Annotated in this window: 50 protein-coding genes (1 of these 50 running past the window's edge); 32 read left to right on the top strand and 18 right to left on the bottom strand. The window is 69.6% G+C overall.

All coding sequences use genetic code 11. The features are described 5' to 3' along the window. Together CQ042_RS16635 and CQ042_RS16630 are read right to left on the bottom strand one after the other, a co-directional pair. Positions 1–613, bottom strand: partial view of a hypothetical protein gene (locus tag CQ042_RS16635; RefSeq protein ID WP_105671566.1) — the 5' portion only. The gene continues 44 nt to the left of window position 1, outside the view; 613 of the gene's 657 nt are visible here — the first part of the coding sequence; the start codon lies at positions 611–613; its stop codon lies off the left edge, out of view. Next, positions 610–1,065: a MarR family winged helix-turn-helix transcriptional regulator gene (locus CQ042_RS16630; protein WP_105671565.1), complete on the bottom strand. Its 456-nt coding sequence runs from the start codon at positions 1,063–1,065 to the stop codon at positions 610–612. Before CQ042_RS16630 ends, CQ042_RS16635 begins: the two co-directional genes overlap by 4 nt. A gap of 93 nt (positions 1,066–1,158) precedes the next feature. Here CQ042_RS16630 and CQ042_RS16625 point away from each other — a divergent pair, with 93 nt between their 5' ends. Next, positions 1,159–1,542 carry a VOC family protein gene (locus CQ042_RS16625; RefSeq protein ID WP_105671564.1) on the top strand — a complete coding sequence of 128 codons (384 nt, stop codon included), beginning with the start codon at positions 1,159–1,161 and terminating at the stop codon, positions 1,540–1,542. A 22-nt stretch (positions 1,543–1,564) separates the two neighbouring features. On the opposite strand, the gene CQ042_RS16620 is transcribed toward CQ042_RS16625, so the two are convergent. After that, positions 1,565–2,152, bottom strand: a complete 588-nt coding sequence (locus CQ042_RS16620; RefSeq protein ID WP_105671563.1) for a hypothetical protein — start codon at positions 2,150–2,152, stop codon at positions 1,565–1,567. Positions 2,153–2,277: 125 nt separating this feature from the next. Between CQ042_RS16620 and CQ042_RS16615 the strand changes: the two genes are divergently transcribed. Further along, the gene (locus tag CQ042_RS16615; RefSeq protein WP_105671562.1) at positions 2,278–3,510 is read left to right on the top strand and encodes a glycosyltransferase; all 1,233 of its coding nucleotides are present in this window, start codon (positions 2,278–2,280) and stop codon (positions 3,508–3,510) included. Positions 3,511–3,636: 126 nt separating this feature from the next. Continuing rightward, the gene (locus CQ042_RS16610) at positions 3,637–4,866 is read left to right on the top strand and encodes a glycosyltransferase (RefSeq protein WP_105671561.1); all 1,230 of its coding nucleotides are present in this window, start codon (positions 3,637–3,639) and stop codon (positions 4,864–4,866) included. 46 nt (positions 4,867–4,912) lie between these two features. On the opposite strand, the gene CQ042_RS16605 is transcribed toward CQ042_RS16610, so the two are convergent. The 3 genes from CQ042_RS16605 to CQ042_RS20540 all read right to left on the bottom strand — a co-directional run bounded on the left by CQ042_RS16605 (position 4,913) and on the right by CQ042_RS20540 (position 6,497). Further along, complete coding sequence (locus CQ042_RS16605) at positions 4,913–5,605, bottom strand: hypothetical protein (protein WP_146115419.1); 693 nt, start codon at positions 5,603–5,605, stop codon at positions 4,913–4,915. 64 nt (positions 5,606–5,669) lie between these two features. After that, on the bottom strand, positions 5,670–6,302 hold the full coding sequence (locus CQ042_RS16600; protein ID WP_105671559.1) for a LysE family translocator: 633 nt from the start codon (positions 6,300–6,302) through the stop codon (positions 5,670–5,672). A gap of 33 nt (positions 6,303–6,335) precedes the next feature. Beyond that, entirely contained in the window at positions 6,336–6,497 is a 162-nt protein-coding gene (locus CQ042_RS20540; protein WP_181157604.1) for a hypothetical protein, read from the bottom strand. An 85-nt stretch (positions 6,498–6,582) separates the two neighbouring features. Between CQ042_RS20540 and CQ042_RS16595 the strand changes: the two genes are divergently transcribed. The 6 genes from CQ042_RS16595 to xdhC all read left to right on the top strand — a co-directional run bounded on the left by CQ042_RS16595 (position 6,583) and on the right by xdhC (position 14,649). Continuing rightward, positions 6,583–7,557, top strand: coding sequence for a GlxA family transcriptional regulator (locus tag CQ042_RS16595; protein ID WP_105671558.1), 975 nt, complete (start codon positions 6,583–6,585; stop codon positions 7,555–7,557). 225 nt (positions 7,558–7,782) lie between these two features. Continuing rightward, complete coding sequence (locus tag CQ042_RS16590) at positions 7,783–8,295, top strand: nucleoside deaminase (protein WP_105671557.1); 513 nt, start codon at positions 7,783–7,785, stop codon at positions 8,293–8,295. Between the two features lie 24 nt (positions 8,296–8,319). Next, a complete protein-coding gene (locus tag CQ042_RS16585; protein WP_105671556.1) occupies positions 8,320–9,834 on the top strand; it encodes an NCS2 family permease in 1,515 nt (504 codons plus the stop codon). Positions 9,835–9,903: 69 nt separating this feature from the next. After that, positions 9,904–11,406, top strand: coding sequence for a xanthine dehydrogenase small subunit (locus CQ042_RS16580; RefSeq protein WP_105671555.1), 1,503 nt, complete (start codon positions 9,904–9,906; stop codon positions 11,404–11,406). Next, positions 11,403–13,775, top strand: coding sequence for a xanthine dehydrogenase molybdopterin binding subunit (xdhB, locus tag CQ042_RS16575; RefSeq protein ID WP_105671554.1), 2,373 nt, complete (start codon positions 11,403–11,405; stop codon positions 13,773–13,775). The genes CQ042_RS16580 and xdhB overlap by 4 nt, the downstream gene beginning before the upstream one ends. A 22-nt stretch (positions 13,776–13,797) precedes the next feature. After that, positions 13,798–14,649 carry a xanthine dehydrogenase accessory protein XdhC gene (gene xdhC, locus CQ042_RS16570; RefSeq protein ID WP_105671553.1) on the top strand — a complete coding sequence of 284 codons (852 nt, stop codon included), beginning with the start codon at positions 13,798–13,800 and terminating at the stop codon, positions 14,647–14,649. A gap of 13 nt (positions 14,650–14,662) precedes the next feature. Here the strand turns inward: xdhC and CQ042_RS16565 are convergent, their stop codons facing one another. Both CQ042_RS16565 and CQ042_RS16560 read right to left on the bottom strand, forming a co-directional pair. Continuing rightward, positions 14,663–14,884 carry a hypothetical protein gene (locus CQ042_RS16565; protein ID WP_105671552.1) on the bottom strand — a complete coding sequence of 74 codons (222 nt, stop codon included), beginning with the start codon at positions 14,882–14,884 and terminating at the stop codon, positions 14,663–14,665. Positions 14,885–15,006: 122 nt separating this feature from the next. Then, a complete protein-coding gene (locus CQ042_RS16560; RefSeq protein WP_105671551.1) occupies positions 15,007–15,708 on the bottom strand; it encodes an NRDE family protein in 702 nt (233 codons plus the stop codon). Positions 15,709–15,741: 33 nt separating this feature from the next. On the opposite strand from CQ042_RS16560, the gene coaBC reads away from it, so the two are divergent. The 7 genes from coaBC to CQ042_RS16525 all read left to right on the top strand — a co-directional run bounded on the left by coaBC (position 15,742) and on the right by CQ042_RS16525 (position 22,063). Continuing rightward, positions 15,742–16,950 (top strand): bifunctional phosphopantothenoylcysteine decarboxylase/phosphopantothenate--cysteine ligase CoaBC, encoded by a 1,209-nt coding sequence (gene coaBC / locus CQ042_RS16555; protein WP_105671550.1) that lies wholly within the window; start codon positions 15,742–15,744, stop codon positions 16,948–16,950. A 116-nt stretch (positions 16,951–17,066) separates the two neighbouring features. Then, positions 17,067–17,933: a CoA ester lyase gene (locus tag CQ042_RS16550; protein ID WP_105671549.1), complete on the top strand. Its 867-nt coding sequence runs from the start codon at positions 17,067–17,069 to the stop codon at positions 17,931–17,933. 107 nt (positions 17,934–18,040) lie between these two features. After that, the gene (gene bcp, locus CQ042_RS16545; protein ID WP_105671548.1) at positions 18,041–18,505 is read left to right on the top strand and encodes a thioredoxin-dependent thiol peroxidase; all 465 of its coding nucleotides are present in this window, start codon (positions 18,041–18,043) and stop codon (positions 18,503–18,505) included. 155 nt (positions 18,506–18,660) lie between these two features. Continuing rightward, a complete protein-coding gene (gene uraD / locus CQ042_RS16540) occupies positions 18,661–19,164 on the top strand; it encodes a 2-oxo-4-hydroxy-4-carboxy-5-ureidoimidazoline decarboxylase (RefSeq protein ID WP_105671547.1) in 504 nt (167 codons plus the stop codon). Continuing rightward, a complete protein-coding gene (gene uraH / locus CQ042_RS16535) occupies positions 19,161–19,502 on the top strand; it encodes a hydroxyisourate hydrolase (RefSeq protein ID WP_105671546.1) in 342 nt (113 codons plus the stop codon). Before uraD ends, uraH begins: the two co-directional genes overlap by 4 nt. A gap of 8 nt (positions 19,503–19,510) precedes the next feature. After that, positions 19,511–20,404: a factor-independent urate hydroxylase gene (pucL, locus tag CQ042_RS16530; RefSeq protein ID WP_105671545.1), complete on the top strand. Its 894-nt coding sequence runs from the start codon at positions 19,511–19,513 to the stop codon at positions 20,402–20,404. A gap of 201 nt (positions 20,405–20,605) precedes the next feature. Beyond that, the gene (locus CQ042_RS16525) at positions 20,606–22,063 is read left to right on the top strand and encodes a nucleobase:cation symporter-2 family protein (protein ID WP_105671544.1); all 1,458 of its coding nucleotides are present in this window, start codon (positions 20,606–20,608) and stop codon (positions 22,061–22,063) included. On the opposite strand, the gene CQ042_RS16520 is transcribed toward CQ042_RS16525, so the two are convergent. After that, a complete protein-coding gene (locus CQ042_RS16520; protein WP_105671543.1) occupies positions 22,020–22,766 on the bottom strand; it encodes an SDR family oxidoreductase in 747 nt (248 codons plus the stop codon). The two genes, CQ042_RS16525 and CQ042_RS16520, sit on opposite strands and share 44 nt — an antisense overlap. A gap of 54 nt (positions 22,767–22,820) precedes the next feature. Between CQ042_RS16520 and aceE the strand changes: the two genes are divergently transcribed. Further along, positions 22,821–25,517, top strand: coding sequence for a pyruvate dehydrogenase (acetyl-transferring), homodimeric type (gene aceE, locus CQ042_RS16515; RefSeq protein WP_105671542.1), 2,697 nt, complete (start codon positions 22,821–22,823; stop codon positions 25,515–25,517). Positions 25,518–25,586: 69 nt separating this feature from the next. Here aceE and CQ042_RS16510 read toward each other — a convergent pair whose 3' ends face one another. Then, on the bottom strand, positions 25,587–26,354 hold the full coding sequence (locus CQ042_RS16510; protein ID WP_105671541.1) for an IclR family transcriptional regulator: 768 nt from the start codon (positions 26,352–26,354) through the stop codon (positions 25,587–25,589). Positions 26,355–26,550: 196 nt separating this feature from the next. Between CQ042_RS16510 and CQ042_RS16505 the strand changes: the two genes are divergently transcribed. From CQ042_RS16505 to CQ042_RS16440, 14 genes are all read left to right on the top strand, one after another. Then, a complete protein-coding gene (locus CQ042_RS16505; protein ID WP_105671540.1) occupies positions 26,551–27,951 on the top strand; it encodes an NADP-dependent malic enzyme in 1,401 nt (466 codons plus the stop codon). Between the two features lie 32 nt (positions 27,952–27,983). Then, complete coding sequence (gene aceB / locus CQ042_RS16500) at positions 27,984–29,555, top strand: malate synthase A (RefSeq protein WP_219844871.1); 1,572 nt, start codon at positions 27,984–27,986, stop codon at positions 29,553–29,555. Next, entirely contained in the window at positions 29,555–30,817 is a 1,263-nt protein-coding gene (locus tag CQ042_RS16495) for a DUF6986 family protein (RefSeq protein ID WP_105671539.1), read from the top strand. The genes aceB and CQ042_RS16495 overlap by 1 nt, the downstream gene beginning before the upstream one ends. Continuing rightward, positions 30,814–31,629 carry a bifunctional allantoicase/(S)-ureidoglycine aminohydrolase gene (locus CQ042_RS16490; protein ID WP_105671575.1) on the top strand — a complete coding sequence of 272 codons (816 nt, stop codon included), beginning with the start codon at positions 30,814–30,816 and terminating at the stop codon, positions 31,627–31,629. The genes CQ042_RS16495 and CQ042_RS16490 overlap by 4 nt, the downstream gene beginning before the upstream one ends. 155 nt (positions 31,630–31,784) lie before the next feature. Then, positions 31,785–32,570, top strand: a complete 786-nt coding sequence (locus CQ042_RS16485; protein WP_105671538.1) for a hydroxypyruvate isomerase family protein — start codon at positions 31,785–31,787, stop codon at positions 32,568–32,570. Positions 32,571–32,595: 25 nt separating this feature from the next. Continuing rightward, on the top strand, positions 32,596–33,474 hold the full coding sequence (locus tag CQ042_RS16480; RefSeq protein WP_105671537.1) for a 2-hydroxy-3-oxopropionate reductase: 879 nt from the start codon (positions 32,596–32,598) through the stop codon (positions 33,472–33,474). 29 nt (positions 33,475–33,503) lie between these two features. Next, positions 33,504–35,291: a glyoxylate carboligase gene (gene gcl / locus CQ042_RS16475; protein ID WP_105671536.1), complete on the top strand. Its 1,788-nt coding sequence runs from the start codon at positions 33,504–33,506 to the stop codon at positions 35,289–35,291. 19 nt (positions 35,292–35,310) lie between these two features. Further along, complete coding sequence (locus CQ042_RS16470; protein WP_105671535.1) at positions 35,311–36,447, top strand: glycerate kinase; 1,137 nt, start codon at positions 35,311–35,313, stop codon at positions 36,445–36,447. 112 nt (positions 36,448–36,559) lie between these two features. After that, positions 36,560–38,089: an NCS1 family nucleobase:cation symporter-1 gene (locus CQ042_RS16465; RefSeq protein WP_105671534.1), complete on the top strand. Its 1,530-nt coding sequence runs from the start codon at positions 36,560–36,562 to the stop codon at positions 38,087–38,089. A 15-nt stretch (positions 38,090–38,104) separates the two neighbouring features. Then, positions 38,105–38,830 carry an aspartate/glutamate racemase family protein gene (locus CQ042_RS16460; RefSeq protein WP_105671533.1) on the top strand — a complete coding sequence of 242 codons (726 nt, stop codon included), beginning with the start codon at positions 38,105–38,107 and terminating at the stop codon, positions 38,828–38,830. A 59-nt stretch (positions 38,831–38,889) separates the two neighbouring features. Further along, positions 38,890–40,284 (top strand): allantoinase AllB, encoded by a 1,395-nt coding sequence (gene allB, locus CQ042_RS16455; protein ID WP_105671532.1) that lies wholly within the window; start codon positions 38,890–38,892, stop codon positions 40,282–40,284. A gap of 140 nt (positions 40,285–40,424) precedes the next feature. Continuing rightward, a complete protein-coding gene (locus tag CQ042_RS16450) occupies positions 40,425–42,638 on the top strand; it encodes an ATP-dependent Clp protease ATP-binding subunit (protein WP_105671531.1) in 2,214 nt (737 codons plus the stop codon). 227 nt (positions 42,639–42,865) lie between these two features. Beyond that, complete coding sequence (locus CQ042_RS16445; protein ID WP_105671574.1) at positions 42,866–44,233, top strand: 8-oxoguanine deaminase; 1,368 nt, start codon at positions 42,866–42,868, stop codon at positions 44,231–44,233. 56 nt (positions 44,234–44,289) lie between these two features. Then, the gene (locus CQ042_RS16440; RefSeq protein WP_105671530.1) at positions 44,290–45,750 is read left to right on the top strand and encodes a nucleobase:cation symporter-2 family protein; all 1,461 of its coding nucleotides are present in this window, start codon (positions 44,290–44,292) and stop codon (positions 45,748–45,750) included. 73 nt (positions 45,751–45,823) lie between these two features. On the opposite strand, the gene CQ042_RS16435 is transcribed toward CQ042_RS16440, so the two are convergent. From CQ042_RS16435 to CQ042_RS16425, 3 genes are all read right to left on the bottom strand, one after another. After that, positions 45,824–48,091: an ATP-binding cassette domain-containing protein gene (locus CQ042_RS16435; protein ID WP_181157603.1), complete on the bottom strand. Its 2,268-nt coding sequence runs from the start codon at positions 48,089–48,091 to the stop codon at positions 45,824–45,826. 59 nt (positions 48,092–48,150) lie between these two features. Then, positions 48,151–48,738 carry a nitroreductase family protein gene (locus CQ042_RS16430; protein ID WP_105671529.1) on the bottom strand — a complete coding sequence of 196 codons (588 nt, stop codon included), beginning with the start codon at positions 48,736–48,738 and terminating at the stop codon, positions 48,151–48,153. A gap of 123 nt (positions 48,739–48,861) precedes the next feature. Then, positions 48,862–49,770 carry a LysR substrate-binding domain-containing protein gene (locus tag CQ042_RS16425; protein ID WP_105671528.1) on the bottom strand — a complete coding sequence of 303 codons (909 nt, stop codon included), beginning with the start codon at positions 49,768–49,770 and terminating at the stop codon, positions 48,862–48,864. Positions 49,771–49,906: 136 nt separating this feature from the next. Here CQ042_RS16425 and CQ042_RS16420 point away from each other — a divergent pair, with 136 nt between their 5' ends. Further along, on the top strand, positions 49,907–53,374 hold the full coding sequence (locus CQ042_RS16420; RefSeq protein ID WP_105671527.1) for a bifunctional proline dehydrogenase/L-glutamate gamma-semialdehyde dehydrogenase: 3,468 nt from the start codon (positions 49,907–49,909) through the stop codon (positions 53,372–53,374). A gap of 91 nt (positions 53,375–53,465) precedes the next feature. Here the strand turns inward: CQ042_RS16420 and CQ042_RS16415 are convergent, their stop codons facing one another. From CQ042_RS16415 to CQ042_RS16395, 5 genes are all read right to left on the bottom strand, one after another. Next, positions 53,466–54,554 (bottom strand): ABC transporter permease, encoded by a 1,089-nt coding sequence (locus CQ042_RS16415; protein WP_105671526.1) that lies wholly within the window; start codon positions 54,552–54,554, stop codon positions 53,466–53,468. Further along, entirely contained in the window at positions 54,551–55,435 is an 885-nt protein-coding gene (locus CQ042_RS16410; protein ID WP_105671525.1) for an ABC transporter ATP-binding protein, read from the bottom strand. Before CQ042_RS16410 ends, CQ042_RS16415 begins: the two co-directional genes overlap by 4 nt. 97 nt (positions 55,436–55,532) lie before the next feature. Then, positions 55,533–56,705, bottom strand: a complete 1,173-nt coding sequence (locus tag CQ042_RS16405; protein WP_105671524.1) for a benzoate/H(+) symporter BenE family transporter — start codon at positions 56,703–56,705, stop codon at positions 55,533–55,535. A gap of 45 nt (positions 56,706–56,750) precedes the next feature. Beyond that, complete coding sequence (locus CQ042_RS16400; RefSeq protein ID WP_105671523.1) at positions 56,751–57,383, bottom strand: bifunctional 2-polyprenyl-6-hydroxyphenol methylase/3-demethylubiquinol 3-O-methyltransferase UbiG; 633 nt, start codon at positions 57,381–57,383, stop codon at positions 56,751–56,753. Between the two features lie 12 nt (positions 57,384–57,395). Beyond that, positions 57,396–57,671, bottom strand: a 276-nt coding sequence (locus CQ042_RS16395; protein ID WP_258132291.1) for a response regulator transcription factor, incomplete at its 5' end; no start/stop codon positions are given.

The raw sequence follows: 57,671 nt of genomic DNA, 5'->3' as shown, positions 1-57,671 counted from the left end.
GCGGGTCGTCGGCCCATAGTCGGATGCGGTCGACCCGATGCACCCCGCCCTTGGGGCCGAGCCCGGGGAGCCGGATCGCGACCGGTCTCTCGAGTTCGATCTCGATGTTGGTTTCGTCCTGCATCCGCTCGGCGTACTCCCCGCCGGTGATCCGAGGCTGCTTGGGCTCGTCGACCCGACGCGCGATGCCGACCGAAGCGATGTCGGACCACCGGATGGACACGTCCAGCTCGAGCCCGTTGCGCACGCGGATGCCCTCGGGGCCGACCGTGTGCGGACGCATGAGCATCGCGCAGAGCAAGCCGACCATCCACGTGACACCCCAGATGCCCAGGATCAGCAGGGGGATACGCACGGCCGGCCAGGGGTGGACGATCAGATCGAGGATGGGGATCTCCACCGCGGAGAGGCCGATGAAGATGAACAGCACCGTGAGCACCGGCCGGTGATAGCCGACACCGGTGCCGCCCTCAGGGACCGCGGGTCGGCGGGCGATCGCTCGCGCGATGCTCGAGTAGACGCGGAGTTCGGCGATCCACGCCCGGTGCAGAGCGTTGAGGATACGCGCTCCGCGCGTCGGCGTGCCCGCGATGCCGTGCACCTGTCCGGTCATGGTGTGTTCCGGGATTCGGCGCTCGCCGCCGCGACGAGACTCTCCAGGTGTGCCGCGAGAGCCGACACTCCGCGCTCGACCGCGGCGCGATCCTCGGGCGCGATCGCCTGCACGAGGGTCGCATCGAGTCGGGCGTGCTCCTCCTGCATCCGCGTCATCGTCTCGACGGCCGTGGGGGTCAGCTCGACGAGCACGGCACGCCGATCGGTGGGGTGCGGCGTGCGACGGACGTGACCGGACGCCTCGAGCGCATCGACGAGCCCCGTGATGTTGCGGGGTGTGACCTCGCAGAGCCGGGCGAGCGCCTGCTGGGTGGAGGCCCCGGCGTGCTGCAGCACCCACAGCAGGTGCACGCGTGCCGGAGTGAGCCCGGTGCCCTCGAAGGCGCGCGCCATGTCCTTCTGGAAGAGATCCGAGATCTGGAGGAGACGGTCGACGAGCAGGGGTTCCATGATCGTGAGTATACGACACTGTTACCTCACTTCACTAAATGAGGCGAAGCGAGATTACTGGATCGCCATCGCATCGTCGACTACAACGGGAACATGACCTCAGACGTGACAGGCATCGGCGGCCTCTTCTTCCGCAGCAGGGAGCCGGAGGCGAGAGCCACCTGGTACCAGGAGCATCTGGGGATCAGCGCCGGCCACACCGGTATCTGGCAGCAGGAGGCGGGCATGACCGTGTTCGCGCCGTTTCCCGCCGACAGCGACTACTTCGCCGCCGACCAGCAGTTCATGCTGAATCTGCGTGTCTCCGACATCGAACAGCTCGCCGCGCGCCTGGAATCCGAGGGCATCCCGGTGGAACGTCGCGACGAATGGAACACCGACGAGTACGGAACCTTCGCCCGCATCCACGACCCGGAAGGACTCGCCATCGAACTGTGGCAGCCGCCGGCAGACCCCACCCGACCAGCAGCGTCCTGACCCGGTAGCGGGGAGAGGGCGATCAGGCCGGATCGAGGCGCAGCACGTCGGGCGACTCGCCGCCCGTGAGGTCGTCGGCGATGCGGAGGCTGCGCGCCAGGTCATCGAGTGCGCCGACCAGCGTGCCGAAGCGCTCCTTGTCGCTGCACACCGCGGTCAGGGTGACCAGGTGCGTCCCCGTGTCCCAGGTGTACGTCGCGAACGGCGGTGACGCGGGAGACGGCGGCATCGGCACGAGCAGCTTCTCGCCCACGCCGAGGCGCGTGGGGAACGACTCCGTGTCGTCGTAGTCCATCGGCATCGACGCGCGCGCGATCCGTACGTCCGGCGTCAGCACCTGCGCGGTCGCCATGGCCACGACCAGCTCGGGATCCGCCTTCCACGTCCACACCAGCACGCGTCCGTCCGCCCGCTTCATCAGCATCGGCGCCGCCTGGCTCATCGCCCACGCGCCGAACTTCGACCCTGGCCGCTCTGTCGCTCCCACCGCTGCGTTCACCTGGCCCAGCAGCATCCGGATCGCCGCCTTGCGATGCCGGCGGCCCTTCCACCCGAGCGAATCCGTCACGGGAATCCACAGCAGGGGATCGGCGTCGGCAGTCAGTCGCATGGCTCCACGCTAACGGCTGAGCCTGAGGGATGCCCGGTACGCCTCGGCCGTGTGATCAGGGCCCTCCGGTAGAGTGGCCAGCGCCCGACCAGGGCTTTCCCTTGGCCGCCACATCGTAAGGCAGCATGTCTGTGACCTCCTCCGACGATCCGATCGATCCGTCGAGCGGCCCCGCCGCCGAAACCACGCCCCGTTCGTTGAAGATCGTGATCGGCTGCGACACGTTCGCGCCCGACATCAACGGTGCCGCACGCTTCGCCGAGCGCCTCGCCGCCGGCCTCGTGCAGCGCGGACACGACGTGCACGTCGTCGCGCCGAACCAGGCCTACCGTCGCGCACAGCCGCACACCGAGGTCATCGAGGGAGAGCCGATGACCCTGCACCGGCTGCCGTCGGTGCGCTGGGCTCCGCACGACTGGTTGCGGTTCGTGTGGCCGTGGCGTTCGAAGCCCTACGCCCGCAAGGTCATCGACCAGGTGCAGCCGGATGTCGTGCACATCCAGTCGCACATCGTGATCGGCCGCGGCCTCGCACACATCGCGCACGAGCGCGGCATCCCGGTCATCGCGACCAACCACGTCATGGCCGAGAACATCCTCGACCACACGACCATGCCGAAGTTCATCGACGACATGGTGCTCAAGTTCGCCTGGGCCGACGCCAAGCGCACCTTCGACCTGACCCGCGCGATCACCACCCCCACGCGCCGCGCGGCCGACTTCCTCGAGAAGACCGTCGAGGTTCAGGGCGTCATCCCCGTCAGCTGCGGTATCGATCGCACCCAGTACACCCCGGTGGTCGCCCCGCGCGAGAAGAACCGGATCATCTTCGTCGGTCGGCTCACCGCCGAGAAGCAGGTCGAGGTCATCCTCAAGGCGATGACGAAACTCGACCCGGCGCTCGAGACGACGTTCGACATCGTCGGCGGTGGCGACCAGCGCAAACAGCTCGAGCACCTGACCGCACAGCTCGGACTGGCCGACCGTGTCACGTTCCACGGCCGGACGAGCGATGAGGAGCTCCGCGCGCTGCTGTCGCGGGCGAGCCTGTTCGTGATCGCCTCCATCGCCGAGCTGCAGTCCATCGCGACCATGGAGGCGATGGCCTCGGCGCTGCCGATCGTCGCCGCGGATGCCGTCGCCCTCCCGCACCTCGTGCACGACGGCGAGAACGGGTACCTGTTCGAGCCGGGGAACGTCGACGAGCTCGCCGCGCGCCTGACCGACGTGCTCACCGCAGAACCCGCGGAATACGAGCGGATGCAGCGGGCCTCGCTCGACGGCGTCGCGATCCACGACATCAACCGCACCCTCGACACCTTCGAGGCGCTGTACCGCGACGAGCCGCTGCCAGAGTAGCCCGCCATGCACAGTATTCCCCTCGGATCACGGCGCCGCGACGCGTCAGTGCCGGAGTAGCCCGCCATGCACAGTATCCCCCTCGGATCACGGCGCCGCGACGCGTCAGTGCCGGAGTAGCCCGCCATGCATATCGTCTTCTTCGGCGATCAGCACCTCGACTCCCTCGGGGGAGCGCAGGTGTCGATGCGGCTCCAGCGGGAGTTCCTCGAACGCGCCGGTCACACCGTCACGGTCGTCGCGCCGAAGATGCACGGGTCGCGCACATCGTCCGGATCCCACGGCGGGGCGTACATCGACCTGCCCTCGATGCCGATCACCGTCGACCGCGAGTACTCGATGAGCTGGCCGGGACGTGCGACCGACCGCTTCCTCGACCGTGCGATGACCCGTCGGCCCCCGGTCGATCTGGTGCATGTGCAGGCCGACTTCTGGGGCGCGTTCATCGGGCACCGGTACGCCGAGCGTCACGGCATCCCCGTCGTGCACACGATGCACAACCGCGTCGACGTGGGCATCGCGGCGGTCACCCCGCTCCATCGCCCCGTGCTCGCCGCACTGAACGCATGGCGCCGCGTCGCGATGCGCGGCATCGGCACTCGGGTCGCGGGCGCCGACGGCTGGGCGTTCCTGCGCGGGATCGCGGCCGGAGCCTCCGCCGTCACGGCCCCCTCGACGCACTTCGCCCGACGACTCGAGCAGCACCAGGTCTTCCCCCGCGTCGACGTGATCTGGAACGGCATCGACGACGACCTCCGTGCGCAGACCGTCGCGGACGGCCCCGCCGAGCGCGCACCCGGTCGGCCGCGCTTCGTCTGGCTGGGACGGATGAGTCCCGAGAAGCGACTGCTGCCCTTCCTCGAGGCGTTCGTCGCCGCGGACGTCGATGCGGACCTCGAGATCATCGGCGGTGGTGCCCAGCGCGCTGTTGCCGAGAAGATCGTCCGCGGACGCGACGGCGTGCGCTTCGCCGGACGGCTCACCTACCCGCAGACCCTGGCGCGGATCCACGCCGCCGACGCGCTCGTGCAGACGTCGATCGGCTTCGAGACCCAGGGCATGACGCCTTTCGAGGCGGCCACGCTCGGAACGCCGTCGGTGATCTGCGACCCCGACATCGCCGCAGAGCTCGGCGGGGGACTCTGGGCCGTACCCGACGTCGACCCCGTGTTGTCGGGACGGCAGCTCGAGACCCGGCGGGCCGCGGCGCTCGCGGAGACCCTGCGGCAGGCGGCATCCGACATCGCCGCGGGCACGGCGCCGACCCCGCTTCCCGAGGTCGCCGACGCGTTCCGACAGTCATCGCGCACGGCGGCGATGGTCGAGGTCTACGCGCGGGTGCTCGCCGCGCGCTGAGCCCTCTCCGCACTCGTGGCGCCCGTGACGGCCGGGTGCCGAAGTGTCAGACGAGCCAGTAGAACGCGAGCATCGACACGAAGGCGGAGGCGTACCCCAGGAGCCCGGTTCCGGCGATGCCGATCGCGATGCCCGAGAGCAGATGCGGGGCGGGGCGACGCGCGGCGATCACGCCCAGCACCAGCGCGACGGCGTAGGCGACGAACGCGATCACGCCGACGACGTTGTCGATCAGGAGACCGGTGTCGAACCCGTAGCTGATGGAGTAGAGGAACGGTCTGGCCAGCGCGGGCACGAAAGCGATCGCGAAGGTGACGAGCGCGATCACGAAGGCGACCCGCCCGAGAGGGTTGCCGGCGCGCGCCGCCGGAGCGGCCGGCGCGAACGCAGGATACCCCGCCGCGGGATACGCGTCGGCGGGATTCGGCTGGGCGGGATTCGGCTGGGCGGGATTCGGCTGGGCGGGATTCGAAGTGGCGGGCGCCGGCGCGCCGTGGCCGCCGGACACCGTGCTCGGGAACGCATGCGGGGAAGCGGCCGGAGCGGGGGCCGCGGGGTACTGCGGGGCGCCGGGATACTGCGGTGCGCCGGCGTACTGCGGCTCGGCGGGCAAGTGCTGTGCGGGTGGATGCTGCGCCGGGGGATGCGGTGCCGGTGGATGCTGTGCCGGCGCGGGAGGAGCGGGCGGCGTCGTCTGCGGTTCGGACGTCGGAACAGGAGGCTGCTGGGGCTCGCTCATGACGACGAGCGTAGCCTCCCTCGGCCGACACGAAGGGGAATCGCGGAATGCCCGCGTCGCGTCGTCAGCTCTGCGCGCCGCTGAACACGAGGGTGCCGCCGAGACCGATCATCATCACACCGCCGGTCCCGGACAGCGTCGACATGCGGCGGGGGGAGCGGGCGAACCACGAGCGGGCGGTTCCCGCGGCCAGCGCCCAGACGCTGTCGCAGGCGAGAGCGAGCGCCTGGAAGATGAGCCCGAGCAGGAGCAGTTGCGCCCACACGGGACCGGCGGAGGGGGCGACGAACTGCGGCAGCACGGCGACGAAGAACGCGATGGTCTTCGGGTTGGTCGCGCCGACGACGAAGCCCTGACGCAGCAGCTTCCCCGCGGAGGCCGGAGTGCGACCGGCATCCGGTGCGTGGTCGTGCCGGTGCCGGATCGCCTGCACGCCGAGCCACACGAGGTAGGCGGCGCCGACGATCTTGATGATCGTGAAGGCGACGACCGACGACGCCACGATCGCACCGACTCCGAACGCCACGGCGAGGACAGCCGGCACGGTGCCGAGGGCGTTCCCCACCACGCTGAGCACTCCGGCGCGGCGGCCGAGGGAGAGCGAGCGACCGATCACGAACAGCACGCTCGGGCCGGGGATGATGATGATCACCACCGACGTGACGGCGAAGGCGACGAGGTTGTCGAGCGGGATCATGAGCCGACGATACACCTCGGTGCGGAGGCGTGCTCAGCGATATCCGTGTCCGGACTCGGCCTGCTGGGTGACGTCGCGTCCGGCGACGCGGCTCCAGTCGGTCGGGGTGCGGCGGTAGCCGTCGCGGCGGAGTTCGACGATGGTGGCGACAGTCGCCCACGCGGCGAGGGCGATGAGTGCGATGACGAGTATCATGGCAGAAACGCTACGTTCGATGTTGAACCGCCACGAGTGGCAGAATAGACTATCGACGTATGAAAACTGCCAATCGGGAGTGTATATGAAGACGGTCGCCTGCGTGATCCAGGACGGGTTCGCCCCCTTCGAGTTCGGTGTGGCGTGCGAGGCGTTCGGTCTCGACCGTGCCGACGACGGCGTGCCGAACTTCGACTTCCGCATCGTCGCCCCGGTGCCGGGGGTCGTGAAGTCGAAGATCGGCTTCTCGGTCAACGTCGAACACGACCTGTCCTTCGCGTACGAGGCCGACCTCGTGGTCTTCTGCCCGGTTCCCCGGGAGCGCTGGGCGGACATCGACCCGCTGCTGCTCGATCTCGCCCGGCAGGCGGTCGCTCGCGATGCCTGGGTGATGAGCGTCTGCAGCGGGTCCTTCATCCTCGGCGCCGCCGGGGTGCTCGACGGCCGACGTGCGACCACGCACTGGATGTATGCGCACACGATGGCCGCCATGTATCCGCAGATCGACATCGACCCCGACGTCCTCTTCGTGCAGGACGGCAAGATCATCACCAGCGCGGGCACGGCGGCCGGGATCGACGCGTGCCTGCACCTGCTCCGGCAGGAGGTGGGTGCCGAGCTCACCAATCGCATCGCGCGCCGCATGGTCGTTCCCCCGCAGCGCGACGGCGGACAGGCGCAGTTCATCGATCGACCGATCCCCGTGGTCCCCACCGACTCGCTCGCCGCCGTCGCCGACTGGGCGGTGGAGCACTTGCGCGACGATCTCGGCGTCGATCAGCTCGCCGCCAGGGCGCTGATGTCGCCGCGCACGTTCGCGCGCCGCTTCAAGGCCGAGTACGGTGCGACGCCGGCCGCGTGGCTCGCGCGCCAGCGCATCATCCACGCGCAGCGGATGCTGGAGCGCACCGACCTCCCGCTCGAGCACATCGCCGACGAGTGCGGGTTCGGGTCGGCGGCCGTGCTCCGGCAGAACTTCGCCAGGGTGCTCGGGCTCACCCCGACAGCCTACCGTGCGCGGTTCTCGTGCGCCGAGGAGTCGGCGGTTCCGGCGGCCTGAGCCGGAATCGCGCTCGCTTCCTATCGCATTGCGGAATCCGTCTTCCATCGAGGGTGGACGTGTGCGATCACGGGTGTTACAGTCGGTCCCAGCTCGGGCCTCACCAGGGGCTTTCGGGCAGACAAAGCACACCTAGCGGTTCGACGTATATCTCGTGGAACGGCCCGATCCGGGCCTGACCCGATAAGCCGTATCACTGCGACGACAGCAAGGAAGCTTTTCGTCATGAACCGTATCGCCGTGCCCGGAAACGGGCCGCAGCCGACTCCCGCCGAGTACCTCGCCCGCGCGGTCGCCATCGCGACCGACAACGTGCGCAACGCCGGAGGGCCGTTCGGGGCCATCGTCGTCACCGCCGACGGGCAGGTCTTCGAAGGGGTGAATCGGGTGACCGCAGATCTCGACCCCTCGGCGCACGCCGAGGTCACCGCCATCCGGAACGCGTGTCAGGGTCTCGGAACCTTCGACCTCCGCGGCGCCGTGCTCTACACCAGTTGCGAACCGTGCCCGATGTGCCTCGCGACATCGCTGTGGGCCCGGATCGATCGCGTCTACTTCGCCGCCGACCGCGACGACGCCGCGGACGCCGGATTCGACGACGCGGTGTTCTACCGCTACTTCGAGGGCGACGCGGAGGACCGTGCGATCATGCCGGTCGCACAGGAGGTGCTGCCGCCTGCGCAGCGCATCGCCCCCTTCACCGAGTGGAGCACCACGGCCACTCGCATCGACTACTGACCGACCGAACGACTGGAGCCGAAGATGTCTTCACCTGTGTCGCCGCCCGAGGAATCCGAAGGCGGAGCAGTACGACCGGCGGTCCATCCGCCGCTGGCCACCGGCGCGACGACCACGGTCGACGCCGAGCCCAAGAACGCGTTCGACCGATTCTTCGAGATCACGCAGCGCGGATCCACCGTCGGGCGTGAGATCCGCGGCGGCGTCGTCACCTTCGTGACCATGGCGTACATCGTGATCCTCAACCCGTTGATCCTGGGCGGCGTCGACGACGTCGCGGGCAACGCCCTGGACGGCGCGCAGATCGGTGCCGCCACCGGCCTCACCGCCGGCGTCATGACGATCATGTTCGGCCTCGTCGCCCGGTTGCCGTTCGCGCTCGCCGCAGGACTCGGGATCAACTCGTTCCTCGCGGTCTCGGTGGTCGGCCAGGTCACCTGGCCCGAGGCGATGGGGCTCGTCGTCATCAACGGCGTGCTCATCGTGCTCTTCGGCGCCACCGGCATCCGGACCGCGATCTTCAACGCGGTGCCGCAGGCGCTCAAGGCGGCGATCACCGTCGGCATCGGACTCTTCATCGCCTTCATCGGCTTCGTCGACTCCGGCTTCGTCAACCGCACCCCCGGCGGCCCGCCCGTGCAACTCGGCGACGGCGGCTCGATCACCTCGGTGCCGACGTTGGTCTTCCTGTTCGGGCTGCTCGTCATCGGCGTCCTGGTCGCACGCCGGGTGCCCGGTGGCATCCTGATCGGCATCGTCGCGGCGACCGTCGTCGCGATCGTGGCGCAGTCGATCCTCAAGCTCGGCCCGAGCTTCGAGGATCCGAACGGCTGGCACATGACCATCCCCGAGATCCCCGCCTCGTTCGTGACGATCCCGGACTTCGGGCTGATCGGTCAGTTCGACCTGTTCGGCTCGTTCGGCCGGATCGGCGCGCTGGCCGCCACGATGCTGGTGTTCACGCTGGTCTTCTCGAACTTCTTCGACGCGATGGGCACGATGACGGGGCTCGCGAAGAACGCCGGACTCGCCTACAAGGACGGCACGTTCCCGCGACTGCGCTCCGCGTTCGTCGTCGAGGGCTTCGGTGCCGTCGCCGGCGGCATGACCTCGACCTCGTCGAACACGGTCTACGTCGACAGCGCCGCGGGCATCGGCGAGGGTGCCCGCACCGGGCTGTCCTCCGTCGTCGTCGGCGTGCTGTTCCTGCTGTCGATGTTCTTCACACCGCTCACGCTCGTGGTGCCGATCGAGGTCGGATCCGCCGCGCTGGTCGTGGTGGGAGCGATGATGATGGGCCAGATCAAGGAGATCAAGTTCACGAACTTCGCCGTCGCTCTGCCCGCGTTCCTCACGATCGTCACGATGCCGCTCACCTACTCGATCGCCAACGGCATCGGTGTGGGATTCATCGCCTGGACCCTGGTGAACGCCCTGTCCGGCCGGGCCCGCAAGGTGCACTGGCTGATGTGGATCGTCGCCGTCGGCTTCATGCTCTACTTCGTCCGCGGGCCGATCGAGGTTCTGCTCGCCGGGTGATCCGGGAGGCAGAAGAGCCCTCCACGGCACCGCCCATCACGCATAGACTCACCTCACTCGGAGATCACTGTGAATGACATCGTCGTCAACGTCAACGGTCAGCGTCGTCCCCTCTCGGGCACCGCCGCCCATGCGACCGCGCTCGACTGGCTGCGCGATACCGGACTGTCCGGCAGCAAGGAGGGCTGCGCCGAGGGCGAATGCGGGGCGTGCGCGATGCTGCTCGCGACGCCGACGCCCGAGGGCGGCACCGCGTGGACGCCGGTGAACGCCTGCCTCGTCCCGGTCTATGCGCTGAACGGGCAGGAGATCGTCACTGCGGAGGGGCTCGGCGGCCCCGATTCGCTCCACCCGGTGCAGGAGAAGCTGGCCGAGGCCGGCGGATCGCAATGCGGCTACTGCACCCCCGGCTTCGTCTGCAGCATGGCAGGGGAGTACTACCGGGAAGACCGGGTAGCGCCGCACGAGGTGTCGGATGCCGACGGCGACTGCCCTGTCCACGAGGGCGAGCACGACGGAGAACACGGCCCGAACGGCTTCGACCTGCATGCCCTCAGCGGCAACCTCTGCCGCTGCACCGGCTACCGGCCGATCCGCGACGCCGCCTACACGCTGGGCGAGCCGGAGCGGAGCGACCCGCTCCGGCAGCGGCTGGCCGACCCGGCACCGGCGGCCGTGCGGACGGACGTCGAAGTGGGCGGGTCGCGCTTCCTGCGCCCCGTCACGCTCGACGAGACTCTGCGCATCGTCCGCGACGAGCCCGAAGCCCAGCTCGTCGCCGGCTCTACCGACTGGGGCGTCGAGGTGAACATCCGCGGGCGTCGGGCCCCGTTCGTCGTCGCTGTCGAGCAGCTCGAGGAGCTGCGCACCCTCCGCGTCGCCGACGACGAGATCGAGATCGGCGCCGCGCTCTCCCTGTCGGAGGTCGAGAAGCTCCTCGACGGCACGGTGCCGCTCCTCGCGCAGCTGTTCCCGCAGTTCGCGTCGCGACTGATCCGCAACCGCGGCACCCTCGGCGGCAACCTCGGAACCGGCTCGCCCATCGGCGACGCCCCGCCCGCGCTGCTCGCCCTCGGCGCCAGGCTCGTCCTCGTCTCGGCGCCGCCGGGCGGATCAGGGATCGTCGAGCGCGAGGTCGAGCTGTCCGAGTACTTCACCGGCTACCGGCAGACCGTGCGCCGTCCCGATGAACTCATCCGCGCCATCCGCATCCCGCGGCCGCTGGCCGCGGTCACGGCCTTCCACAAGATCGCCAAGCGCCGCTTCGACGACATCTCCAGCGTCGCGATCGCGTTCGCCCTCGATATCGACGGCGGCGTCGTGACCGCCGCGAAGATCGGACTCGGCGGCGTGGCCGCCACGCCGCTGCGCGCCCGCGCGACCGAGGAGGCCCTGATCGGCCAGCCGTGGAACGTCGCCACCGTGCGCGCGGCCTCCGAGGTCCTCGGGTCGGAGGGGACCCCGATGTCCGACCACCGCGCGAGCGCCGACTACCGTGCGCTCATGCTCAACACCGCGCTGCTCAAGCTGTACAGCGCGACCGTCATCGAATCGAAAGAGGTGTCGGCATGAGTGCTCTCGCCGATCGCCCGGACGGCGCCGTCGTCGGTACCCGTGCCGCCCATGAGAGCGCCGCCCTGCACGTCACCGGTGCGGCCATGTACACCGACGACGTCGCCGTGCGCACCGCGGGCGTGCTCACCGCCTGGCCGGTGCAGTCCACCAACGCGCACGCGAAGGTCACCGTCGACGTCTCCGGAGCGTACGACGTGCCCGGCGTCGTCCGGGTGCTCACCGCCGAGGACGTCCCCGGCGTCAACGATGCCGGCATCAAGCACGACGAGCCGCTGTTCCCCAGCGAGTCCCGGTTCTACGGGCACGCCCTCGTCTGGGTGCTCGGCGAGACGCAGGAGGCTGCGCGTCTCGGCGCCGAGGCGGTGAAGGTCGACTACGAACCGCTGCCGTCGTTGATCACCGTGCGTGACGCGATCGACGCGGGCTCCTTCCAGGGGATCGCGCGCACGGTCGAGCGCGGCGATGCGGCATCCGCCCTGGCCTCGGCTGCCCGTGTCTTCGAGGGCGTCACCGAATTCGGCGGCCAGGAGCACTTCTATCTGGAGACGCACGCCTCGTTCGCGGTCCGCGACACCGAGGGCGGCTACTTCGTGCAGTGCTCCACGCAGCATCCTTCCGAGACGCAGGAGATCGTCGCGCACGTTCTCGGCATCCGCTCGAACGAGGTCACGGTCCAGTGCCTGCGCATGGGGGGCGGCTTCGGCGGCAAGGAGATGCAGCCGCACGGGTTCGCCGCGATCGCGGCCCTCGGTGCCAAGCTCACCGGGCGCCCGGTGCGGCTGCGGCTGAACCGCACGCAGGACATCACGATGACCGGCAAGCGGCATCCGTTCCTCATCGAGTGGAAGGTCGGCTTCGACGCCGACGGGATGCTGCAGGGACTCGAGGCCGTGCTCACGTGCGACGGGGGCTGGAGCCTCGACCTGTCCGAGCCGGTGCTGGGCAGGGCACTCTGCCACATCGACAACGCGTACTGGATCCCGAACATGCACGCGCACGGCCGGATCGCGAAGACGAACAAGGCGTCGAACACCGCGTACCGCGGCTTCGGCGGGCCGCAGGGGGTGTTCCTCATCGAGGACATCCTGGGCCGGGTCGCCCCGGCGCTCGGCATCGATCCGATCGAGCTGCGCCAGCGCAACTTCTACCGTCGAGGGCAGAGCACGCCGTACGGCCAGCTCGTCAAGGACGCCGATCGGATGGGCGCCATCTGGGGGCAGCTGCGTGAGGAGGCGGACGTCGACGGGCGCCGGGCCGAGATCGATGCGTTCAACGCGCGCAGCCCGCACCTCAAGCGCGCGCTCGCGATGACGCCCATCAAGTTCGGCATCTCGTTCAACTTCGCGGCCTTCAACCAGGCCGGCGCCCTCGTGCACGTGTACAAGGACGGCTCGGTGCTGATCAATCACGGCGGCACCGAGATGGGACAGGGTCTGCACACCAAGATGATGCAGGTCGCCGCGACAGCCCTCGGCCTCGAGCTGCACCAGGTGCGCCTGGCGCCCACCCGCACCGACAAGGTGCCGAACACCTCGGCCACCGCGGCATCCTCCGGCAGCGACCTCAACGGCGGCGCCGTGAAGAACGCCTGCGAGCAGATCCGGGAGCGGATGGCGGCGGTCGCCGGGCGCCTGCTCGGCGTGGACGAGCGGGACGTGCGCTTCTCGGGAGGGTTCGTGACGGGCCTGGGCAACAGGGAGGGACGACTCACGTTCGCCGAGGTGGCGAACGCCGCCTACCTCCAGCGGGTCCAGCTCTTCGCGGCGGGGTACTACCGCACCGAGGGGCTGCACTGGAATCCCGACATCATGCAGGGCTCCCCGTTCAAGTACTTCTCCTACGGCAGTGCGGCGACCGAGGTCGAGGTCGACGAATTCACCGGCGCCTACACGGTGCGCCGCGTGGACATCATCCACGACGTCGGGGACTCGCTGTCGCCCCTGCTCGACATCGGGCAGATCGAGGGCGCCTACGTCCAGGGCGTCGGCTGGCTGACCCTGGAAGAGCTTCGCTGGGACGAGAGCGACGGGCCGCACCGCGGCCGCCTGCAGACCCAGTCGGCGTCGACGTACAAGCTGCCGAGCTTCTCGGAGATGCCCGCAGAGTTCTCGGTCCGGCTTTTCGAGAACGCCAGGGAGGACGGTGCCGTGTACGGCTCGAAGGCCGTCGGCGAGCCGCCGTTCATGCTCGCCTTCAGCGCCCGCGAGGCGATCCGTCAGGCCGTGGCCGAGTTCGGTCCGGCGGGCCACTCGGTCGAGCTCGCCTCCCCGGCGACGCCCGAGGCCGTGTTCTGGGCGGTCCGTGCGGCGCAGCAGGCGGCGGATGCCGAGGGTGCGGCGGAACCTGAGCTCGTCGGCGCCGGCTGAGCCGCCGCCGAGGAGGAGCGACATGGACTGGCTCGACGCACTGCAGGCGCTGCGGGCGGCCCGCACGCCGGCGGTGATCGTCACGCTGGCCCTGGTGCGCGGCCACGCGCCCCGCAACGGCGGCGCGAAGATGGTGGTGGCACCCGGCGCGGTGTTCGGCACCGTCGGGGGCGGCAACCTCGAGGCGACCGCGGTCGACCGCGCGCGAGCGATGCTCAGCGCCGGCGTCGCCGAGCCGGAGGTGCTGACGCTGACCCTCAGCGATAAGGCGGTCACCGAATACGGCGTGCAGTGCTGTGGAGGAGAGGTCACGATGATGCTCGAACCGATTCGCGTGACGCCCGGCATCGCCGTCTTCGGCATCGGGCACGTGGGGCTGGAACTCGCGCGGATCCTCGCCCGCCATGAGGTCGATCTGCACCTGATCGATTCACGGCACGAGATGCTGGCGGCGGAGCGGATCGGCGTGCCCGGCGAATCGGGGGTGTTCGCGGACGCGGTCGCGCGCGTGCACGTCACGCATGCGCCGGTGCCGGAATCGGCGCTGGCAGGTCTCCCCGCGGGCTCGCATGTGTTGGTGATGACCCACGATCACGTCGAGGATCTCGCCGTGATCGACATGTCGCTGCGTCTGCCGCCGGGGCCGGAAGGGCTGGCCTCGATCGGGCTCATCGGCTCGGCGTCGAAGTGGGCGCGCTTCCGCAAGAAGCTCGGCGAACTGGGGCACGCAGAGAGCGAGCTCGCCAGGGTGACGACGCCGATCGGCATCCCCGAGGTCGGGGGGAAGCAGCCGGCCGTGATCGCGGTGAGCGTCGCCGCCCGTCTCCTGCAGCTGATCGACGAGGCGGCGACGGTCGAGGGGAGCCGGGACTGAGGGTCGGGCGCGCTCAGGGAGCCTTGGGGAACAGGATGCGCATCGCCCGGAGGTAGCTCCCGGACCGATCCGCCCCGGTCGGCATGGAGAGGTCGGGGTCGATGTTCACGATCGGATGCCCCGTGTCGCGTTCCGCCCCGGTCGGCATGGAGAGGTCGGGGTCGATGTTCACGATCGGATGCCCCGTGTCGCGTTCCTTCTCGTCGGCGTTCTTCGGTGCGATGTCCGTGGTCACGCGATCTCCCTCCTCTTCAACTTCCATGATTCGGAAACGAAACTCTGCTTTACGGAAAGAGTAGCCGGGATCCGGTTTCGGCGTCAAGGAAGACGACTCCGAGGGGAGGTGGATGCGACGGGTCAGTCAGCCCAGTGCGCCGGCACCGGAAGGGCGCGATAGTCGAGGTCGACCGCGTCCGGGGCGATGGATGCCGTGCAATACAGGAGCGACTGCGTCGGGTACCCGTGGGGGCGGTTGTCGCGGATGATCGCGCGGTCGTCCTCGGGGGAGAGGCGCGCCGATTCTGCGAGCAGCGCGACCCAGTCGCCCGCCCAGTCGAGGCTGTCGGAGGTGGCGCCGAGTGCCCGGAACTCGGGCAGCCAGGTGGCGATCCGCGCCGTGGCGTCATCGTCGAGGTCGTCGTGCGCGATCATGTGCGTGCCCGCGTCGATCGGCGTCTCCACCAGGCGTTCGCCGTCCCAGCTGCGCACGCGTGCCCCCTCGGGGCCCACTTCGACGAGGTTGAAGCCGTGCATCGGCAGCGTCCCCTCCGGGGAGCGTCCGCTCACGGACTCGAGGGCGAGGCTGCCGCGGGAGAGGGCCAGCTCGGCGGGAAGGTCGACCACGTCTGCCCGGTTCAGCAGCACCGCCAGTCGGCGCGCGGCCGGGTTCATCGCGAGCCAGGCGCCGCCCGCGCGGCGGTCGCGCACGCCGATCACGCCCGGATGGGTCTCGGGCCACCACTCGCCGAGGGCGTCCCACTCGCGTTCCGGGTCCTCATCGCGGACGGCGAGGAGCCGAGCCGTTCCCGCCTCTGCCACATCGATCACGACCGTGCACACCGGATCAGTCTAGAAGTTGGCAGAATCGACCGTGTGAACATCGTCGTCGGAGTATCGGGCGGCATCGCCGCGTACAAGACGGTGCACCTCGTGCGCCTGCTCATGAAGGGCGGGCACGAAGTGACCGTGGTGCCCACCGCGGACGCGCTGCGCTTCGTCGGCCTGCCGACCTGGGAGGCGATCAGTCGTCATCCCGTGACCACGAGCGTGCACGATGACGTGGCGAAGGTGCGTCATGTCGCACTCGGGCAGGGGGCGGACCTCGTAGTGGTCGCTCCGGCCACGGCCAACACGATCGCGAAGATGGCCGCGGGGCTCGCCGACGACCTTCTCGGAACCACGCTGCTCGCCACCGAGGCCCCGGTGATCATCGCCCCCGCGATGCACGCGGAGATGTGGCGGCACCCGGCCACCCGGGCGAACATCGCCACGCTGCAGGCGCGCGGTGTGCGGCTCGTCGGTCCGGCGGACGGCGAGCTCGCCGGTGGGGACAGCGGCCCTGGCCGCATGTCGGAGCCGGAGGAGATCGCCGCCGCCGTGTTCGCCGCTCTCGCCCCCCGCGACCTCGAGGGCGTGCGGATCGCGATCTCGGCGGGCGGCACCCGCGAGCCCCTCGACCCGGTGCGGTTCCTCGGCAACCGCTCCAGCGGGCGGCAGGGAGTCGCGCTCGCCGCAGAGGCGGCGGCGCGCGGGGCCGAGGTCACCCTCGTCGCCGCGAACATCTCCGGCGACGTCCTCGACCAGGCGCGGCATCCGTCCGTCCGCATCGTCCCGGTCGGGACGGCGGCGGAACTCGGGGCGGCGATGGCGGACGCGGCGGCATCCGCCGACGTGCTCATGATGGCAGCGGCGGTCGCCGACTACCGCCCCGGCGAGGTGTCGGATCGCAAGCTCACCAAGGAGGGCGGGGGACTGGCGAGCATCGAGCTCATCCAGAACGACGACATCGTCGCGGGGCTGGTCGAGGCCAGGGCGCAGGGCCAGCTCGTCATCGCCTTCGCTGCGGAGACGCCGGCGACGGCGGGGGATGAGCGCGAACTCCTGGAGCGCGCTCGCCGCAAGCAGGCCCGCAAGGGTGTGGATCTGCTCGTCGTGAACGAGGTGGGCTGGGATCGCGGATTCGAGAGCGCGGAGAACGCCGTGCTCGTCCTCGGCCCGGCGGGCGCGGTCGTCGCGACGTCCACGGGATCGAAGCGCGCGGTCGCTGCCGCCGTATGGGACGCCGTCATCGCCGCGCGCTGAATCCGGGGTGCGGAACAGGGGCCTCGTCGACGGCACCTCTTCGCTGGCGCTGTCGACAAGCGCGGTCTAGACTTTCGAACTGCAGAAGCAAACTTTCGCAGAACGGAAATCGGCTGATGAATACTCTGATTGTGCCCTCGTCGCCCGGGAGTGGCCCCGGGATCGCCCCCGAGCTCGCGCGCTCCTGGCTGCTCGTCGCGGCGACCCAGCCGGCGACCTTCGACGAGGCCGCGCGCTCCTCGGCGGACGCCGTCGTGCTCGACATCGAGGACGCGGTCGACGCGAGTCGCAAGGCGGAGGCGCGCGACGACGTGGGCCGCTGGCTACGGGAGGGCGGGAGCGCCTGGGTGCGTGTCAACGACGTCACCAGCGACCACTGGGCCTCCGACCTGGAGGTGCTGCGGGCGGCGCCGGGGCTGCGCGGCGTGATGCTCGCGAAGACCGAGCACGGCAGTCAGGTCACCGACACGTTCCACCGCCTCGGCGGCGGGGTGCCCGTCGTCGCGCTCGTCGAGTCCGCTCTCGGCATCGAGAACGCCACGGAGATCGCCCGCGCCGAGGGTGCGTTCCGGCTGGCCTTCGGCAGCGGCGACTTCCGCCGCGACACCGGGATGTCGGCCGATCGCGAGGCGATGGCCTACCCCCGCGCCCGCCTGGTGGTCGCGAGTCGCTGCGGCGATCTCCCCGGACCCATCGACGGGCCGACCGTCGGCACGAGCCATCCCGTGCTGCGCGAGCAGTCGGCGATCACCGTGTCGATGGGGATGACGGGGAAGCTGTGCCTCTCGACCGACCAGACCTCCGTGGTCAACGAGGTCATCAGCCCGACCCGCACCGATGTCGAATGGGCGCACTCCTTCCTCGAAGACTTCGACGCCCGTGGACGCATCGTGCGCGATGGCAGCGACCTGCCGCGCCTCGGGCGCGCACGCAAGATCATGCAACTGGCCGAAGCGTTCGACGTGCACCTCGTCCTGCGCTGAACTCCGACCCGCTCTCGCCAGCCCCACCTCCTGACCGACGCCCCGACCACCTGACCGACGCCCCGACCACCTGGACCCCCCTGACCGGCCCCCGAATGGAGAACGACATGACGACCCTGACGATCGGCGACACCGCCCCGACATTCACCCTGAACGACGCCGACGGAACGGCCACGGCTCTCGCCGACCACCGCGGCCGCAAGGTCGTGGTGTACTTCTACCCGAAGGCGGCGACGCCCGGCTGCACGACCGAAGCCTGCGACTTCCGCGACAGCCTCTCGGCGCTCGCGGCAGCCGGATACGCGGTGATCGGCATCTCGCCAGACACGGTCGAGGAGGTCCGGTCCTTCGCCGCCGCCGAGAGCCTGACATTCCCTCTGCTCGCCGACACCGACGCCGCCGTGGCGAAGGCCTGGGGTGCCTGGGGGGAGAAGACGATCGGGGACCGGACGTTCGACGGCGTCATCCGCTCGACGTTCGTGCTGGATGCCGACGGCGTCGTGCAGCGCGCCGAGTACGGCGTCGAGGCGGAGGGCCACGTGGCTCGTCTCCGCGCCGAACTGGATGTCTGAGAACCCTTGACATGCGGATCAGCCCGACGCACAATAGTTGCACATGCTGAAATAACAGTTCCGGCATACGGAAAGCAGTAGCTCTCGAACGAGAAACGAGAGAGGTTCCGTATCACCCTACGCGCCGGATGCCAGCATGTTCTTGAGGATCGAAGATGTTGCTCGAGGAGTTCAACTCCCGCACCCGCGATGCTGCGATCGGCATCGCGAAGCCCGCTCTGGACATTTCCCGCTGGTACGACGCGCTCGTGGACGGCCGGCCGTACGCCTCTGTCGAGGCGCTGACGGCTGCCGCCATGACCGTCGCCGCACCGCTCACCGAAGAGGAGCTCGACGCCGCCCTGGCGCACCACCCCCGCATCGGCGAGCGAGCGCAGGGCGACAGCGCCGAGGCGGCGCACGCCCGGAGCGAGCAGGCCGGGGTCGACGCGTCGGCCGCCGAAGCTCTCGCCGAGGGCAACCGCGCCTACGAGGAGAAGTTCGACCGGGTCTTCCTCGTCCGCGCGGCCGGTCGCTCGGCAGAAGACATCCTCGCCCTGCTCCGGCAGCGCCTCGCCCACACTCCTGCGCAGGAGCTGGTCGTGATCGACCAGCAGCTGCGCGAGATCGCCGCCCTGCGCCTCGCCGGCGCCATCGAGACTGAAGGAGCACGCGCATGAGCGTCTCTCACGTGACCACCCACATCCTGGACACATCGATCGGGCGCCCAGCGCCCGGCGTCGCCGTCGCACTCGAAGCCCGCGACGGCGATGGATGGGTCGGGATCGGTACGGGCTTCACCGATGCTGACGGACGGGTGAAAGAACTGGGCCCCGATCGGCTGGAGAGCGGCGCCTACCGCCTCCGGTTCGACACCGGGACCTACTTCGCCGGCATCGACACGGACACCTTCTTCCCGGAGGTGGTGCTGACCTTCCTGGTCGACGCCGAGCAGGAGCACTATCACGTGCCGCTGCTGCTCAGTCCGTTCGCATATTCCACTTACCGAGGAAGCTGAGTAGTGAAATGACCGACATCATCCTGGGCAAGAACCAGTACGGCAAAGCCGAGGTTCGCGTCGTCCGCGTCACCCGCGACACCGCCCGCCACGAGATCGAGGATCTCAACGTCACCTCGCAGCTGCGCGGCGACTTCGCCAGTGCGCACTTCGACGGGAACAACGAGAACGTCGTCGCCACCGACACGCAGAAGAACACCGTGTACGCCTTCGCCAAGGACGGCGTGGGAAGTCCGGAGGAGTTCCTGCTCCGACTCGGACGCCACTTCACCGGAGAGTTCGACTGGGTCACCGGAGGCCGCTGGGAGGCCGAGCAGTACACCTGGGAGCGCATCCCCGTCGCCGGAGAGGGGCACGACCACTCGTTCGTGCGCGGCGGCACCGAGACCCGCACGGCGCTCGTGCAGATCGACGGCGAGGAGACGACCGTCATCGCCGGCCTGAAGGACCTCAAGGTCCTCAAGTCCACCGAGAGCGGATTCGTCGGCTACCCCAAGGACAGGTACACGACGCTGCAGGAGACCACGGACCGCATCCTCGCCACCTCCGTCACCGCGAAGTGGCGCTACGGACACAACGACATCGACTTCAACGAGGTCTACGCCGACGTCCGTCGCATCCTGCTCGAGGCCTTCACGGCGAACTACTCCTACGCGCTGCAGAACACCCTGCACGACATGGCCGCGGCCGTGCTCGAGGCGCACCCGGAGATCGAGGAGGTGCGCTTCTCGACACCGAACAGCCACCACTTCGTCGTCGACCTCTCGCCGTTCGGGCTGGAGAACCCCAACGAGGTCTTTTACGCGGCCGACCGCCCGTACGGACTGATCGAGGCCTCGTTCCTGCGCGACGGAGCGGATGCCGATCACCGCGCCTGGGACGGCGTCGCCGGCTTCTGCTGATCCGCGGCACCGACCACCGCGACACCTGACAGCGATCCACGGATCGCCCACCGTGTGTCGGCCTCGTGCCGACGCATCGGGGTGGGCCCGGCTCCCGACGCACCGAGCCCACCCCACCCCTGGTCGAGGCTGCCCTCGACCCCTCGAACCCCCATCAGAAAGCACACCCCGACTGCGGGTCATGGACGAGGAGGTCCACCGATGTTCGCCGTACGCAAGCCCCGAAAGACCCGGACGGAATCGAACCGCCCGGAAGACGAGCGCCTGGGCGCAGGGACCGCTTTCACTTTCGGTCTCCAACACGTCCTGACGATGTACGGCGGCATCATCGCTCCGCCGCTGATCATCGGTGCGGCCGCCGGGCTCAACTCGACCGAGGTGGGCGTGCTGATCGCGGCCTGCCTGTTCATGGGCGGTCTCGCGACCCTCCTGCAGACCCTCGGGCTGCCGTTCTTCGGCTCCCAGCTGCCGCTCGTGCAGGGGGTCTCGTTCGCGGGCGTCGCCACCATGCTCGCGATCGTCAACCAGGGCGGCGGTCTCTCCGCCGTGTTCGGGGCCGTCATCGTCGCCTCGCTGATCGGCCTGGTGATCGCCCCGTTCTTCGCGCAGATCGTGCGCTTCTTCCCGCCGGTCGTGACGGGAACCGTGATCACCATGATCGGACTCTCGCTCGTGCCGGTCGCCGCGCGCTGGATCACCGGCGCGAACCCCGAGGCCGAGAACTATGCGGACCCGGTGTTCGTGGGCATCGCCGGATTCACGCTGCTCGTGATCATGCTCCTCAGCAAGCTCGGCAACGCGACGATCTCGCGGCTGTCGATCCTGCTCGCGATGGTGATCGGCACGGTCTTCGCCGCGATCATCGGCAAGGCCGACTTCTCGAAGGTGTTCGAGGGGCCCGTCTTCGCGTTCCCGACCCCGTTCGCCTTCGGCGTGCCGACCTTCGACCTGGCGGCGATCGTGTCGATGACGATCGTCGTGCTGGTGATCCTCACCGAGACCACGGCCGACATCATCGCGGTGGCCGAGATCACCGGATCGAAGGTCGACCGCAAGCGCATCGCCGCCGGCCTCCGTGCCGACATGGTCTCGAGCGCCATCTCCCCGATCTTCAACTCGTTCACGCAGAGCGCCTTCGCCCAGAACGTGGGTCTGGTGGCCGTGACGAAGATCAAGAGCCGCTACGCGGTCGCCGCCGGTGGGGTGATCCTCATCATCCTCGGCCTGCTGCCGGTGCTCGGTCGCGTGGTCGCCGCCGTGCCGACCGCCGTCCTGGGTGGCGCGGGGCTGGTGCTGTTCGGCACCGTCACCGCCTCCGGCATCCGCACGCTCGCGAAGGTCAAGTACGACGGCAACATGAACCTCATCATCGTCGCGGCCTCGCTGTCGTTCGGTGTGCTGCCCGAGGTCAACCACGACATCTACATGAACTTCCCGACGTGGTTCCAGGTCATCTTCGGATCGGGCATCAGCTCGGCGGCCATCATGGCGATCCTGCTGAACCTCGTGTTCAACCACTTCACGAAGGGGACACCGGAAGACCCCTCGGTGTTCGCGGCGAGCCCCGTGCGGGCCGTGAAGACCGACGTCATCCGCACGCTCCGCAAGGAGCGGGTCAGCCTCGACCCCCGAAAGGCATTCCGGCGGCCGCGACCGTGAGGCTCGCGACGTTCGCCTCCGGCGGCAGCTGGGCCATGAAGAGCACCGCGCGCGCGGCATCCACCACATCGAAGGTGGGTTCCGTGCGCCGCGTGCCGTCGGCCTGCAGAGCGCCGTCGCCCACACCGAGTCGGTCCATGATCTCGGTCCTGGCGTTGCCGATGTCGATCTGCCCGGCGGAGATGCCGTGAGGGCGGCCGTCGAGATCGAGGGACTTCGTCAGGCCCGTGATCGCGTGCTTGCTCACCGTGTACGCCACGGAGAGCGGCCGCGGCACGTGTGCCGAGATGGAGCCGTTGTTGATGATGCGGCCGCCCGAGGGGCGCTGCGCGATCATGGTGCGCATCGCGGCGCCCGCGCAGAGCAGTGCGCCGGTCACGTTGACGTCGAGCGTCGCCTGCCAGTCGGTGGGCGAGATCTCGGCCGCGGAGGCCGCGGGGCCGAAGACGCCGGCGTTGTTGAACAGCACGTCCACCCGGCCCCACTCGGCCACGACGGTGTCGAAGAGAGCGTCGACCTGGTCGGCGCTCGTGACGTCGGCCGGCACGACCAGCGCACGCGGGTGCCCTCCCGCGGTCTCGCGGAGGGCGTCCTCGCGACGGCCGACGAGGGCCACGCGGAATCCGGCTTCCAGCAGGGCCTGCGCGGTCGCGCGACCGATTCCCGAACCTGCCCCCGTCACGACGGCGATGCGTGCGTCCACGTCTGATCCTCCCGATTCCCGATCTCACCCCCATCTAACAAGAAAGGCCGAACCGTGACCGACAATCGCGCCTCCGCCCCTGACGTCGACCTCGACCCCGAGGAGACCGCAGAGTGGCTCGAATCCCTGGACGCCCTGATCGCCGAACGCGGCAGCGAGCGGGGTGAGCGCATCGTCCGGACACTGGTCGACCGCGCCGGGCTCGCCTCCACGCCGATCGCGACGACCGACTACGTCAACACGATCGCCGCGGCCGACGAGCCCGCATACCCCGGCGATGAGGAGCTCGAACGGCGCGCCCGCGCCTGGATGCGCTGGAACGCCGCGGTCATGGTGCACCGCGCGCAGCGGCCGGGCATCGGCGTGGGCGGACACATCTCCACCTATGCCGGGGCGGCCACGCTCTACGAGGTCGGCTTCCACCACTTCTTCCGCGGTAAGGACCACCCGGGCGGCGGCGACCAGGTCTACTTCCAGGGCCACGCCTCTCCCGGTATGTACGCGCGGGCCTTCCTCGAAGGGCGGCTCACCGAGGAGGACCTCGACGGCTTCCGTCAGGAGAAGTCCCGGGAGGGGCACGCGCTGCCGTCGTACCCGCATCCGCGCCTGATGCCCGACTTCTGGGAGTTCCCGACGGTGTCGATGGGCATCGGTCCGATGAACGCGATCTATCAGGCGCAGTCGAACCGCTACCTGCAGGGGCGTGGGCTCACGGACACCTCGGAGCAGCACGTGTGGGCGTTCCTGGGCGACGGCGAGATGGACGAGCCGGAGTCGCGGGGCCTGCTGCAGCTCGCCGCGAACGACGGGCTCGACAACCTGACCTTCGTCGTGAACTGCAACCTGCAGCGCCTCGACGGCCCCGTGCGCGGCAACGGGAAGATCATCCAGGAGCTCGAGGGCTTCTTCCGCGGTGCGGGCTGGAACGTGATCAAGGTGATCTGGGGGCGCGAGTGGGACGACCTGCTCGAGCGCGACGTCGACGGCGCGCTCGTCGACGTGATGAACACCACGCTCGACGGCGACTACCAGACCTACAAAGCCGAGTCCGGCGGGTTCATCCGCGAGAACTTCTTCGGACGTGACCCGCGCACGCGCACCCTGGTCGACGGCCACACGGACGAGCAGATCTGGGGTCTCAAGCGCGGCGGCCACGACTACCGCAAGGTGTTCGCCGCGTACCAGCAGTCGCTCGCGCACAACGGCAAGCCGACGGTCATCCTCGTCAAGACGGTCAAGGGCTACGGCCTCGGACCGCGCTTCGAGGCGCGCAACGCCACGCACCAGATGAAGAAGCTGACGCTGCAGGACCTCAAGGACTTCCGCGACCACCTGCGGGTGCCGATCACGGATGCGCAGCTGGAGGCCGCTCCGTACGAGCCGCCGTACTACCACCCGGGAGCAGATGCCCCTGAGATCGCGTACCTGTTGGATCGGCGCCGTGCGCTCGGCGGATTCGTCCCGGAGCGTCGGGCCGCGCACGCGCCGATCACGCTGCCGGATCCTCGGGCGTACGAGGTCGCGGCGCGCGGCTCCGGCACGCAGCAGGCGGCCACGACCATGGCCTTCGTGCGCGTGCTCAAGGACCTCATGCGCGATCCCGAGTTCGGGAAGCGCATCGTGCCGATCATCCCCGACGAGGCACGCACGTTCGGGATGGACGCGTTCTTCCCGACCGCGAAGATCTACAACCCGAAGGGACAGCAGTATCTCTCGGTCGACCGCGACATCGTGCTGTCCTACAAGGAGGCGACCTCCGGCCAGATCGTGCACGCCGGGATCAACGAGGCCGGATCGGTCGCCGCATTCACCGCTGCGGGCACCGCCTATGCGACCCACGGGGTTCCGCTCATCCCGGTGTACGTGTTCTATTCGATGTTCGGGTTCCAACGCACGGGCGACTCCCTGTGGGCCGCCGCCGACCAGATGACCAGGGGCTTCCTGATCTCGGCGACTGCCGGGCGCACCACGCTCACCGGTGAGGGCCTGCAGCACGCCGACGGTCACTCCCCGCTGCTCGCCGCCACCAACCCCGCTGTCGTGACCTACGACCCCGCGTTCGGGTACGAGATCGGCCACATCGTGCGCGCCGGGATCGAGCGGATGTACGGTGAGGACTCCGAGGACCGCAATCGCATCTACAACCTCATGGTCTACAACGAGCCGATCGTGCAGCCCGCGGAGCCCGAGGGCGTCGACGTGGACGGCATCCTCGGCGGCATCCACCGGATCTCGGCTGTCGAGGCCCCGCGGGCGCACCTGCTCGCCTCGGGCATCGGTGTGACCTGGGCACAGGAGGCACAGCGCCTCCTGGCCGACGACTGGGGAGTCGCATCCGACGTCTGGTCCGTGACCTCGTGGACCGAGCTGCGCCGCGATGCGGTCGCCGCGGAGGAGCACGCGTTCCTGTATCCGGAGGAGCCGCAGCGGACGCCGTTCCTCGTGCAGCAGCTCGCGGCGGCGCACGGCCCGATCGTCGCGGTCAGCGATTACGCGAAGGATCTGCCCGACCAGGTGCGGCAGTTCGTGGACAACGACTGGGCGACGCTCGGTGCCGACGGCTTCGGATTCTCCGACACCAGGGCCGCCGCGCGACGGTTCTTCAAGATCGACGGCCCTTCGGTCGTCGTGCGCACCCTGCAACTGCTCGCCGCACGGGGAGACGTGGATGCCGCGGTCCCCGCTCGGGCGGCGGAGAAGTATCGGCTGCTCGATGTGAACGCCGGCGCCAGCGGCTCCGACGCGGAGTGACGAAAGCGCCCCGGCCGCCGAGTCTTCTCGGGGCCGGGGCGCGGACGTGCGTCTCCGTCGGGTGTGCGATCAGTCGTCGAGCTCGGCGACGATCGCCTCCGCCGCCTTGCGCAGGAGGGGGACGGCGCGCTCGCCGAAGGCTTCGTCCACGCGGGACACCGGTCCGGAGACCGAGACGGCGGTGGGGGTCGGCGCGTTCGGCACGGCCATCGAGAAGCACCGGACGCCGATCTCCTGCTCCTGGTCGTCGACCGCGTAGCCGCGCTCGCGGATCAGCTCGAGTTCGGCGAGCAGGGCGTCGACCGTGCCGATGCTGTGCTCGGTCGGTGTCGGCATCCCCGCCCTGGCCACGATCCCGCGCACGGTCTCGTCCGGCAGCTGCGAGAGGATCGCCTTGCCGACGCCGGTGTCGTGCAGGTGCGCGCGCCGGCCGACCTCGGTGAACATGCGCATCGAGTGCAGCGAGGGCACCTGTGCGACGTAGACGACCATGTCGCCGTCGAGGACGGCCATGTTGGCGCTCTCTCCGAGTGCGTCGACGAGTCCCTTGAGCTGGGGGCGGGCGAGCGCGCCGAACTGCTTCGACGCGCCTTCGCCGATGCGGATCAGCCGCGGCCCGAGCGCGTAGCGCCGGTTCGGCAGCTGGCGCGCGTAGCCCAGGGAGACGAGGGTGCGCAGCAGCCGGTGGATGGTCGGGAGGGGGAGGTCGGTGGATGCGGCGAGCTCGCTCAGCGTCACATCCCCACCGGCATCCGTCACCAGCTCGAGGAGCTCGAAGACGCGCTCCACGGACTGCACGCCGGATCCGGCGCTTTTCGCTGTCTTGCTCTCAGCCATTGCTCTCCCATGCTCGCGGTTCATTCCATCATGCGAGAGGTCCATGTCGAAACGCCCCGCCGAAGCTTGCGCCTCACTTGCGCCGAACTTCCATAAAGTAGACAATAGAATCCACGATACGAAAACGTGAGAGATTTGAAGAGGCACACGGTGTGGCTCGCGGAGGCGCGGGGGTGCACCTCGATGAGGAGGAATCATGGCGAATCCCGGACCGGGGAACTCGATCACCCTGCGGATCGACGCACCGTCGAAGTTCAGTGTCACCAGTGAGCTCGCCGCGGCCGCGGCCGGCGCGGGGGCGGCCGTCACCGCTCTCGACGTGGCGGAGTCGCATCACTCGACGATCGTCGTCGACCTGACCTGCGACACGACCGGCGAAAGCCACGCCGACGAGGTGCGCGCGGCCATCGACGCGCTCGACGGCGTCAGCGTGCGCGTCAGCAGCGACCGCACCTTCCTGATGCACCTCGGAGGCAAGCTCGAGGTCGTGCCGCGCGTGCGCCTGCGCAACCGCGACGACCTCTCCCGTGCCTACACGCCGGGCGTCGCCCGCGTCTGCATGGCGATCGCCGAGGACAAGTCCAAGGCCCGCCAGCTCACCGTCAAGCGCAACACCATCGCGGTCGTCACCGACGGCACCGCCGTGCTCGGCCTCGGCGACATCGGCCCGGAGGCCGCGCTCCCCGTCATGGAAGGCAAAGCGGCCCTCTTCAAGCAGTTCGCCGACGTCGACGCCTGGCCCGTGTGCCTCGACACCAAGGACACCGAGGAGATCATCCGCATCGTCAAGGCGATCGCGCCCGTCTACGGAGGGATCAATCTCGAGGACATCGCGGCGCCGCGCTGCTTCGAGATCGAGGCGCGCCTGCGCGAAGAGCTCGACATCCCCGTGTTCCACGACGATCAGCACGGCACCGCGATCGTGACGCTCGCCGCGCTGCAGAACGCGCTCAAGGTCGTCGGCAAGAAGATCGAAGACGTGCGCATCGTCCTCTCCGGGGTCGGCGCGGCCGGCAACGCGATCGTGCAGCTGCTGCTCGCCGAGGGCGCGCACGACATCGTGGCCTGCGGCCGCGACGGCGCGATCCACCGCGGCGCCGGGTACACCGACGCGCACCGGACGGAGATCGCCGCCACCACCAACCCGCGCGACTTCCGCGGCACCCTCAAAGAGGCGATGGTCGACGCCGACGTGTTCATCGGCGTCAGCGCGCCCCATGTGCTGGACGAAGCCGACATCGCCGCGATGGCCGACGACGCGATCGTCTTCGCCATGGCGAACCCGACGCCGGAGGTCGACCCGATCGTCGCGTCGAAGCACGCCGCCGTCGTCGCCACCGGCCGCAGCGACTTCCCCAATCAGATCAACAACGTGCTCGCCTTCCCCGGCTTCTTCCGAGGCCTCCTCGACGCCGGTGTCTCCGACATCACGCCGCCTATGCTGGTCGCAGCTGCCGAGGCCATCGCATCCCGCGTGAGCGAGGACGAACTCAATGCGAGCTTCATCATCCCGAGCGTGTTCGATCCTCTGGTGGCCGGCGCGGTCGCCGAGGCGATCGTCCGCGTCGCCGGAACCACCGCCTCGAGCAAGGAGTGACCGTCGTGTCCGCCATCGTCACCACCCCGTCCATGATCGCCCGCGTCGCCGAGATCCTCACCCCCGAGGCGCTCGACTTCCTCACGAAGCTGCATGAGCGCTTCGCCGCCACCCGCGACGAACTGCTCGCCGCGAGGGTCGAAGATCGCGCCGCCGCCGCCGCAGGAGGTGGACTCGACTTCCTGGCCGAGACCGCCGACATCCGAGAGGGCGACTGGCGGGTCGCCGAGGCGCCGGAGGCGCTGCGCGACCGCCGGGTCGAGATCACCGGCCCCGCGACGCCGGCCAAGATGGCCATCAACGCGCTGAACTCCGGCGCGAAGGTCTGGCTCGCCGACCTCGAGGATGCCTCGACCCCGCACTGGTTCAACGTCGTCGACGCGCAGGTCAACCTGCGCGACGCCGCACGCGGAACCCTCTCGCACACCTCGCCCGAGGGCAAGGAGTACCGCCTGCGCACGGATGCGCCCCTCGCCGTCGTCGTGGTCCGCCCGCGCGGCTGGCACATGGCCGAGCGGCACATCGAGATCGACGGGGCACCCGCCGTCGGCGCACTCGTCGACTTCGGTCTGCACTTCTTCCACAACGCGAAGGTGCTGGCCGAGGCCGGTCAGGGGCCGTTCTACTACCTGCCGAAGATGGAGTCCCGCCTCGAGGCACGGCTGTGGAACGACGTGTTCACGTTCGCCGAGCAGGAGATCGGGATCCCGCACGGCACGGTCCGCGCGACCATGCTCATCGAGACGATCCCGGCGGCCTTCCAGATGGAGGAGATGCTCTACGAGCTGCGGGAGCACGCCTCCGGCCTCAACGCCGGCCGCTGGGACTACCTCTTCAGCATCATCAAGTACTTCCGCGACGCGGGAGAGCGTTTCGTCCTCCCCGACCGCGCCAGCATCGTGATGACGGCCCCTTTCATGCGCGCCTACACCGAGCTGCTCGTGAGCACCTGCCACCGCCGAGGCGCCTTCGCGATGGGAGGCATGGCCGCGTTCATCCCGAACCGCCGCGACCCCGAGGTCACCGAGGCGGCGATCGCCAAGGTGCGCGCCGACAAGACGCGCGAGGCGAACGACGGCTTCGACGGCTCATGGGTCGCGCACCCCGACCTGGTGCCGATCTGCCGCGAGGTGTTCGACGCGGTGCTCGGCGACAAGCCGAATCAGCTCGACAGCCTGCGCGACGACGTGCGGGTGACGGCGGAGCAGCTGCTGGACATCGCCTCGGCGGACGGCGACGCGACCGAGGCGGGGCTGCGGGCGAACCTCTACGTCGCCGTGGCCTACACCGCGGTCTGGCTGTCGGGCAACGGCGCGGTCGCGATCCACAACCTGATGGAAGACGCGGCGACGGCCGAGATCTCGCGTTCGCAGGTCTGGCAGCAGGTGCGCAACCACACGGTTCTCGCCGACACCGGCAACACCGTCACGCCCGAGCTCGTCGAGACGCTGCTCGGCGAGGAGGTCGAGCGCCTGCGTGGCGAGGTCGATCCCGCCGCGTTCGCCGCCCACTACGCGCCGGCCGCCCGTCTGGTGCGGCAGCTGTGCCTCGATGACGAGTACGTCGACTTCCTCACCACGCCCGCGTACGAGCTGGTGGACTGATGGCGGCCCTTTCGGAACAGGACCTCGCCGACATCGACGCCCGGCTCGCCGGGACCGACACGCTGCTCGCGACCGAGTACCCGGGGGATGACGGCACCCGGCAGCCGGTGCACACGCTGTACGTGCCGGCCGACCGCTTCACACCAGAGCTGCCGGCCGTGTTCGCAGCCCAGGCGGCTGCCGCCGTCGAGGCGTTCGGCGGCACGGCGGCCCTCGCCGAAGCGGTCGGGCTCGGGCATCTCGCCGGCGAGCTCGCACCGCTCGTCGACGCGAAGCTCGTCGCCGAGCCCCTGGAAGACCTGCGCCTCGACTTCGAGGACGGCTACGGCGCGCGACCGGATGCGGAGGAGGACGCGGATGCGGTGCTCGCCGCCGAACGTGTGGCCGCGGCGGTGGCCGCCGGGGTCGCGCCGCCGTTCATCGGCATCCGGTTCAAGTGCTTCGAGGCGCCCACGCGGCGTCGGGGCATCCGCACGCTCGATCTCTTCCTGAGCACGCTCGCATCGAAGGGCCCGCTGCCCGACGGCCTCGTGCTCACCCTGCCCAAGGTCACCACGGTCGAACAGGTCGAGGCGATGGTCTCGCTGTGCGAGCGCTTCGAAGCCGTGCTCGGACTGCCGGATGGCCGGCTGCGCTTCGAGGTGCAGATGGAGACGCCGCAACTGATCATCGCCGCCGACGGCTCGGTGCCGGTGGCGACGCTGCTGCACCGGGCGAACGGCCGGGTCTCGGCACTGCACTACGGCACCTACGACTACAGCGCCTCGCTGCAGATCGCCGCCGCGTACCAGTCGATGGAGCACCCGGCAGCCGACTACGCCAAGCAGGTCTGTCAGGTCGCGGTCGCCGAGACCGGCGTGCGGCTCTCCGACGGATCGACGAACGTGATCCCGGTGGGCGAGCCGGAGCACGTGCTCGCCGCATGGCAGCTGCATGCCCGACTGGTGCGCCGTTCGCTCGAGCGCGGGTACTACCAGGGGTGGGATCTGGCGGCCGAGCAACTGCCCACCCGGTATCTCGCGACGTATGCGTTCTACCGAGAGGGGTTCGCCGCCGCGGCGCGACGCCTCGACAACTATCTGCACGGCGGCGACGCGTCGATCATGGACGAGCCGGCGACGGCCCGAGCGCTCGCGCGCTTCGTCGTGCGCGGCCTGGAGTGCGGAGCCGTCACCGCCGAGGAAGTACGCTCCGCCACGCACGCGGAGCCGGCGGAGCTGACCCGCCTCGCCCACCCGAAACTCATCACCGAGGAGGCCTGATGTCCTACTACACCCCGGCCGGAGGGCTGCCCCCGCAGTCCGACCTGCTCACCGATCGCGCGGTCGTCAAGCTCGCGTACACGTTCATCCCGAAGGGGGTGCTGCGTGACATCGTCACCAGCAGCCTCCCGGGCTTCACGAACAGTCGAGCGTGGATCATCGCGCGGCCGACCCCGAGCTCCGCGACGACGTTCTCGCAGCTGATCGTCGAGATCGCCCCCGGCGGAGGTGCCGCGAAGCCGGAGCCGGAGTCGGGCGTCGAGGGCGTGGTGTTCGTCACGACGGGCAGCCTCACGCTCACGCTCGACGGGGAAAGGCACGTGCTCGACGAGGGCGGCTACGCCTTCCTCGCGCCCGGTGCCTCGTGGTCGCTCGCGAACGAGGGCGAGGAACTCACCAGCTTCCATTGGATCCGCAAGGCCTACGAGTGGCTCGACGGCGTGGACGCTCCGGCCTCCTTCGTCACGAGCGACAAGGACGTGGCGCCGGTCTCGATGCCCGACACCGACGACGTGTGGGCCACGACCCGCTTCTCCGACGCCTCCGACATGGCACACGACATGCAGGTCAACATCGTCACGTTCCAGCCGGGCGGATCCATCCCCTTCGCTGAGACGCACGTCATGGAGCACGGCCTGTTCGTGCTGCAGGGCAAGGGCGTCTATCGCCTGAACGACGACTGGGTCGAGGTCGAGGCGGGCGACTACATGCTGCTGCGGGCGTTTTGCCCGCAGGCCTGCTACGCGGGCGGGCCGGAGCCCTTCCGCTACCTCCTGTACAAGGACATGAACCGGCAGATCCGCCTCACCTGAGCCCGGAGCCGTAATTCGGAGTCCGACGGAGGCGTCGTCCCACACCGCGGGACGACGCCTCCGTCGTGTGTGCGGCCGTTGACACGTCGAGCCGTGCCGCGTACTGTTTTCATTAACAGGAATCTTTCTTCCACAATCCGAAATCAAGGACGATCATGAGCTACACCGTCAACGCCTCGATCCTGCTGACCGAGCTGCCCGTCCTCGAGCGCCCTGCGGCGGCCAAGGCTGCCGGCTTCGACGCGGTCGAGTTCTGGTGGCCGTTCGCCACCGCCGTCCCCGCGCAGGTCGAGGTCGACGGCTTCGTCGCCGCGATCCAGGACGCGGGCGTGCAGCTCACCGGGCTGAACTTCTTCGCGGGGGACATGCCGGGCGGCGACCGCGGCCTGGTGTCGTGGATCGGCCGCGAAGACGAGTTCCGCGCGAACGTCGACGTGGTCGTCAGTATCGGCGAGCGCCTCGGCACGCGCGCGTTCAACGCGCTCTACGGCAACCGCATCGACGGCGCCGACGCGCAGGCCCAGGATGACCTGGCCGTGCAGAACCTGACGTTCGCCGCCGCAGCGGTCGCGAAGATCGGCGGCATCGTGCTCCTCGAGCCCGTCTCCGGCATGGACACCTACCCGCTGAAGACCGCCGCAGACGCGCTCGCCATCATCCAGCGCGTCACGCACGAGCACGGCGTCGACAACGTGCGCCTGCTCGCCGACTTCTACCACCTGGCCGTGAACGGCGACGACGTCGCCACCGTCATCGCCGGGCACGCGGCGGAGTTCGGCCACATCCAGATCGCCGACGCCCCGGGGCGCGGCGAGCCCGGCACGGGCGACCTTCCGCTCGCGGAGTGGATCGCCGCGGCGCAGGCCGGCGGCTACTCCGGCCCCATCGGCCTCGAGTACAAAGCCACCCAGAGCGACCCGTTCGCCTGGATCACTCACTGACATCCCCCCGCGAAGGAGCGACGACATGACCAGCATCGCCATCATCGGCCTCGGCATCATGGGACTTCCCATGGCGAAGAACCTCGTCAAGGCCGGTCACGACGTGACCGGGTACAACCGCAGCCAGGAGCCCATCGACAAGCTCGTCGAAGCCGGCGGTACGGGGGCTGCCAGCATCGCGGACGCCGTGAAGGACGCCGACGTCATCATCACCATGGTCCCCGACTCGCCCGACGTCGAAGGCGTCGTGCGCGGTGAGGACGGCGTCTTCGCCCACGCCAAGGCCGGCGCGCTCTGGATCGACAACTCCTCCATCCGCCCCGACGTCGCCAAGACGCTCGCCGAAGAGGCGGTCGCCGCCGGATTCGGTGCGGTCGACGCCCCCGTCTCGGGCGGGGAACAGGGCGCGATCGACGGCGCCCTGTCGATCATGGTCGGCGGTGCTCCCGAGCACTTCGCCGCCGCCGAGCCCGTCCTGAACGCGATCGGCAAGACCATCGTGCACGTCGGACCCGCCGGTGCCGGACAGACCGTCAAGGCGGCCAACCAGCTCATCGTCGCGGTCAACATCCAGGCGCTCGCCGAGGCCGTCACGTTCCTCGAGGCGTTCGGCGTCGACACCGACGCCGCTCTCACCGTGCTCGGCGGAGGCCTCGCCGGGTCGAAGGTCCTCGACCAGAAGGGGCAGAAGATGCTGAACCGCGACTTCGCCCCCGGATTCCGTCTCGCCCTCCACAACAAGGATCTCGGCATCGTCACCGCGGCCGCACGCTCCGTCGGGGTCACCGTCCCCCTCGGCGCGGCCGTCGCCCAGCTCGTGAACGCCCTCGTCGCCCGCGGCGACGGTGGGCTCGACCACTCCGGGCTCTTCAAGCTCACCACCGAGCTCTCCGGTCGCGACTGAGCGACCCCGCACACTTCCAAGGAGACATCATGACCCGTATGCGCGCCGTCGACGCGATCGTCCAGATCCTGGTGAAGGAGGGCGCCGCCGAGGCGTTCGGCCTTCCCGGTGCCGCCATCAACCCCCTCTACGCCGCGATGCGCGAGCACGGCGGAGTGCGCCACACACTCGCCCGTCACGTTGAGGGCGCCTCGCACATGGCCGACGGCTACAGCCGTACCGGCGACGGCCGCATCGGCGTGTGCATCGGCACCTCAGGGCCGGCCGGCACCGACATGATCACCGGCCTCTACGCCGCGATCGCCGACTCCATCCCGATCCTCTGCATCACCGGGCAGGCTCCGGTCGCGAAGCTCGACAAGGAGGACTTCCAGGCCGTCGACATCGCCTCGATCGCGAAGCCGGTCACGAAGTTCACCAAGACCGTCCTGGAAGCGGCGCAGGTGCCCGGTGTCTTCCAGTCGGCGTTCCAGATCATGCGCTCCGGTCGTCCCGGCCCTGTGCTGATCGACCTCCCGTTCGATGTGCAGATGGGGGAGATCGAGTTCGACATCGAGACCTATGAGCCGCTGCCCGTCGCGAAGCCCGCCGCCACCCGCGCGCAGGCGGAGAAGGTGCTGGACTTGCTCACGGCATCCGCGCACCCGGTGATCGTCGCGGGCGGTGGCGTGGTCAACTCCGGCGCCTCCGACAAGCTCGTCGAGCTGGCGGAGACGCTGGGCGTGCCCGTGGTCCCGACCCTGATGGGCTGGGGCGCGATCGCCGACGACCACCCGCTCGCAGCCGGTCTCGTCGGCATCCAGACCTCGCAGCGCTACGGCAACGCGACCTTCCTCGAGTCCGACTTCGTGCTGGGCATCGGCAACCGCTGGGCCAACCGCCACACCGGCGGTCTCGACACCTATCGCAAGGGCCGGACCTTCGTGCACGTCGACATCGAGCCCACCCAGATCGGTCGTGTGTTCGCGCCCGACTACGGCGTGGTCTCCGACGCCGGCGCCTTCATCGACGCGCTGCTCGAGGTCGCCCGCGAGCGGGTCGCCGCGCTCCCGGACTATCTCGGCTGGGCGGAGGAGTGCCGGGCGCGCAAGGCGAAGCTCCAGCGCAAGACCAACTTCGACGATGTGCCCATGAAGCCGCACCGCGTGTACCAGGAGATGCTCGCGTCGTTCGGCCGGGACACCACCTACGTCACGACGATCGGCCTCTCGCAGATCGCCGGCGCGCAGCTGCTGCACGTCTACGGCGCCCGCCAGTGGATCAACGCCGGCCAGGCCGGCCCCCTCGGCTGGACCCTGCCCGCCGCCCTCGGCGTCGTGCGCGGCAAGCCGGAGCAGCAGGTGGTCGCACTCAGCGGCGACTACGACTTCCAGTTCATGATCGAGGAGCTCGCCGTGGGCGCGCAGCACAAGCTGCCGTACATCCACGTCGTGGTGAACAACAGCTACCTCGGACTGATCCGACAGTCGCAGCGCGCGTTCGAGATGGACTACGAGGTCTCGCTGGCCTTCGACAACATCAACACCCCGCAGGACTCGACGAGCATCGCGACGGGCTACGGAGTCGATCATGTCAAGGTCGCCGAGGGGCTGGGCTGCAAGGCGATCCGTGTGGAGCGTCCGGAAGACCTCGCCGCGGCCTTCGCCGAGGCCGAGCATCTGAAGAACGAGTTCCAGGTGCCCGTGGTCGTCGAGGTCATCCTCGAGCGCGTCACGAACATCGCGATGGGTGCCGACCTCGACACCATGAACGAGTTCGAAGACCTCGCTCTCACCGCTGCCGACGCGCCGCAGGCCGTCTCCGCGCTGCTGGACTGATCCGGGTGACGGGACGTTCATGCGCATCCTGATCGCCTCGGACAAGTTCAAGGGCTCCGCCACGGGAGCCGAGGTGGCGGAGTCGCTCGGTGACGGCATCCGGAGAGTGATCCCGGATGCCGTCATCGAGGCGGTGCCCGTCGCGGATGGCGGCGAGGGCACGGTCGACGCGGCCGTCGCGAGCGGCTTCGAGCCCGTGACCGTCGAGGTCACCGGTCCCGTCGGTGATCCGGTGTCCGCCCGTTTCGCCGTGCGGGGTGCCGAGGCGATCATCGAGATGGCGGCAGCCAGTGGTCTCGACCTCCTCCCGCACGGGGAGAAGGCGCCGCTGACCGCGACCAGTCGCGGCACGGGCGAGCTGATGGCCGCCGCTCTCGATCGCGGCTGCACGACGATCGTGCTCGGCGTCGGCGGCAGTGCCTGCACCGACGGGGGAGCCGGGATGCTGCAGGCGCTCGGCGTCTCGCTGCGGGCGGCCGACGGGCCTGTCCCCGCCGGCGGCGTCGCACTCGCCGACCTGGTGTCGGTGGACGTCTCCGGCCTCGACCCGCGGCTCCCCGGCGCAGCGGTCGTGCTGGCGAGCGACGTCGACAATCCTCTCCTGGGAGACCGGGGGGCCGCTGCGGTGTTCGCACCGCAGAAGGGGGCGAGCGCCGACGATGTCGCCGCCCTCGAGGCGGCCCTCTCCCGGTTCGCGGAGCTCCTGGAGGCAGACCCCGGCGTCCGGCCGTCCGCGGAGGCTCCCGGCGCCGGAGCGGCCGGGGGCGTGGGGTATGCCGCGCTCGCCGTGCTCGGCGCCTCGCGTGAGCCCGGCATCGAGGTCGTCCAGCGGCTCACGGGACTCGCCGACCGACTCGTCGGCGTCGACCTCGTCATCACGGGAGAGGGCAGCCTCGATGACCAGAGCCTCGGGGGCAAGACGCCGCTCGGTGTCGCGGCGGCGGCGCGCGCGGCCGGAGTGCCGGTGGTGGCCGTGTGCGGACGCTCGACGCTCTCCGACGACCAGGTGCGGGATGCCGGCTTCCGCCACGTCTATGCGCTCAGCGCGCTCGAACCCGACCCGGCATCGAGCATCGCGAATGCGAAGGCGCTGCTCGTCGATGTGGGGGCGCGCATCGCGCGCGACCGTTTCCGCCCGGCTCTCCCGGAGCATTGACACCACGCATCCCGTGTGGTGAACTTTCTTTAGTTGAAAATTAGATTCCATAATACGGAATCATCTACCCGAACATCTTCTTACCTGACAGAGCTGTCAAGGAAGGGCATCGATGTCCACCGAAGAGTACGTCCACGTTCCGAGTCGGGCCTCCGAAGGCCTCGACGAAGCCCCCTCCATCACCATCGCCGTGCAGGCGGGTGTCAGCCCGCGCCTGTACAACAGCGACCTCGCCCCGACGACCCGCGAAGGTCGGCACTGGGGTGCGTACAGCATCTTCGCTCTGTGGGCCAACGATGTGCACAGCCTCGGCAACTACGCCTTCGCGATCGGCCTGTTCGCCCTGGGTCTCAGCGGCGGTGCGATCCTGGGCGCCCTCGCCTTCGGCGCCCTGTTCCTGTTCCTCCTGCTCACGCTCTCCGGCTTCATGGGGGAGAAGACGGGCGTCCCGTTCCCCGTCATGAGCCGCATCGCCTTCGGCGTGCACGGTGCGCAGATCCCCGGACTGCTGCGCGGCATCGTGGCCATCGCCTGGTTCGGCGTGCAGACGTTCCTCGCGGCGCAGGTGCTGCAGGTCGTCATCATCGCGATCGCCCCGGCCGCGGTATCCCTCCAGGCCGGTTCCTTCCTCGGCCTCTCCGCGCTCGGCTGGATCAGCTTCCTCGTGCTGTGGGCCGTGCAGGTCGTCATCGTCAGCTACGGCATGGAGATGATCCGCAAGTACGAGGCCTTCGCCGGACCCGTCATCCTCGGCACCTTCGTCGCGCTCGCGGTGTGGGTGCTCGTGCAGAGCGGCTTCCAGATCAACTGGGCGCCGCAGGGTACCGCCGAGGGCGGAGAGCTCTGGTTGAAGATGCTCGGCGCCGCCTCGCTCTGGGTCGCGATCTACGGCACCTTCGTGCTGAACTTCTGCGACTTCACCCGCGGTGCGAAGTCCCGCAAGGCGATCGTCCGCGGCAACTTCTGGGGCATCCCGATCAACATGCTGTTCTTCGGCATCATCGTCGTGGTGCTCGCGGGTGGCACGTTCGAGATCGCCGGTCAGGTCATCTCGTCGCCGGCCGACGTCGTCGCCGCGATCCCGAACACGTTCCTGCTGGTCCTGGCCTCGCTCGCACTGATCGCCCTGACCATCGCGGTGAACCTGATGGCCAACTTCGTCGCCCCGACCTACGCCTTCACGAACCTGTTCCCGCGGCACCTGAACTTCCGCAAGGCCGCGATCCTCTCGGCGGTGATCGGCCTCGTCATCACCCCGTGGAACCTGTACAACTCGCCGATCGTCATCAACGTGTTCCTCGGCGGCCTCGGTGCCCTGCTCGGCCCGCTCTTCGGCATCATCATGGTCGACTACTGGATCATCAAGAAGCAGCAGATCAACGTGCCGGCGCTCTACTCGACCTCCCCGGTCGCGGAGTACGCGTACTCCCGCGGATTCAACCCGCGCGCGATCATCGCCCTGGTGGTGTCCGGCGGCATCTCGCTGCTGTTCACGTTCCTGCCGCTCTTCGAGGCGGTGCGCGACTTCTCCTGGTTCTTCGCGGCCGGGCTCGCGGCGATCGTCTACGGCGTGATCGCCGACCGACGAGGACCGTTCCACGACGTCGAGGCCGGCGACATCGCCGTCACCCCCACCCACTGACAGGAAGGCACCGACATGCGCATCCTCGTCGCGAACGTGAACACCACCGAGACGATGACCGAGGGCATCGCGGAGGCCGCCCGCGCGGTCGCCTCGCCCGGCACCGAGATCGTCGGGCTCACCCCCGACTTCGGCGCCGAGTCGTGCGAGGGCAACTTCGAGAGCTACCTCGCCGCGATCGCCGTGATGGACAAGGTCGTCCGCTACCCGGGCGAGTACGACGCCGTGATCCAGGCCGGCTACGGCGAGCACGGGCGTGAAGGGCTGCAGGAGCTGCTCACCGTGCCGGTGGTCGACATCACCGAGGCCGCGGCGTCCACCGCCATGTACCTCGGGCGCTCGTACTCCGTCGTCACGACGCTCGACCGCACCGTGCCGCTGATCGAGGACCGCCTGATCCTCGCCGGGCTCCACGACCGGTGCGCCTCGGTGCGCTCCTCCGGCCTCGGTGTGCTCGAGCTCGAGTCCGACCCCGAGCGGGCGATCGAGGCGATCGCCGCCGAGGCGCAGCGCGCCGTCGAGGTCGACCGCGCCGAGGTGATCGTGCTCGGCTGCGGCGGCATGGCGGAGCTCAAGGACCGCGTCGTCGAGCTGTGCGGTGTGCCCGTGGTCGACGGTGTCCAGGCCGCCGTCGCCGTCGCGGAAGGACTCGTGCGGCTCGGTCTGCGCACCTCGAAGGTGCGCACCTACGCGCCGCCGCGCCCCAAGCGCGTCACCGGATTCGGACCCACCGCGCGCTGAGTCGCGCATCATCGATACAGAGACACCGCGGGCACGGCCGGCGGCAGAAGGGAAGCGACATGTCGCAGGAGATCGGACACGAGGATGCGGGAGCGGTGTCGCTCGACCCGACGGGCGAGCACTACGACCTGGTGATCCGTGGTGAGCGCGTGCTGACCACGGCGGGGATCCGTCCGCGCGAGGTCGGTGTGCGGGGCGGTGTGATCGTCGCGATGCAGCCGCTGGGCAACAACCTCGACGGCGCCGAGATCATCGAGCTCGCCGCCGACGAGACGCTGATCCCCGGACTCGTCGACACGCACGTGCACGTCAACGAGCCCGGCCGCACGGAGTGGGAGGGCTTCGCCTCCGCCACGCGGGCTGCCGCAGCCGGCGGTGTGACCACGATCGTCGACATGCCTCTGAACAGCATCCCGCCGACCGTGAACGTCGAGGCGCTGAACATCAAGCGCGAGGCCGCGCAGGGCCAGACCCACGTCGACGTGGGCTTCTGGGGCGGCGCGGTGCCCGGCAACACGGCCGACCTGCGCCCCCTGCACGACGCCGGGGTGTTCGGCTTCAAGAGCTTCCTGCTGCACTCCGGAGTGGACGAGTTCCCGCCGCTGAACGCCGACGAGCTCGAAGAGAACATGCGCGAGCTGAAGAACTTCGACTCCGTGATGATCGTGCACGCCGAGGACTCGCGCGCCATCGACCGTGCTCCGCAGCCCGAGGGTGACGACTACAGCAAGTTCCTGGCCTCGAGACCGCGTGGTGCCGAGAACCTGGCGATCGCCGAGGTCATCGAGCGTGCCCGGTGGACCGGCGGCCGCGCGCACATCCTGCACCTGTCGTCATCGGATGCGCTCCCCATGCTGCGCTCGGCGAAGCACGACGGCCTGAAGCTCACGGTCGAGACCTGCCCGCACTACCTGACGCTCACCGCGGAGGAGATCCCGCACGGCGCCACGCAGTTCAAGTGCTGCCCGCCGATCCGCGAGGCCGGCAACCGGGAGCAGCTGTGGGAGGGGCTGGAGGACGGGACGATCGACTTCATCGTGTCGGACCACTCCCCGTCGACACTCGATCTGAAGGACCTCGAGAACGGCGACTTCGCGGTGGCCTGGGGCGGGGTCGCCTCGCTGCAGCTCGGCCTGTCGCTGATCTGGACCGAGGCACGCCAGCGCGGTCTCGCCCTCGAGACCGTCGTGGCGTGGATGAGCGAGAAGCCGGCGCAGTTCGCAGGCCTCACCGGCAAGGGGCGCATCGCCCCCGGCTACGACGCCGACTTCTCGGTGTTCGCCGCCGACGACGCCTACGTCGTCGACGTCGCCAAGCTGCACCACAAGAACCCGCTCACGCCGTACCACGGCAAGGCGCTGGCGGGGGTGGTGCGGAAGACGTGGCTGCACGGAGAGGTGATCGACTTCGAGACGCCGCGCGGGCGTCTGCTGCGTCGCGGCATGACGGACTGAGCGCGGCTCCTGCCGACGGGCCTACGCTGGTCTCGTCGGGCATCTTTTGGTAAAGTTGAGTCACAACCACTCAACTTTCATTCGGCGCTCCTCTCGGGGAGTGTCGAAGAGACCAGAAGGAGCATCTCCAGGAGGAGCACATGACCACCCCGCAGACCGGTTCTCAGAACCAAGACCAGCAGTCCGCCCTCGAGCAGTTCGGCATCAACCTCACCGACCGTGCGCGTCAGGGCAAGCTCGACCCCGTGATCGGCCGTGACAGCGAGATCCGTCGTGTCAGCCAGGTGCTCACCCGTCGCACGAAGAACAACCCCGTGCTGATCGGTGAGCCCGGCGTCGGCAAGACGGCCGTCGTCGAAGGGCTCGCCCAGCGCATCGTCGCCGGTGACGTCGCCGAATCCCTCAAGGACAAGGAGCTGGTCACCCTCGACATCTCCGCCCTCGTGGCCGGCGCCATGTACCGCGGGCAGTTCGAGGAGCGGCTGAAGCAGGTCCTCAAGGAGATCACCGAGTCCGACGGGCAGGTCATCACGTTCATCGACGAGCTGCACGTGCTGATGGGCGCCGGTGGCGGAGAGGGGTCGGTCGCGGCCTCCAACATGCTCAAGCCGATGCTGGCGCGTGGTGAGCTGCGGCTGATCGGCGCGACCACCCTCAACGAGTACCGCGAGTTCATCGAGAAGGATGCCGCGCTCGAGCGCCGCTTCCAGCAGGTCTACGTCGGCGAGCCCACGGTCGAGGACACGATCGCGATCCTCCGCGGCCTCAAAGGGCGCTATGAGGCGCACCACGGCGTCACGATCTCCGACAGCGCCCTCGTCGCGGCGGCCGCGCTGTCGAGTCGGTACCTTCCCGCACGCCAGCTGCCGGACAAGGCGATCGACCTGATCGACGAGTCGATGTCGCGGCTCAAGATGGAGATCGACTCGTCGCCGGTCGAGATCGACCAGCTCAAGCGCCAGGTCGACCGGATGAAGCTCGAAGAGCTCGCCCTCAAGCGGGAGAAGGACGCCGCCTCCAAGGAGCGTCTCAGCACCCTCCGGGAGCAGCTGGTCGAGATGGAGCGGGAACTCGCGGGTCTCGAAGCGCGCTGGGCGCGCGAGCGTCAGGGTCTGAACCGCGTCGGTGAGCTGAAGAAGCAGCTCGACGACGCGATCACCCAACGCGACCTCGCCATGCGCAACGCCGACTACACGAAGGCCTCGAAGCTGGAGTACGAGACCATCAAGCGCCTGGAGCGCGACATCGCCGAGGCCGAGCAGGCCGAGGCCGCGACGCCCGCGGAACCCCGCATGGTCAACGAGCAGGTCACCGACGAGGACATCGCCGCCGTGATCGCCGCGTGGACCGGCATCCCCGTCGGCCGTCTGCTGCAGGGGGAGAGTGAGAAGCTGCTGCACCTGGAGAACGAGCTCGGCAAGCGCCTGATCGGCCAGAAGGATGCCGTTAAGGCGGTGTCGGATGCGGTGCGTCGTTCCCGTGCCGGGATCAGCGATCCGGGTCGGCCGACCGGCTCGTTCCTGTTCCTCGGCCCGACCGGAGTCGGCAAGACCGAGCTGGCCAAGGCGCTGGCGGAGTTCCTGTTCGACGACGAGCACGCCATGGTGCGCATCGACATGTCGGAGTACGGCGAGAAGCACTCGGTGTCGCGACTCGTCGGCGCCCCTCCCGGGTACGTCGGTTACGAGCAGGGCGGTCAGCTGACCGAGGCCGTGCGGCGTCGTCCGTACAGCGTGATCCTGCTCGACGAGGTCGAGAAGGCGCACCCCGAGGTGTTCGACGTGCTGCTGCAGGTGCTCGACGACGGCCGCCTGACCGACGGGCAGGGGCGCACGGTCGACTTCTCGAACGTGATCCTGATCCTCACGTCGAACCTGGGATCGCCGATCCTCATCGACCCGGTGCTCGCACCCGACGAGAAGCGGGACCAGGTGATGGCGCTCGTGCGTCAGGCGTTCCGTCCGGAGTTCCTGAACCGGCTCGACGACATCGTGATGTTCTCGGCCCTCAGCGAAGACGATCTCGCGCAGATCGTCGAGCTGTCGATCGACCAGCTGCACAAGCGGTTGAAGGACCGCCGGCTCACGCTCGCGGTCACTCCGGGGGCCCGGTCGTGGCTCGCCGAGCGCGGGTACGACCCGATGTTCGGCGCCAGGCCGCTGCGCCGCCTCATTCAGAGCGAGGTGCAGAACAAGTTGGCCACCGCGCTGCTGTCCGGCGGCGTGCGCGATGGCGACACGGTCCGGGTGGACGTGGGCGCCGACGGGATGGGCCTCGCGCTCACCTCGACGACGCCTGAGCCCGAGCCGGAGGTCGACGATGACGACGTCATCGAGGCCGAGCTGCTCGACTGAGTCGTCGATCGCCCGACCGGCAGATCCGCAGAAACACGAAGGGATGCTTCCGCCTAGTGGAAGCATCCCTTCGTCATATGAAAATACTCGTTGACGACGCCTCGTCGTGGTGATAGACCTGTGTACACCCCGATGGCGGGGATCCTGGATCAGCAGACAGGACAACACTGAGCTGACCCCCTGTGGGGTCGGCCCTCGACTCCACTCCTATGGACGGGAGTCTCCTCATGTCGCAGCGCACCGCCAGAGTGTGGGTGAAGAACCCCCTCGGGATCTACACGGGAACCACCGCGGATGCCGCGGGCGGTCTCGTGGTCGCCGGCGATCGCATCGCGGAGCTGATCCCCGCGGGCGGAACCCCCGCCGAGCCCGTCGACGAGGTCGTCGACGCCTCGCGGCACGTCGTCATCCCGGGCCTGATCAACACGCACCACCACTTCTACCAGACGCTCACCCGCGCCTGGACGCCGGTGGTCAGCGCCGAGCTCTTCCCGTGGCTCAGGGGCCTGTACGGCGTATGGGCGGGTCTCACGCCGCGCGACCTCGAGCTCGCGACGACCGCGGCGCTCGCCGAGCTGCTGCTCTCGGGCTGCACCACCGCCGCCGATCATCACTACCTGTTCCCGGAGGGACTGGAAGAGGGCATTGACGTGCAGGTCGACGTCGTCCGCACCCTCGGCATGCGCGCGACGCTGACCCGCGGATCGATGTCGCTCGGCGAGGAGGACGGCGGGCTCCCGCCGCAGCGGACGGTGCAGGACCCCGACGTGATCCTCGCCGACAGCGAGCGACTCATCGCCGAGTACCACGAGCGTGGCGACGGCGCCTTCGTGCAGATCGCCCTCGCCCCGTGCTCGCCGTTCTCGGTGACCACGGGCGTGATGCGTGACACCGCCGCACTCGCCGAGAGCCTCGATGTGCGGCTGCACACGCACCTCGCCGAGACGCTCGACGAGGAGGACTTCTGCCGTGAGATGTTCGGCCTGCGCACGGTCGACTACCTCGAGAGCGTCGGCTGGCTGTCGGATCGCACCTGGCTCGCGCACGGCATCCACTTCGACGACGCCGAGATCGTGCGTCTGGGCGCGGCGGGCACCTCCGTCTCGCACTGCGCGACGTCGAACATGCGACTCGCGTCCGGCATCGCTCGCGCCATCGAGCTCGAGCAGGCGGGCGCGCCCGTCGGACTCGGCGTCGACGGGTCGGCGTCGAACGACGGCTCGAACATGATCCAGGAAGTGCGCCAGGCGCTCTACCTGCAGCGACTGCGCTACGGCGCGGCCGCCGTCACACCCGAGCGTGCACTCGGCTGGGCCACGGCAGGCTCGGCGCGCGCACTCGGACGCGCCGACATCGGGGTGCTCGCACCGGGCGCGCAGGCGGATCTCGCCATGTTCACCCTCGACGAGCTGCGCTTCTCCGGCAGCCACGATCCGGTCGCCGCCCTCCTCCTGTGCGGCGCCGAGCGCGCCGACAAGGTGATGGTCGGCGGGCGATGGCGCGTGCTCGACGGTCAGATCGTCGGACTCGACGTCCCCCAACTCATCGCCCACCACAGCGAGGCGGCACGGAAGCTCCTCGCCCGACACTCCTGAAGCATCCACACACCCCTACGACACGCCTGCGACACCCCTACGACGAAGAGGTCGAAATGAACAAGCACAAGATCGCCGCACGCCCCGAAGACGAGCGCCTGCCGCTCGGGGTCACGATCGCCTACGGCATCCAGCACGTCCTCACGATGTACGGCGGCATCATCGCGCCGCCGTTGATCATCGGCTCGATGGCCGGCCTGAACGGGTCCGAGATCGGCGTCCTCATCACCGCCTGCCTCTTCATGGGCGGTCTCGCGACGATCCTGCAGACCGTCGGCATCCCGTTGTTCGGGTCCCAACTCCCGCTCGTGCAGGGTGTCTCCTTCGCCGGAGTGGCGACCATGGGTGCGATCGTGACGAGCGGCGGCGGGCTGCCGGCGATCTTCGGATCGGTGATCGTGGCGTCCGTGATCGGACTGCTCATCGCGCCGGTCTTCGCGACGATCATCCGCTTCTTCCCGCCGGTCGTGACCGGAGCCGTGATCACGACGATCGGTCTGACCCTGCTGCCGGTGGCCGCCGGCTGGGCGATGGGCGGCAACAGCAGCGCCCCGGACTACGGTGCCCCGGAGAATCTGCTACTCGCCGCGATCACGTTCCTGATCGTGCTGGCACTCAGCAAGGTCAGCATCGGCGTGATCTCCCGGCTGTCCATCCTGCTGGCGATCGTGGTCGGCACGATCGTCGCCGCTCTCCTCGGCAGGGTCGACTTCAGCACCGTGGGCGACGGCCCGATCTTCGCCCTGCCCAGCCCGTTCGCGTTCGGAATGCCGACGTTCGAGATCGCCGCCATCATCTCGATGTTCATCGTGATCCTGGTGACGCTCACCGAGACCACGGCCGACATCCTCGCGGTCGGGGAGATCGTCGGCACCAAGGTCGACTCGAAGCGCATCGCCGCGGGCCTGCGGGCCGACATGCTCTCGAGCGCGGTCTCGCCCGTGTTCGGCTCGTTCACCCAGTCGGCGTTCGCGCAGAACGTCGGTCTGGTCGCGATCACCGGTGTGAAGAGCAGGTTCGTCGTCACCGCCGGTGGTGTGGTGCTCGTCCTGCTCGGGCTGCTCCCCGTGCTCGGCCGCGTCGTGGCCGCCGTGCCGGCCCCCGTGCTCGGCGGCGCCGGGATCGTGCTGTTCGGCAGCGTGGCGGCGAGCGGCATCCGCACTCTCGCGAAGGTCGACTACCGGGGCAACATGAACCTCATCATCGTGGCCTCCGCGATCGGGATCGGCATGCTCCCCATCGCGGCGCCGACCATCTACGACCAGATGCCGGCCTGGTTCACGACGATCTTCCACTCGGGCATCAGCTCGGCCGCAGTCACCGCGATCCTGCTCAACCTGCTGTTCAACCACCTCGGGAAGAAGCCCGGCAAGGACGCCTCGGTGTTCGCGGCGGCGCCGACGCGCAACATCCCGGTGGCGTATCTCGACGCGTTCGAGGACGGCGACTCCATCGTCGACGGCAAGATCGTCGACAAGCACGGCAACGAGGTGAAGGCCGAGCCCTCCGGCCAGTGAGCGCTCGGGGTACTGAGCCCTCGGGGCACTGAGCTCTCGGGGCGCTGGGCCCCGGGCGGAATGCGGGCGCCGGTCAGCGGGAGGCTGCAGCGAGTGCCCCGCCGGTGAGCGATTCCTCGTCGCGCACGATCGCTGCTGGAGTGCCCGTGAAGATGAGGCGCCCTCCCTCCGATCCTGCGCCGGGGCCGATGTCGATGACATGATCCGCCCTGGCCACGACGCGCAGGTTGTGCTCGACGACGACCAGCGTCGCCCCCTCGTCGAGGAGGTCGTCGAAGAGACGGTTGATGGTGTCGACGTCGGTGGGGTGCAGGCCCGACGTCGGCTCGTCGAGGATGATGCGGTCGGCCGGGTCGCGTTGCGGGTCGCTGAGGTGCCGGGCGAGCAGCAGTCGCTGCTTCTCACCTCCTGACAGGGTGTCGAGCGAGCGGCCCACCGGGATGTAGCCGAGGCCGGTGCGCTGCACCCAATCGAGCGCGGCGACCACGTCGGAGTGCGCGGAGAAGAGGGCGCTGACCTCCTCCGGAGTCGACGCCAGCACATCGGCGATCGAGGCACCCTCGATCTGCACGCCGAGCGCGGTCGGGTTGAAGCGCAGCCCTCCGCAGGCATCGCAGGGGAGGGAGACGTCGTCGAGGAACGCGAGCTCGGTCGTGATGTGCCCGCGCCCGCGGCAGGTGGGGCAGGCGCCGCGGGAGTTGAAGCTGAACCAGGACGCGTCGAGGTCGGAGGCGGCGGCGAACACCTCGCGCACGGTGTCGGCGATGCGGAGGATGCTCAGCGTCGTCGACCGGACACCGCCGCGCAGCGGGTCCTGCCCGACGACAGTGAACTCCGGGTGCTGACGCCGCAGCTCCACGGTCGCGAACGAGCTCTTGCCGGAACCCGCGACCCCGGTGACGGCGGTGAGCACCCCGAGGGGGATGTCGACGTCGAATCCACGGAGGTTGTGGGAGCGGGCATCCCGCACGGTGATGCGACCCGACGGATCCCGCGCCGTCTCGCGGATCGTCAACGGCTCGGCGAGCACACGCCCGGTGAGGGTGGCGCTGCCGGGCAGCTCCGCGGGCGTCCCGGTGAACTGCACGACGCCTCCGGCCGCGCCCGCGCCCGGACCGAGGTCGACGACGTGGTCGGCGACCGCGATCACCTGGGGGTGGTGCTCGACCACGAGGATCGTGTTGCCGGCATCGCGCAGCCGCTGCAGCAGCGCCACGAGACGCAGGATGTCGGACGGGTGCAGCCCCGTGCTCGGCTCGTCGAACACGTAGGTCACGTCGGTGAGGGCGCTGCCGAGATGGCGCACGATCTTGACGCGCTGCGCCTCGCCCCCGGACAGGGTGGCCGATTCGCGATCGAGGGTGAGGTAGCCGAGGCCGACCGAGAGCAGGGCGTCGAGCACATGGCGGATGCCCTCGACCGCCGGCGCCACGCGCGGGTCGTCGAATCCGTCGAGCAGCGCATGCAGCTCGGACACGGGCATGCGCATCCACTCGACGATCGAGCGCCCGTCGATGAGGCTCGCGCGCGCCGCCTCGTTGACCCGTGCGCCGTGGCAGTCCGGGCAGGTGTGATGGGTCACGAGCCGGTCGAGCTCTTCGCGCACCGAGGCCGACATCTTCACCGGGCGCTGCTTGAGGAACATGTCGCGCATGCGGGTGATGACCCCGTCGAATCGGGCGCTCTGCGGGAACCGCGGGTCGGGATCGTCGAGTTTGAGCTCATCGGCGTAGAGGAAGAGGTCCATCTCCTCGGCCGTGTAGTCCTTGAGGGGCTTCTCTCGGTCGAACAGCCCGCAGTACGCGAAGCGCTTCCACCGGTACACGCCCGGACGGAACAGGCTGAATCGCACCGGTCCCTCGTCGATGCTCTTCTCGGGATCGATCAGCGCCTCGATATCGATGTCGTACACCGTGCCGAGCCCCTCGCAGGTCGGGCACATGCCGGATGGATCGTTGAACGAGTAGGCGGGGGAATAGCCGGCCGAGGGCTCGCCGACGCGCGAGAACACGAGGCGCACGAGCGAGGCCAGATCGGTCGCGGTCGCCACGGTCGAGCGCGCGTTGCCCGTGAACCGGCGCTGGTCGATCAGCGCCGTGAAGGTCAAGCCGTCCATGGCCTGCACATCGGGCGCGGGCATCTGCGGGAGGCGTGCGCGGATGAAGGTCGAGTAGGAGTCGTTGACGAGCCGCTGCGCCTCGGCGGCGATCGTGTCGAGCACGAGGGAGGATTTGCCGGAGCCGGAGACGCCGGTGAAAACGGTCAGCAGCTTCTTGGGAACGTCGACCGAGACGTCGCGGAGGTTGTTCGTCCGCGCACCCGTGATGCGGAGAAGGTCCATCCGCACACGCTAACGGGGCCCCCGGACACTCCGGAGGCCCCGTTCGGAGAGCGCGTGGGTCAGGCGCTGAGGACGACCGTCTCGGCGATCGGACGACGCACGCGCGGGGCGACCTCGCGCTCCTGCAGCACCTCGGGCAGAGCCTCGATGTCGCCGAACTCGCCGACGGCGACGACTGTGAACGGGACGAAGCGGGGCTCGAGGTCGGCGAACTCGCGGACGACCTCGGGGTCGAAGCCGCTCATCTGGTGGACGACCAGGCCGTCGTGGTGGGCCTGGAACGAGAAATGGGCCACGGCCTGGCCGAGGTCGTAGAGCGCGTGGGTGATCGGGGTGCCGGCCGCGTCGGCCGTCTCGGCGATCGCGACCACGAGCACGGCGGCGTTGCCCGCCCAAGCCTGGTTGAATCCCATCAGCGCGTCGACGACCTGCGCGTGCAGCGCCGTGCCACGACGGGCGACGATGAAGCGCCAGGGCTGCGAGTTGCTGGCGGAGGGGCTCCACCGCGCGGCCTCGAGGGCGGTGGCGAGCTTGGCCTCGTCGATCGGGCTCTGCGCGTCGAAGGCGCGGGGGCTCCAGCGGCCGGCGAGGACGTCGAGGACCGGGTGCTCGGTCGGGGCGGTGCGGTCGATCACGGGAGTGCTCACGGAAGTGCCTTTCGGAAGGAGTCGATCGGACTCCTTCGTCCGCGTACACGGGGGCCAACAGATGCATGTGAATGCATATTCCCGATACGCCGTTGTTCTTTCGCTCCTGTCGATCCGGGCTGTTCAGACCGGGAGGTTGTGCGAGGCCGCGTCGGCGAGTGCGCTGCGCACCGCGCGGATCGACGGGGCGGCGGCGGAGACTCTCCGCGCGGAGGAGAAGATCTCGCGCCGCGGCTCGTGGGGGAGGGATGCCAGGTCGACGGTCGGGGTGTCGCCCGCCCAGACGAGCTCCGGCAGGAGTCCCACCGCGAGTCCGGCGTGGATCAGACGCACGTGCGCGGTGAGGTCGGCGATCTCGAACCGCACGTCGGGCTCGAACCCCGCGGTGCGGCAGAGCTGCTCCGCCCAGGCGCGCGAGGCGGTGCCGGCGGGTTCGAGCACCCAGGGCTCCTCGCGGGTCGACCACAGCTCCGCGAGGGCCTCCGCGTGCCGAGCGGCTCCGGGGCGTCGGGCGAGCGCGATCGCGTCGTGTGCGAGCACCACCCGGTCGAGGTCGGCGTGGATCGGACGGGTGCGCCCCGGGTACTGCTCGGCGAGGATCAGGTCGAAGTCGCGGCTCGACACTCCCACGAGCCCGGTCTCGGGGTCGCACTCGGTGACCTCGACCCGCAGCGCCGGGTGCCGCTCCTTGAGGGCGTCGAGGGCTCGCGGAAGGAGCGAGTGCGCCGTCGACTGGAACACGGCGATGCGCACGGTGCCCGTCACCTCGGTGAGCGATTCGGCGACCGCGACCTCGGCGTGCTCGAGCTGATCGAGGATGCCGATGGCCTCGGCGACCAGCACATTTCCCTGCGGTGTGAACTGCACCCCGCGCCCCACTCGACGCAGCAGCGGCACGCCCACGTCGCGCTCCAGAGCGCTCAGCTGCTGCGACACCGAGGCCTTGCTGTAGGACAGGGCATCGGCCACGGCCGACAGCGTTCCACGGCGCGAGAGCTCGACGAGCATCCGCAGGCGGTTCACGTCGAGCACAGCCGCATCCTTCGTTCAGTCTGAGTGAACAGAATTCACGCAAATCGGTTGATAGACGGAGCCTACCGAGCGGCAGGACAATGATCCAGTCGCACACGAAACCCCGGTGTGCGCCTGCCCTGGAAGGTTCCCGTCCATGACTGTCATCGCTGACACCACCCCCCGCACCGAAGACGTCGCAGCCCTCGTGCAGCGCTGGCTCGTCGAGAGTGAGACCCACCCCGTCGAGCCGGCGGCCCAGCGCCTGTCCGAGGTGCTCAAGGACCCGAACGGACTCGCGTTCACGGTCGGCTTCGTCGACGGCGTGATGCGTCCGGAAGACCTGCGCGTCGCGGGCCGGAAACTCTCCGAGCTGAGCGACATCACCCCGGCGCTGCTGCCCGGCTACCTGCGCGCCGCGATCAAGACCGGTGGCTTCTGGGCGCCGAAGCTGCCCGGCGTCGTCGTGCCGATCTCGCGGCGCGTGCTGCGCGCCATGGTCGGGCACCTCGTGCTCGACGCCACGCCCTCCAAGCTCGGCCCCGCGATCGCGAAGCTGCGCAAGGGCGGCAACCGTCTCAACCTCAACCTCCTCGGCGAGGCCGTGCTCGGTGAGCGCGAAGCCGGGCACCGGCTGCAGGGCACCCGTGACTTCCTCGCCCGCGACGACGTCGACTACGTGTCGATCAAGGTGTCCAGCGTCGTGAGCCAGCTGTCGATGTGGTCTTTCGACGAGGCCGTGGCCGACGTCGTCGAGAAGCTCACCCCGCTCTACCAGCTTGCCGCCAAGGCCGAAGCCCAGGGCAAGGCCAAGTTCATCAACCTCGACATGGAGGAGTACCGCGACCTCGACCTGACGATCGCGGCCTTCACGAGCATCCTCGACCAGCCGGGGCTGGAGAACCTCGAAGCCGGCATCGTGCTGCAGGCCTACCTGCCCGACGCCCTCGGCGCCATGCAGCATCTGCAGGAGTGGGCGGCCGCCCGCCGCGCGAAGGGCGGAGCGCCGATCAAGGTGCGCGTCGTCAAGGGCGCGAACCTGGCGATGGAAGAGGTCGACGCCGCGATCCACGGCTGGCCGCTCGCCACCTACGGCACCAAGCAGGACTCCGACACCAACTACAAGCGGGTGCTGGACTGGGCGATGACCCCGGAGCGACTGGATGCGGTGCGCATCGGCGTCGCGGGACACAACCTGTTCGACATCGCCTACACCTGGCTGCTCGCACAGGCACGCGGGGTCGCCGACCCCACGGGGGCGGGCCCCCTCGTCGAGTACGAGATGCTGCTGGGCATGGCGACGGGTCAGGCCGAGGCGGTCCGCAAGGACGTCGGCCGCCTGCTGCTCTATACACCGGTCGTCAACCCGGCCGAGTTCGACGTGGCGATCGCGTACCTCGTGCGCCGCCTCGAAGAGAACGCCAGCCCCGAGAACTTCATGTCGGCGGTGTTCGAACTCGCCTCGAACCCGACGCTCCTCACCCGGGAGCGGGAGCGCTTCGAGCGCTCGCTCGCCGCACTCGCGACCGATGAGCCGCAGTTCGTCCCGGCGGCCCACCGCGTGCAGGACCGTACCGCGCCGGTCCCGGACGGCACCACCACCGGCTTCGAGAACCAGGCCGACACCGATCCGGCCATCGCCGCGAACCGCACGTGGGGGCGCGAGATCCTCGGCCGCTCGGTGGGATCGACGCTCGGCCTCGACACCATCGCGATCGCCAAGGTCGAGACGGATGCCGAACTCGACGGCATCTTCACCGCTGCGACCGCCGCGGCCGAGAAGTGGGCGGCGCTGCCGGCCGCCGACCGCGCCGCCGTGCTGCACCGCGCCGGAGACGAGCTCGCCGCGCGCCGCGGCCAGCTCATCGAGATCATGGCCCATGAGGCGGGCAAGACCATCGCCGAGGCCGACCCCGAGATCAGCGAGGCCATCGACTTCGCCCACTACTACGCGGAGCGCGCGAAGGACCTCGAGACCGTCTCCGGCGCCGAGTTCGTGCCCTCGAAGGTCACCGTGGTCACGCCACCGTGGAACTTCCCGGTCGCCATCCCCGCCGGCGGTGTGCTCGCGGGTCTGGCCTCGGGCTCAGCCGTGATCATCAAACCCGCCAAGCTCACGCAGCGCTGCGGTGCCGTGATGGTCGAGGCGCTGTGGGCCGCCGGCGTGCCGCGCGACCTGCTCGCGCTCGTCGATCTGGCGTCGCGCGACCTCGGCACGCGCCTCGTCGCAGGGCCCGCGGTGGATCGCGTGATCCTCACGGGGGCGTACGAGACGGCACAGCTGTTCCGCTCGTTCCGCTCCGACCTGCCGCTGCTCGCCGAGACCAGCGGCAAGAACGCGATCATCGTGACCCCCTCCGCCGACCTCGACCTCGCGGCCGCCGATGTGGCCCGCAGCGCGTTCGGACACGCGGGGCAGAAGTGCTCCGCGGCGTCGCTCGCGATCCTCGTCGGGTCGGTCGCCGACTCGAAGCGGTTCGAGCGCCAGCTGGTGGATGCCGTGACGTCGATGCGCGTCGGCCTGCCGGACGACCCGGCCACCCAGATGGGGCCGATCATCGAGCCCGCGAACGGCAAGCTGCTCACCGCGCTCACGAAGCTCGAGAAGGGTGAGCGCTGGCTGGTCGAGCCGCGCAAGCTCGACGACGAGGGGAAGCAGTGGACGCCGGGTGTGAAGACCGGCGTGCGTGAAGGCTCCTACTTCCACCTGACCGAGTTCTTCGGCCCGGTGCTCGGCATCATGCACGCCAAGGACCTGGATGAGGCCCTGCGTCTGCAGAACGCGGTCGACTACGGCCTCACCGCCGGCATCCACTCGCTCGACTCCGACGAGGTCGCCACCTGGCTCGACCGCGTCGAGGCCGGCAACCTGTACGTGAACCGCGGCATCACCGGCGCGATCGTGCAGCGTCAGCCGTTCGGCGGATGGAAGCGCTCGGCCGTCGGGGCGGGAGCCAAGGCCGGAGGGCCGAACTACCTCTTCGGTCTCGGCGAGTGGACGCCGTCGGGGCTTCCGGTCGCCGCTCCCGACGCGGCCGTCGTACCCGCGGTCGGTGCGCTGCTGGACGCTGCCGCAGCCGAGGTCGACGCGGTCGAAGCCGACTGGCTGCGCCGTGCCGCGGCATCCGACGAGCGCGCCTGGGTCGACGAGTTCGGCGCGGTCAGCGACAAGTCCGGCCTCGGCGTCGAGCGCAACATCTTCCGCTACCGTCCGGTCGCGGTCGACGTGCGCATCGCCGAGCATGCTCCTCTGGTCGACGGCATCCGCGTCCTCGTCGCCGCCCTGCGCAGCGGCAGCCCGTTCACGGTGTCGGCTCCGGCGTTGCCCTCGCGCGTCGAGAAGGCTCTGCGGGCGCACGGCGTGACGGTGAAGCACGAGTCGGATGCGGCGTGGACCAAGCGCTATGCCAAGGCGGCGAACTCGTGGCACCGTGTGCGGCTGGTCGGCGGTGATGCCGCTGCTCTGCACGAGGCGCTCGACGGGAGTCCCGATGTGGCCGTCTGGTCGCACGCCGTGACCGGTGCCGGGCGCGTCGAGATCCTGCCGTTCCTGCACGAGCAGGCCGTGTCGATCACGAACCACCGCTTCGGCAACCCGACCACGCTGTCCGACGGCGTGATCTGACCCGAGGGTCCTCGCCGAGACGGTTCGCTGAGAAGAGAGAAGCCCCCTGCCCCGCGCGATGCGGAGGAGGGGGCTTTCTCGGTGTGTGGCGTCAGCCGCGCAGCGCCTCGGAGAGCTTGACCCGCGAGCCCATCCGCAGCAGCGAGTTCTCGTAGATCTTCGCGCCGATGACGATCGCGGCCACGCAGCTCGCGAGCAGGATCACCAGGCTCAGCAGCGGCTCCCACCACTGCGCCTCGCCGACGAACAGGCGCATCGGCATGCCGACCGGAGCCGAGAACGGCACGTACGACATGATCGTCAGCACCAGCGGGTTGTCGTTGAAGACGATGACCAGGATGTACGGCGCCATGATCAGCATCGTGATCGGGGTGGTCGTGGAGCCGATGTCCTCCTGGCGCGACACCATCGACGCGGCGGCCGCGAACATCGCCGCCAGCAGGATGAAGCCGAACAGGAAGAACACCGCGAACCAGATGATCGGCGCCCCGAGTGTCGTGAGCACCTCGCGCTGACCGGTGACGATCAGGCCGATCGTGGCCACCGCCGCGAGGGCGAGGATCTGCCCCATCGCCAGCACCGTGTTGCCGATCACCTTGCCGGCGAGAAGGGTGCGCGCCGGGATCGCCGACAGCAGCACCTCGACCACGCGGGTCTGCTTCTCCTCCACGACGCTCTGCGCGATCGTGCCGCCGAACGTCGCCGCGGCCATCATGAACACGAGGCCGAACGCGATCGCGATGAAGTACCGCAGCAGCGGATTGGTGGTGGCCGGCTCCAGGATCACGACCTCGGGAGAGATCGACAGGGCTGAGATGATCGAGCCGGGGGCATCCTGCAGCGCGATGATCGTGTAGCCCGACGGTCCGTCGCCCTCCAGCACCGCGGCGTCGACCTCGTCGTCGCGCACGAGCTTCTCGGCAGCAGCCTGATCGGCCACCTCGGTGACCTCGACGCCGGGGATGGCCGAGACGGCGGCTGCGGTCTGCGCGGTCGCGGCGACGGGGGTCGTGTCGGTGTTCTTGCTCGCGAAGCCGCCGAAGATGATCCCGGCGAGGGCGAGCACCAGCAGGATGCCGGTGGAGATCAGGAAGGCCTTGCTGCGCAGCTTCGATCCGATCTCGCGTTCGGCGACGAGCCAGATGCCGTTCGAGCTGCGAACGGGGGTGGGGGCGCTCACTGGATGACCTCCTTGAAGATCTGGGCGAGGGATGGATGCTTGGGGGCGAAGCTGGCGACATCGCCGCGTTGCACGGCGGACTGCAGCACACGCTGCGCGGTCTCGGGGCCGTCGGCGTCGAACAGCGCGTAGCCGCCCTCGAAGTCGACGACCGTCACCCCGGGCTCGGTGCGCAGCCAGCCGGCGTCTCCGGCGGAGACGAGTTCGTACCGGTCGCGGGCGTGCTGGGCGCGCAGCCCCTCGCGCGAACCGGCCGCACGGATCGTGCCGCCGGCGAGGATGACGAGGTCGTCGCACAGGCGCTCGACCACGTCGAGCTGGTGGGACGAGAACAGGATCGAGGCGCCCTTCGCCGCGCTGGACTGCAGGACACCCGCGACCACGTCGACCGCGAGCGGGTCGAGGCCGGAGAAGGGCTCGTCGAGGATCAGCACCTCCGGGTCGTGCACGAGCGAGGCGGCGATCTGCGCACGCTGCTGGTTTCCGAGCGAGAGCGACTCGATGGTGTCGTTCAGTCGTTCGCCGAGGCCGAGCTCGGTGAGCAGCTCCGTCGCCCGGTCCGTGGCCTCCTGCTTGCCGAAGCCGTGCAGGCGGGCGAGATAGACGATCTGCTCGAGCACCTTCATCTTCGGGTAGAGGCCGCGCTCCTCGGGCATGTAGCCGAAGCGGCGGCGGTCCTCGGCGGTGAGGGGCGTGCCGTCCAGATCGACGCGTCCGCCGTCCGAGGACAGCAATCCCAGCACGATCCGCATGGTGGTGGTCTTGCCGGCGCCGTTGCCGCCGACGAAGCCTGTCAGCCGCCCGGGGGCGACCGTGAAGGACACATCGTCGAGCACGCGCCGAGAGCCGTAGCTCTTGGTGATGCCGGAGAGTTCGAGCATTCCTGTCGTCATACCCTCACGCTACGGAGCAGGGCGCCTCCGGGGCATCCCCCCTGTGGCGGACCAGCCGGGATCAGCCGTCAGGCGGATGCCGGGGTCAGCGCCGGCCGGCGTGCAGGACCGTGCGGACCAGGAGGCCGGCGACGAGAGCCCAGAACGCGGCGCTGACGCCGAGGACGGCGATGCCGGATGCGGCCACCAGGAAGGTGACGACCGCGGGGATCCGCTCGCCAGGGTCGTCGATCGCCTGCTGCACGGATGAGCCGAACGCGGCGAACAGTGCGAGACCGGCGACCGCGGGGATCACGGCGGCGGGCGCGAGCACCACGAGAGCGGCGAAGGCGGCGGAGAACGCCGCGAGCACCAGGTACGACGCACCGGTCGAGACCCCGGCGACCCACCGTCGCTTCGGGTCGGGGTCGGCATCCGGTGAGGCGGCGAGCGCCGCGCTGATCGCCGCGAGGTTGATGGCGTGCCCGCCGGCGGTGGCTCCGAGCGCGGTGCCGAGGCCCGTCACGAGCATCGCCGGGCGCCACGGCACCTCATATCCGAAGCTGCGCATGATGGCGATGCCCGGCACGTTCTGCGAGGCCATCGTCACGATGAACAGCGGCAGTGCGAGGCCGACCAGGGCGCCGACCGTGAACGTCGGTGCCGTGAACTGCAGCTGCGGCAGCAGGAGTGCGGGGTCGAAGGACGCGCCCTCGCCGATCAGCGAGACCGCGACGACCACCGTCGCCGCGACGAAGGCGAGGGGCACCGCCCAGCGCGGCGCGAGGCGGGCGAACACCAGCCAGGTGAGCACGACCGGCACGACGCCCCACGGGTTCGCGACCATCCCGGTGATCGGGGCGAGGCACAGCGGGAGCAGGACTCCGGCGAGCATCGCCTGCGCGAGGGACGGGGGGATGCGGGCGATCAGTGCTCCGAGCGCCGGCCAGAGCGCCGTGAGCAGGATCAGCGCGGCCGTGACCAGGAAGGCGCCGACCGCGGCCGACCACCCGCCTTCCACGGTGCCGGTCGCGACGAGGAGCGCTGCGCCGGGAGTCGACCACGCGACCGTGATTGGCATCCGGTACCGCCAGGCGAGCACCACGCATGCGAGCCCCATGGTGAGGCTGACCGCGAGCAGGCCGCTCGCAGCCTGCTGCGCGTTCGCCCCGACGGCGTCGAGCCCGGTCAGCACGACCGCGAACGAGCTGGTGAATCCGACGAGTGCCGTCACCACCCCCGCCAGGATCGGGCGGGACAGGGGCGCGGCTTCGGGCATGGCTCCGAGGCTATCGCGAGCGGCAGCCTGCGGAGGTGATGCGCCTTACGCCCGAGCTGCCGCGTCGGGGGTGTGCGTCTGCTCCTGTTTCGTCCACGACAGCAGGTAGCGGTAATAGAGGCCGCGGCGGAGCTGCGCGCCGGGGAGCAGCTCTCCGGCGGTGGCGCGCATGTCTGCCACGCTCTCGGTCGGCTCGGTGGTGGGGACGCCGATGTCGCGGGACTCCCGGTGGATCATCGAGCCGAGCCGCGCCCACGGCAGCGCGAGGGCGGACAGGGTCCAGTCCGTGGGGGTCCGGTTCGCGGCGAGCCCGACGATCACCAACCGGCCGCCGGGCCGGAGCAGCGTCACGGCCTTCCTCAGAGAGGAGCGAGTCTCCATATGGTGGAGCGTCGCGACGAAGGTGATGACGTCGAATCGACGAGTGCCGGCGTCGTAGGTCGCGAAGTCGGCGGGAACGACCTCGGCGTTCGGCGTGGTCCGGAGCCGCGTGCGCGCACGCTCAGCCGTCGCCGGGTCGGGTTCCACGCCGGTCACGGTCCGGCATGACGGCGCGAACTTCTGTAGGAGCAGTCCCTCACCGCATCCGACGTCGAGGACATCGCCCGTGCGACCGGGGGAGGCGGCGCGGAGGACCCACGGGTGGTATGCCGTGTTGTGATTCCAGTACCCCTCCACCGCGTCACCCGCCTACGCGAGGCCCATGCGGTGCGCGAGGACCACCGCCTGCACCCGGTCGCGCGCGCCGAGCTTCTGCAGGATGCGGGACACATGCGTCTTCACCGTGGCCTCCCCGATGAACAGCGCCCGCGCGATCTCGGCATTGCTCCTGGCGTCGGCGAGCAGCGTCAGCACCTCGGCCTCGCGCTCGGTGAGTGGCTCCGCGAGGGAGATCTTCGGTATCGCGCTGCTCTCGACCGAGACCGCGCCGGGTGAGGCGGTGGAGGAGGCTCCGGGGGAGGCGGG

The organism is Microbacterium sp. MYb62 (assembly GCF_002979475.1).
Lineage (GTDB): Bacteria > Actinomycetota > Actinomycetes > Actinomycetales > Microbacteriaceae > Microbacterium.
Note: the sequence above shows the minus strand (reverse complement) of the source record. Positions and strands in the feature narration are given on the sequence as shown.

Bases quoted from the DNA above. Each gene is read 5' to 3' on its own strand.
- CQ042_RS16630 (WP_105671565.1), bottom strand. From the start codon at position 1,065: ATGGAACCCCTGCTCGTCGACCGTCTCCTCCAGATCTCGGATCTCTTC.
- CQ042_RS16625 (WP_105671564.1), top strand. From the start codon at position 1,159: ATGACCTCAGACGTGACAGGCATCGGCGGCCTCTTCTTCCGCAGCAGG.
- CQ042_RS16620 (WP_105671563.1), bottom strand. From the start codon at position 2,152: ATGCGACTGACTGCCGACGCCGATCCCCTGCTGTGGATTCCCGTGACG.
- CQ042_RS16615 (WP_105671562.1), top strand. From the start codon at position 2,278: ATGTCTGTGACCTCCTCCGACGATCCGATCGATCCGTCGAGCGGCCCC.
- CQ042_RS16610 (WP_105671561.1), top strand. From the start codon at position 3,637: ATGCATATCGTCTTCTTCGGCGATCAGCACCTCGACTCCCTCGGGGGA.
- CQ042_RS16605 (WP_146115419.1), bottom strand. From the start codon at position 5,605: ATGAGCGAGCCCCAGCAGCCTCCTGTTCCGACGTCCGAACCGCAGACG.
- CQ042_RS16600 (WP_105671559.1), bottom strand. From the start codon at position 6,302: ATGATCCCGCTCGACAACCTCGTCGCCTTCGCCGTCACGTCGGTGGTG.
- CQ042_RS20540 (WP_181157604.1), bottom strand. From the start codon at position 6,497: ATGATACTCGTCATCGCACTCATCGCCCTCGCCGCGTGGGCGACTGTC.
- CQ042_RS16595 (WP_105671558.1), top strand. From the start codon at position 6,583: ATGAAGACGGTCGCCTGCGTGATCCAGGACGGGTTCGCCCCCTTCGAG.
- CQ042_RS16590 (WP_105671557.1), top strand. From the start codon at position 7,783: ATGAACCGTATCGCCGTGCCCGGAAACGGGCCGCAGCCGACTCCCGCC.
- CQ042_RS16585 (WP_105671556.1), top strand. From the start codon at position 8,320: ATGTCTTCACCTGTGTCGCCGCCCGAGGAATCCGAAGGCGGAGCAGTA.
- xdhB (WP_105671554.1), top strand. From the start codon at position 11,403: ATGAGTGCTCTCGCCGATCGCCCGGACGGCGCCGTCGTCGGTACCCGT.
- xdhC (WP_105671553.1), top strand. From the start codon at position 13,798: ATGGACTGGCTCGACGCACTGCAGGCGCTGCGGGCGGCCCGCACGCCG.
- CQ042_RS16550 (WP_105671549.1), top strand. From the start codon at position 17,067: ATGAATACTCTGATTGTGCCCTCGTCGCCCGGGAGTGGCCCCGGGATC.
- bcp (WP_105671548.1), top strand. From the start codon at position 18,041: ATGACGACCCTGACGATCGGCGACACCGCCCCGACATTCACCCTGAAC.
- uraD (WP_105671547.1), top strand. From the start codon at position 18,661: ATGTTGCTCGAGGAGTTCAACTCCCGCACCCGCGATGCTGCGATCGGC.
- uraH (WP_105671546.1), top strand. From the start codon at position 19,161: ATGAGCGTCTCTCACGTGACCACCCACATCCTGGACACATCGATCGGG.
- pucL (WP_105671545.1), top strand. From the start codon at position 19,511: ATGACCGACATCATCCTGGGCAAGAACCAGTACGGCAAAGCCGAGGTT.
- CQ042_RS16525 (WP_105671544.1), top strand. From the start codon at position 20,606: ATGTTCGCCGTACGCAAGCCCCGAAAGACCCGGACGGAATCGAACCGC.
- CQ042_RS16510 (WP_105671541.1), bottom strand. From the start codon at position 26,354: ATGGCTGAGAGCAAGACAGCGAAAAGCGCCGGATCCGGCGTGCAGTCC.
- CQ042_RS16505 (WP_105671540.1), top strand. From the start codon at position 26,551: ATGGCGAATCCCGGACCGGGGAACTCGATCACCCTGCGGATCGACGCA.
- aceB (WP_219844871.1), top strand. From the start codon at position 27,984: ATGATCGCCCGCGTCGCCGAGATCCTCACCCCCGAGGCGCTCGACTTC.
- CQ042_RS16495 (WP_105671539.1), top strand. From the start codon at position 29,555: ATGGCGGCCCTTTCGGAACAGGACCTCGCCGACATCGACGCCCGGCTC.
- CQ042_RS16485 (WP_105671538.1), top strand. From the start codon at position 31,785: ATGAGCTACACCGTCAACGCCTCGATCCTGCTGACCGAGCTGCCCGTC.
- CQ042_RS16480 (WP_105671537.1), top strand. From the start codon at position 32,596: ATGACCAGCATCGCCATCATCGGCCTCGGCATCATGGGACTTCCCATG.
- gcl (WP_105671536.1), top strand. From the start codon at position 33,504: ATGACCCGTATGCGCGCCGTCGACGCGATCGTCCAGATCCTGGTGAAG.
- CQ042_RS16470 (WP_105671535.1), top strand. From the start codon at position 35,311: ATGCGCATCCTGATCGCCTCGGACAAGTTCAAGGGCTCCGCCACGGGA.
- CQ042_RS16465 (WP_105671534.1), top strand. From the start codon at position 36,560: ATGTCCACCGAAGAGTACGTCCACGTTCCGAGTCGGGCCTCCGAAGGC.
- CQ042_RS16460 (WP_105671533.1), top strand. From the start codon at position 38,105: ATGCGCATCCTCGTCGCGAACGTGAACACCACCGAGACGATGACCGAG.
- allB (WP_105671532.1), top strand. From the start codon at position 38,890: ATGTCGCAGGAGATCGGACACGAGGATGCGGGAGCGGTGTCGCTCGAC.
- CQ042_RS16450 (WP_105671531.1), top strand. From the start codon at position 40,425: ATGACCACCCCGCAGACCGGTTCTCAGAACCAAGACCAGCAGTCCGCC.
- CQ042_RS16445 (WP_105671574.1), top strand. From the start codon at position 42,866: ATGTCGCAGCGCACCGCCAGAGTGTGGGTGAAGAACCCCCTCGGGATC.
- CQ042_RS16440 (WP_105671530.1), top strand. From the start codon at position 44,290: ATGAACAAGCACAAGATCGCCGCACGCCCCGAAGACGAGCGCCTGCCG.
- CQ042_RS16435 (WP_181157603.1), bottom strand. From the start codon at position 48,091: ATGGACCTTCTCCGCATCACGGGTGCGCGGACGAACAACCTCCGCGAC.
- CQ042_RS16420 (WP_105671527.1), top strand. From the start codon at position 49,907: ATGACTGTCATCGCTGACACCACCCCCCGCACCGAAGACGTCGCAGCC.
- CQ042_RS16410 (WP_105671525.1), bottom strand. From the start codon at position 55,435: ATGCTCGAACTCTCCGGCATCACCAAGAGCTACGGCTCTCGGCGCGTG.
- CQ042_RS16405 (WP_105671524.1), bottom strand. From the start codon at position 56,705: ATGCCCGAAGCCGCGCCCCTGTCCCGCCCGATCCTGGCGGGGGTGGTG.